General features: G+C 71.3%; 50 protein-coding genes and 1 riboswitch (2 of these 51 cut by a window edge). Of the genes, 28 read left to right on the forward strand and 22 right to left on the reverse strand.

From position 1 onward, the window contains the following. On the reverse strand, positions 1-1,196 hold the 5' portion of the coding sequence (locus tag B2W79_RS03090) for an MFS transporter (protein WP_292786975.1). Its footprint begins 184 nt before the window's first position; only the first 1,196 of its 1,380 coding nucleotides appear in the window; its start codon is at positions 1,194-1,196; its stop codon lies beyond the left edge, outside the window. Positions 1,197-1,339: 143 nt separating this feature from the next. On the opposite strand from B2W79_RS03090, the gene B2W79_RS03095 reads away from it, so the two are divergent. The 8 genes from B2W79_RS03095 to B2W79_RS03130 all read left to right on the forward strand — a co-directional run bounded on the left by B2W79_RS03095 (position 1,340) and on the right by B2W79_RS03130 (position 9,841). Continuing rightward, on the forward strand, positions 1,340-2,812 hold the full coding sequence (locus B2W79_RS03095; protein WP_292786978.1) for a fumarylacetoacetate hydrolase family protein: 1,473 nt from the start codon (positions 1,340-1,342) through the stop codon (positions 2,810-2,812). Then, a complete protein-coding gene (locus B2W79_RS03100) occupies positions 2,809-3,495 on the forward strand; it encodes a GntR family transcriptional regulator (protein WP_025103811.1) in 687 nt (228 codons plus the stop codon). The genes B2W79_RS03095 and B2W79_RS03100 overlap by 4 nt, the downstream gene beginning before the upstream one ends. Then, positions 3,492-4,991 carry a 5-carboxymethyl-2-hydroxymuconate semialdehyde dehydrogenase gene (hpaE, locus tag B2W79_RS03105; protein WP_292786983.1) on the forward strand — a complete coding sequence of 500 codons (1,500 nt, stop codon included), beginning with the start codon at positions 3,492-3,494 and terminating at the stop codon, positions 4,989-4,991. The genes B2W79_RS03100 and hpaE overlap by 4 nt, the downstream gene beginning before the upstream one ends. 29 nt (positions 4,992-5,020) lie before the next feature. Further along, positions 5,021-6,187 carry a 3,4-dihydroxyphenylacetate 2,3-dioxygenase gene (hpaD, locus tag B2W79_RS03110; protein WP_071327423.1) on the forward strand — a complete coding sequence of 389 codons (1,167 nt, stop codon included), beginning with the start codon at positions 5,021-5,023 and terminating at the stop codon, positions 6,185-6,187. Positions 6,188-6,196: 9 nt separating this feature from the next. After that, on the forward strand, positions 6,197-6,982 hold the full coding sequence (locus B2W79_RS03115; protein WP_060922855.1) for a fumarylacetoacetate hydrolase family protein: 786 nt from the start codon (positions 6,197-6,199) through the stop codon (positions 6,980-6,982). Beyond that, positions 6,967-7,770, forward strand: coding sequence for an HpcH/HpaI aldolase family protein (locus B2W79_RS03120; RefSeq protein ID WP_071327425.1), 804 nt, complete (start codon positions 6,967-6,969; stop codon positions 7,768-7,770). The genes B2W79_RS03115 and B2W79_RS03120 overlap by 16 nt, the downstream gene beginning before the upstream one ends. Before the next feature lie 81 nt (positions 7,771-7,851). Next, positions 7,852-9,096, forward strand: a complete 1,245-nt coding sequence (locus B2W79_RS03125; RefSeq protein ID WP_292786997.1) for an MFS transporter — start codon at positions 7,852-7,854, stop codon at positions 9,094-9,096. Between the two features lie 22 nt (positions 9,097-9,118). After that, positions 9,119-9,841, forward strand: coding sequence for a DUF6882 domain-containing protein (locus tag B2W79_RS03130; protein ID WP_292786999.1), 723 nt, complete (start codon positions 9,119-9,121; stop codon positions 9,839-9,841). Positions 9,842-9,921: 80 nt separating this feature from the next. Here B2W79_RS03130 and B2W79_RS03135 read toward each other — a convergent pair whose 3' ends face one another. Together B2W79_RS03135 and glyA are read right to left on the reverse strand one after the other, a co-directional pair. Continuing rightward, on the reverse strand, positions 9,922-10,800 hold the full coding sequence (locus B2W79_RS03135) for a bifunctional methylenetetrahydrofolate dehydrogenase/methenyltetrahydrofolate cyclohydrolase (RefSeq protein WP_071327427.1): 879 nt from the start codon (positions 10,798-10,800) through the stop codon (positions 9,922-9,924). Further along, the gene (gene glyA, locus B2W79_RS03140; RefSeq protein WP_292787002.1) at positions 10,797-12,071 is read right to left on the reverse strand and encodes a serine hydroxymethyltransferase; all 1,275 of its coding nucleotides are present in this window, start codon (positions 12,069-12,071) and stop codon (positions 10,797-10,799) included. Before glyA ends, B2W79_RS03135 begins: the two co-directional genes overlap by 4 nt. Positions 12,072-12,109: 38 nt before the next feature. Then, positions 12,110-12,194, reverse strand: a riboswitch (ZMP/ZTP riboswitch). A gap of 117 nt (positions 12,195-12,311) precedes the next feature. On the opposite strand from glyA, the gene B2W79_RS03145 reads away from it, so the two are divergent. From B2W79_RS03145 to B2W79_RS03170, 6 genes are all read left to right on the forward strand, one after another. Continuing rightward, positions 12,312-13,823: a family 20 glycosylhydrolase gene (locus tag B2W79_RS03145; protein ID WP_083391596.1), complete on the forward strand. Its 1,512-nt coding sequence runs from the start codon at positions 12,312-12,314 to the stop codon at positions 13,821-13,823. Next, positions 13,820-14,992 carry an N-acetylglucosamine-6-phosphate deacetylase gene (locus B2W79_RS03150; protein WP_071327429.1) on the forward strand — a complete coding sequence of 391 codons (1,173 nt, stop codon included), beginning with the start codon at positions 13,820-13,822 and terminating at the stop codon, positions 14,990-14,992. Before B2W79_RS03145 ends, B2W79_RS03150 begins: the two co-directional genes overlap by 4 nt. Positions 14,993-15,499: 507 nt before the next feature. Continuing rightward, positions 15,500-17,446 (forward strand): sigma-70 family RNA polymerase sigma factor, encoded by a 1,947-nt coding sequence (locus B2W79_RS03155; protein WP_292787007.1) that lies wholly within the window; start codon positions 15,500-15,502, stop codon positions 17,444-17,446. 9 nt (positions 17,447-17,455) lie between these two features. Further along, the gene (locus tag B2W79_RS03160) at positions 17,456-17,827 is read left to right on the forward strand and encodes a YrdB family protein (RefSeq protein WP_071327431.1); all 372 of its coding nucleotides are present in this window, start codon (positions 17,456-17,458) and stop codon (positions 17,825-17,827) included. Positions 17,828-17,897: 70 nt separating this feature from the next. Further along, positions 17,898-19,202 (forward strand): FAD-binding oxidoreductase, encoded by a 1,305-nt coding sequence (locus tag B2W79_RS03165; RefSeq protein ID WP_292787444.1) that lies wholly within the window; start codon positions 17,898-17,900, stop codon positions 19,200-19,202. Then, on the forward strand, positions 19,195-19,602 hold the full coding sequence (locus tag B2W79_RS03170; RefSeq protein WP_071327432.1) for an NUDIX hydrolase: 408 nt from the start codon (positions 19,195-19,197) through the stop codon (positions 19,600-19,602). The genes B2W79_RS03165 and B2W79_RS03170 overlap by 8 nt, the downstream gene beginning before the upstream one ends. A 9-nt stretch (positions 19,603-19,611) precedes the next feature. Here B2W79_RS03170 and nagB read toward each other — a convergent pair whose 3' ends face one another. The 5 genes from nagB to B2W79_RS03195 all read right to left on the reverse strand — a co-directional run bounded on the left by nagB (position 19,612) and on the right by B2W79_RS03195 (position 27,125). Beyond that, complete coding sequence (nagB, locus tag B2W79_RS03175; RefSeq protein ID WP_071327433.1) at positions 19,612-20,391, reverse strand: glucosamine-6-phosphate deaminase; 780 nt, start codon at positions 20,389-20,391, stop codon at positions 19,612-19,614. Further along, entirely contained in the window at positions 20,384-21,349 is a 966-nt protein-coding gene (locus B2W79_RS03180) for an ROK family protein (RefSeq protein ID WP_292787015.1), read from the reverse strand. The genes nagB and B2W79_RS03180 overlap by 8 nt, the downstream gene beginning before the upstream one ends. Positions 21,350-21,380: 31 nt before the next feature. Beyond that, on the reverse strand, positions 21,381-22,568 hold the full coding sequence (locus B2W79_RS03185; protein WP_060922844.1) for an ROK family transcriptional regulator: 1,188 nt from the start codon (positions 22,566-22,568) through the stop codon (positions 21,381-21,383). A 79-nt stretch (positions 22,569-22,647) separates the two neighbouring features. After that, complete coding sequence (locus B2W79_RS03190) at positions 22,648-25,917, reverse strand: family 20 glycosylhydrolase (RefSeq protein WP_292787020.1); 3,270 nt, start codon at positions 25,915-25,917, stop codon at positions 22,648-22,650. Further along, positions 25,908-27,125 (reverse strand): alanine racemase, encoded by a 1,218-nt coding sequence (locus B2W79_RS03195; RefSeq protein WP_083391599.1) that lies wholly within the window; start codon positions 27,123-27,125, stop codon positions 25,908-25,910. Before B2W79_RS03195 ends, B2W79_RS03190 begins: the two co-directional genes overlap by 10 nt. Before the next feature lie 25 nt (positions 27,126-27,150). On the opposite strand from B2W79_RS03195, the gene B2W79_RS03200 reads away from it, so the two are divergent. Further along, positions 27,151-27,555: a RidA family protein gene (locus tag B2W79_RS03200; protein WP_025103791.1), complete on the forward strand. Its 405-nt coding sequence runs from the start codon at positions 27,151-27,153 to the stop codon at positions 27,553-27,555. A gap of 114 nt (positions 27,556-27,669) precedes the next feature. Beyond that, entirely contained in the window at positions 27,670-29,157 is a 1,488-nt protein-coding gene (locus B2W79_RS03205; RefSeq protein ID WP_292787030.1) for a L,D-transpeptidase, read from the forward strand. Between the two features lie 88 nt (positions 29,158-29,245). Here B2W79_RS03205 and B2W79_RS03210 read toward each other — a convergent pair whose 3' ends face one another. Further along, positions 29,246-31,465: an NADP-dependent isocitrate dehydrogenase gene (locus B2W79_RS03210; RefSeq protein WP_292787033.1), complete on the reverse strand. Its 2,220-nt coding sequence runs from the start codon at positions 31,463-31,465 to the stop codon at positions 29,246-29,248. Positions 31,466-31,630: 165 nt separating this feature from the next. On the opposite strand from B2W79_RS03210, the gene B2W79_RS03215 reads away from it, so the two are divergent. After that, the gene (locus B2W79_RS03215) at positions 31,631-32,089 is read left to right on the forward strand and encodes a GNAT family N-acetyltransferase (protein ID WP_071327437.1); all 459 of its coding nucleotides are present in this window, start codon (positions 31,631-31,633) and stop codon (positions 32,087-32,089) included. Positions 32,090-32,174: 85 nt separating this feature from the next. Here the strand turns inward: B2W79_RS03215 and B2W79_RS03220 are convergent, their stop codons facing one another. The 8 genes from B2W79_RS03220 to B2W79_RS03255 form a co-directional block, all read right to left on the reverse strand. Beyond that, positions 32,175-32,996, reverse strand: a complete 822-nt coding sequence (locus tag B2W79_RS03220; RefSeq protein ID WP_071327438.1) for a hypothetical protein — start codon at positions 32,994-32,996, stop codon at positions 32,175-32,177. Positions 32,997-33,087: 91 nt separating this feature from the next. Continuing rightward, on the reverse strand, positions 33,088-34,899 hold the full coding sequence (locus tag B2W79_RS03225) for an ABC transporter ATP-binding protein (protein WP_292787038.1): 1,812 nt from the start codon (positions 34,897-34,899) through the stop codon (positions 33,088-33,090). After that, on the reverse strand, positions 34,896-36,842 hold the full coding sequence (locus B2W79_RS03230) for an ABC transporter ATP-binding protein (protein ID WP_071327440.1): 1,947 nt from the start codon (positions 36,840-36,842) through the stop codon (positions 34,896-34,898). The genes B2W79_RS03225 and B2W79_RS03230 overlap by 4 nt, the downstream gene beginning before the upstream one ends. 307 nt (positions 36,843-37,149) lie before the next feature. Next, positions 37,150-37,647 (reverse strand): methylated-DNA--[protein]-cysteine S-methyltransferase, encoded by a 498-nt coding sequence (locus tag B2W79_RS03235; protein ID WP_071327441.1) that lies wholly within the window; start codon positions 37,645-37,647, stop codon positions 37,150-37,152. Then, positions 37,644-39,152: a DNA-3-methyladenine glycosylase 2 family protein gene (locus B2W79_RS03240; protein ID WP_292787043.1), complete on the reverse strand. Its 1,509-nt coding sequence runs from the start codon at positions 39,150-39,152 to the stop codon at positions 37,644-37,646. Before B2W79_RS03240 ends, B2W79_RS03235 begins: the two co-directional genes overlap by 4 nt. A 144-nt stretch (positions 39,153-39,296) precedes the next feature. After that, positions 39,297-40,904, reverse strand: a complete 1,608-nt coding sequence (gene purH, locus B2W79_RS03245) for a bifunctional phosphoribosylaminoimidazolecarboxamide formyltransferase/IMP cyclohydrolase (RefSeq protein ID WP_060923212.1) — start codon at positions 40,902-40,904, stop codon at positions 39,297-39,299. 31 nt (positions 40,905-40,935) lie between these two features. Further along, positions 40,936-41,523 (reverse strand): phosphoribosylglycinamide formyltransferase, encoded by a 588-nt coding sequence (purN, locus tag B2W79_RS03250; RefSeq protein WP_292787048.1) that lies wholly within the window; start codon positions 41,521-41,523, stop codon positions 40,936-40,938. 61 nt (positions 41,524-41,584) lie between these two features. Further along, positions 41,585-42,871 carry a DUF6350 family protein gene (locus B2W79_RS03255; RefSeq protein WP_256209332.1) on the reverse strand — a complete coding sequence of 429 codons (1,287 nt, stop codon included), beginning with the start codon at positions 42,869-42,871 and terminating at the stop codon, positions 41,585-41,587. A gap of 91 nt (positions 42,872-42,962) precedes the next feature. Here B2W79_RS03255 and B2W79_RS03260 point away from each other — a divergent pair, with 91 nt between their 5' ends. Next, entirely contained in the window at positions 42,963-44,438 is a 1,476-nt protein-coding gene (locus B2W79_RS03260; RefSeq protein ID WP_292787054.1) for an NCS2 family permease, read from the forward strand. 255 nt (positions 44,439-44,693) lie between these two features. Here the strand turns inward: B2W79_RS03260 and sucD are convergent, their stop codons facing one another. Beyond that, positions 44,694-45,596, reverse strand: a complete 903-nt coding sequence (sucD, locus tag B2W79_RS03265; protein WP_025103778.1) for a succinate--CoA ligase subunit alpha — start codon at positions 45,594-45,596, stop codon at positions 44,694-44,696. 27 nt (positions 45,597-45,623) lie between these two features. Then, positions 45,624-46,790 (reverse strand): ADP-forming succinate--CoA ligase subunit beta, encoded by a 1,167-nt coding sequence (gene sucC, locus B2W79_RS03270; protein WP_071327445.1) that lies wholly within the window; start codon positions 46,788-46,790, stop codon positions 45,624-45,626. 170 nt (positions 46,791-46,960) lie between these two features. Here sucC and B2W79_RS03275 point away from each other — a divergent pair, with 170 nt between their 5' ends. From B2W79_RS03275 to B2W79_RS03310, 8 genes are all read left to right on the forward strand, one after another. Next, positions 46,961-47,374, forward strand: coding sequence for a YbaB/EbfC family nucleoid-associated protein (locus tag B2W79_RS03275; protein ID WP_292787061.1), 414 nt, complete (start codon positions 46,961-46,963; stop codon positions 47,372-47,374). Further along, on the forward strand, positions 47,374-47,703 hold the full coding sequence (locus B2W79_RS03280) for a type VII secretion target (protein ID WP_025103775.1): 330 nt from the start codon (positions 47,374-47,376) through the stop codon (positions 47,701-47,703). The genes B2W79_RS03275 and B2W79_RS03280 overlap by 1 nt, the downstream gene beginning before the upstream one ends. Then, positions 47,700-49,163: a TNT domain-containing protein gene (locus tag B2W79_RS03285; RefSeq protein ID WP_292787064.1), complete on the forward strand. Its 1,464-nt coding sequence runs from the start codon at positions 47,700-47,702 to the stop codon at positions 49,161-49,163. The genes B2W79_RS03280 and B2W79_RS03285 overlap by 4 nt, the downstream gene beginning before the upstream one ends. Beyond that, positions 49,160-49,444, forward strand: a complete 285-nt coding sequence (locus B2W79_RS03290) for a hypothetical protein (RefSeq protein ID WP_071327448.1) — start codon at positions 49,160-49,162, stop codon at positions 49,442-49,444. Before B2W79_RS03285 ends, B2W79_RS03290 begins: the two co-directional genes overlap by 4 nt. Further along, on the forward strand, positions 49,441-49,884 hold the full coding sequence (locus B2W79_RS03295; protein ID WP_071327449.1) for a glycohydrolase toxin TNT-related protein: 444 nt from the start codon (positions 49,441-49,443) through the stop codon (positions 49,882-49,884). Before B2W79_RS03290 ends, B2W79_RS03295 begins: the two co-directional genes overlap by 4 nt. Further along, positions 49,881-50,168, forward strand: a complete 288-nt coding sequence (locus tag B2W79_RS03300; protein WP_071327450.1) for a hypothetical protein — start codon at positions 49,881-49,883, stop codon at positions 50,166-50,168. Before B2W79_RS03295 ends, B2W79_RS03300 begins: the two co-directional genes overlap by 4 nt. A 9-nt stretch (positions 50,169-50,177) precedes the next feature. Then, on the forward strand, positions 50,178-50,843 hold the full coding sequence (locus B2W79_RS03305) for a TetR/AcrR family transcriptional regulator (RefSeq protein ID WP_071327451.1): 666 nt from the start codon (positions 50,178-50,180) through the stop codon (positions 50,841-50,843). Between the two features lie 67 nt (positions 50,844-50,910). Then, complete coding sequence (locus tag B2W79_RS03310; RefSeq protein ID WP_292787069.1) at positions 50,911-52,146, forward strand: acyl-CoA dehydrogenase family protein; 1,236 nt, start codon at positions 50,911-50,913, stop codon at positions 52,144-52,146. A 79-nt stretch (positions 52,147-52,225) separates the two neighbouring features. Here the strand turns inward: B2W79_RS03310 and B2W79_RS03315 are convergent, their stop codons facing one another. Continuing rightward, positions 52,226-52,708 carry a hypothetical protein gene (locus B2W79_RS03315; RefSeq protein WP_025103767.1) on the reverse strand — a complete coding sequence of 161 codons (483 nt, stop codon included), beginning with the start codon at positions 52,706-52,708 and terminating at the stop codon, positions 52,226-52,228. A gap of 65 nt (positions 52,709-52,773) precedes the next feature. Between B2W79_RS03315 and B2W79_RS03320 the strand changes: the two genes are divergently transcribed. Together B2W79_RS03320 and B2W79_RS03325 are read left to right on the forward strand one after the other, a co-directional pair. Beyond that, positions 52,774-54,225, forward strand: coding sequence for a phytoene desaturase family protein (locus tag B2W79_RS03320; protein WP_292787074.1), 1,452 nt, complete (start codon positions 52,774-52,776; stop codon positions 54,223-54,225). A 43-nt stretch (positions 54,226-54,268) separates the two neighbouring features. Further along, positions 54,269-55,312, forward strand: coding sequence for an ATP-dependent DNA ligase (locus B2W79_RS03325; RefSeq protein ID WP_292787077.1), 1,044 nt, complete (start codon positions 54,269-54,271; stop codon positions 55,310-55,312). Between the two features lie 6 nt (positions 55,313-55,318). Here B2W79_RS03325 and ligD read toward each other — a convergent pair whose 3' ends face one another. Next, complete coding sequence (ligD, locus tag B2W79_RS03330; RefSeq protein ID WP_292787080.1) at positions 55,319-56,389, reverse strand: non-homologous end-joining DNA ligase; 1,071 nt, start codon at positions 56,387-56,389, stop codon at positions 55,319-55,321. Between the two features lie 64 nt (positions 56,390-56,453). Further along, positions 56,454-56,627, reverse strand: partial view of an SseB family protein gene (locus B2W79_RS03335; RefSeq protein ID WP_292787083.1) — the 3' portion only. It continues 966 nt past the right edge of the window; only the last 174 of its 1,140 coding nucleotides appear in the window; its start codon lies beyond the right edge, outside the window; its stop codon occupies positions 56,454-56,456.

The raw sequence follows: 56,627 nt of genomic DNA on the forward strand, positions 1-56,627 counted from the left end.
AGCGGCGCGAACGCCCCACCGGCGATCGCGCCGATCGCGTAGGAGATCGAGACGCCCGAGAAGCGGATGCTGGCCGGGAACAGCTCGGTGTACAGCGCGGCCTGCGGGCCGTACGTGAAGCCGAGACCGATGGTGAGGATCGCGAGCCCCGCGAACAGCAGGCCGATCTCGCCGGTGTTGACGAGCGGGAACAGCGTGAACACGCCGACCAGCTGCAGCACCCAGCCGATAAGGTAGGTCGTGCGGCGGCCGAGGCGGTCCGACACCCATCCGGCGAGCAGGGTCGTGAGCAGCCACGTGACCGCCGAGCCGGTGACGGCCCACAGCACGGGTCCACGCTCGAGGCCGATCGGCCCCTCGGGGTCGGTCGCGTAACCCTGGATGTAGCCGCCGGTGGTCATGTAGCCGACGGCGTTGTTCCCGGCGAAGACCAGCGCCGCGATGATCACGAGCAGCGCGTGCTTGCGGAACAGCTGCACGATCGGCATCTTCGCATTCTCCTTGCGCTCGGCGAGCTCGGCGAAGACCGGGCTCTCCTCCACGCGACGCCGGACGTAGTAGCCGACGAGGATCAGCACGACACTCAGCAGGAACGGCACGCGCCAGCCCCACGCGAGGAACTGGTCTCCCGGAGCGATCGCGGTCATCAGCGCCATGACGCCCGAGGCGAGCAGCAGCCCGAGCGGCACGCCGATCTGCGGGGAGGCGCCGAAGATGCCGCGCTTCTTCCGCGGGGCGTGCTCGACGGCCATCAGCACTGCGCCGCCCCACTCGCCGCCGGCCGAGATGCCCTGCACGATGCGCAGGAGCACGAGCAGCACCGGGGCCATCACGCCGATGGTCTCGTAGGTCGGCAGCACACCGATCAGCGCGGTGGCGGCGCCCATCAGGATCAGCGTCCACATCAGCACGACCTTGCGGCCGAGCTTGTCGCCGTAGTGGCCCGCGAGGAACGCGCCGAGGGGACGGAAGAGGAAGCTCACACCGACCGTGGCGAAGCCGACGAGAGCGCTGTTGGCGCCGAGCGGCGCGAAGAAGAGCTGCCCGAAGACCAGCCCGACCGCCGTGGCGTAGATGAAGAAGTCGTACCACTCGACGGTGGTCCCGACGACGGTGGCGAAGACGACACGACGCCGGTCGGCCGCCGTCGCGATGGTTCCGGTGGGCGTGAACCCACCCTGTGACTGCCCGCTCATGGGGTGTCTCCTTTGTGCTTGTGACCGCGTTGTCACGGCGCGCCCGGACGTGAATCCGATCTGCTTGCCGAGGGGTGAGACGATGATATATGATTTCGGATACGACGCACAACGCGTCCTGACGAGCGCGAGGAGGCGCATCCGTGACGGACACCATCGCCCGCCCGGGGAAGATCATCGCGATCCACCTGAGCTACGCCTCGCGGGCCGACCAGCGCGGTCGACGCCCCGCCCACCCCTCCTATTTCTTCAAGCCGGCCAGTTCGGTCGGGGTCTCCGGCGGCACCGTCGAGCGTCCCGCCGGCACCGAGCTGCTCGCGTTCGAAGGGGAGATCGCGCTGATCATCGGCGCCCCGGCCCGCCGGGTCGCCCTCGCCGACGCCTGGGACCACGTGCAGTGGGTGACCGCCTCGAACGATCTCGGTCTCTACGATCTGCGCGCCAACGACAAGGGCTCCAACGTCCGCTCCAAGGGCGGCGACGGGTTTACCCCGCTCGGCCCGGAGCTGATCGACGCCCGCACGGTCGATCCGGCGGCCCTCCGCGTGCGCGCCTGGGTGAACGGCGAGCTCCGCCAGGACGACACCACCGCCGGGCTCATCTTCCCGCTGGCCCAGCTCGTCGCCGACCTCTCCCAGCACTTCACGCTGGAGACCGGCGACGTGATCCTCACGGGCACCCCCGCGGGCTCGTCGGTCATCGTCCCCGGCGACGTGGTCGAGATCGAGGTCGACGCCCCGGACGCCCCCGGCGCCCCCACGTCCGGCCGCCTGGTCACGACGGTCACGCAGGGGGAGGTCCCCTTCGACGGCGACCTCGGCTCGCTTCCCGCCGTCGACGACCTCCAGCGCACCGAGGCCTGGGGCTCCCGCGAGCTCGCCGGCCTGCCTGCCGAGGACACCGCGCCCACACTCACCCCTGAGCTCCGCGCCCAGCTTCTCGAAGCCCCCACCGCCGGCCTTTCGGCACAGCTGCGCAAGCGCGGACACCACTCCTGCTTCATCGACGGCGTCTCCGCCAACCTCCCGGGCACGAAGATCGTCGGCACCGCGAAGACCCTGCGCTTCGTGCCGTTCCGCGAAGACCTCTTCCGCAGCCACGGCGGCGGGTACAACGCCCAGAAGCGCGCGTTCGACGCGGTCGCGGAAGGCGAGGTCATCGTCATCGAGGCCCGCGGCGACGCGACCACCGGCACGCTCGGCGACATCCTCGCCCTGCGCGCGCAGACCCGCGGCGCGGCGGGCGTGGTCACCGACGGCGGCGTCCGCGACTTCCAGGCCGTCGCCGAGATCGGGCTTCCGGTGTTCTCGCAGGGTGCGCACCCCTCGGTGCTCGGCCGCAAGCACGTGCCGTGGGACGTCGACGTGACGATCTCGTGCGGCGGTGCCACCGTGCAGCCCGGCGACATCATCGTCGGCGACAGCGACGGCGTGATCGTGATCCCGCCGGCTCTCGCCGCCGAGGTCGCCGCCGACGCCGTGGCCCAGGAGATCGAGGACGCCTGGATCGCCGAACAGGTCGCCGCCGGGCACCCGGTCGACGGCCTCTTCCCGATGAACGCCGAGTGGCGCGCCCGCTACGAGCAGGCGACCGGCACCGGAGCGGAGCGGAAGTGAGCACGGTCGAGAGCGCCAGCAAGTCGGAGCAGGCGTATGCCTGGATCCGCGCGCGCATCTCGGCGCACACCTACGGTCCCGGCTACCGTCTGGTCCTCGGTCCAATCGCCGAGGAGCTGGGGATGAGCGTGGTCCCGGTGCGCGAGGCGATCCGCCGCCTGGAGGCCGAGGGGCTCGTGACCTTCGAGCGCAACGTCGGCGCCCGCGTGACCCTCGTGGACGAGGGCGAGTACGCCCACACCATGCAGACGCTCGGACTCGTCGAAGGGGCGGCCACCGCGCTGTCCGCTCCCCTGCTCGACGCGGACGCGCTCGCGCAGGCCGCGGAGGTCAACGAGCGCATGAGCCGCCTGCTCGACCACTTCGACCCGCACACGTTCACCGAGCTCAACCGGCAGTTCCACTCCGTGCTGTTCGAGCCGTGCCCGAACCCGCACCTGCTCGACCTCGTGCACCGCGGCTGGGCCCGGCTGTCCGGCATCCGCGACTCGACCTTCGCCTACGTGCCCGGCCGCGCCCACCACTCGGTCGACGAGCACACCCAGATCCTCGAGCTGATCCGCGACGGCGCCGAGCCGCTGGAGATCGAGCTCGCCGCCCGCAACCACCGGTGGCGCACGAGGGACGCGTTCCTCGACGCCCTGCACACCCGTTCCGTCCCCGCCGAAGGAGAAGCATCATGACCGACTCCCGCATCCCCGCCGACCTGCCCGACCACATCCAGCACTACATCGACGGCGCCTTCGTCGACTCGATCGACGGCGACACGTTCGACGTGCTCGACCCGGTGACGAACCAGACCTACACGATGGCCGCCGCCGGCAAGAAGGCCGACATCGAGCGGGCCGTCGCCGCCGCCAAGCGCGCCTTCGACGAGGGCCCCTGGCCGCGGATGCTCCCCCGCGAGCGCTCGCGCGTGCTGCACCGGATCGCCGACATCGTGGAGTCGCGCGACGCCCGGCTCGCGGAGCTGGAGTCGTACGACTCCGGGCTGCCGATCACGCAGGCCCTCGGTCAGGCCCGCCGCGCCGCCGAGAACTTCCGCTTCTTCGCCGACCTGATCGTGGCCCAGGCCGACGACGCCTTCAAGGTGCCGGGCAAGCAGATGAACTACGTCAACCGCAAGCCGATCGGCGTCGCCGGGCTCATCACCCCGTGGAACACGCCGTTCATGCTCGAGTCCTGGAAGCTCGGCCCCGCACTCGCCACCGGCAACACGGTCGTCCTCAAGCCGGCCGAGTTCACGCCCCTGTCCGCCTCGCTGTGGGCGGGCATCTTCGAGGAGGCAGGCCTGCCGCAGGGCGTCTTCAACCTCGTCAACGGCCTCGGCGAAGACGCCGGCGACGCGCTGGTGAAGCACCCCGACGTGCCGCTCATCTCCTTCACCGGCGAGAGCCGCACGGGGCAGATCATCTTCGGCAACGCCGCGCCGTTCCTCAAGGGCCTGTCGATGGAGCTCGGCGGCAAGTCCCCCGCCGTGGTCTTCGCGGACGCCGACCTGGAGGCCGCCGTCGACGCCACCATCTTCGGCGTCTTCTCCCTCAACGGCGAGCGCTGCACCGCCGGGTCCCGCATCCTCGTGGAGCGCTCGATCTACGAGGAGTTCGTGGAGCGCTATGCCGCGCAGGCGAAGCGCGTCAAGGTCGGCTACCCGCACGACCCCGAGACCGAGGTCGGCGCTCTCGTGCACCCCGAGCACTACGACAAGGTGATGTCCTACGTCGAGATCGGCAAGACCGAGGGCCGCCTGGTCGCCGGTGGCGGTCGTCCCGAGGGCTTCGAGGAGGGGAACTTCGTCGCCCCGACGGTGTTCGCCGACGTCGCCCCCGACGCCCGCATCTTCCAGGAGGAGATCTTCGGCCCGGTCGTCGCGATCACCCCGTTCGACTCCGACGAGGAGGCGCTGGCGCTCGCGAACAACACGAAGTACGGCCTCGCGGCCTACATCTGGACGAACGACCTCAAGCGCGCCCACACGTTCGCGCAGTCCGTCGAGGCCGGCATGGTGTGGCTGAACAGCAACAACGTCCGCGACCTCCGCACGCCGTTCGGCGGCGTGAAGGCGTCGGGCCTGGGCCACGAGGGCGGCTACCGCTCCATCGACTTCTACACCGACCAGCAGAGCGTGCACATCACTCTCGCCTCGACCCCGCACAACCCGACGTTCGGCAAGAACTGACGCCCCCGGACACAAGCAAGGACGCTGACATGACCGACAAGACCGCCAAGACCCTCACCTCCTCCGGCTACTACGTGAGCCAGGAGGCCCCGATCCAGAGCGACAACCCCGTCGCGACGCCGAAGAGCACGCCGCCGGACATCCTGCGGTGCGCGTACATGGAGCTCGTCGTGACCGACCTGGCCGCCTCGCGGCAGTTCTACGTCGACATCCTGGGCCTGTACGTGACCGAGGAGGACGACGAGGCGATCTACCTGCGCTCGACCGAGGAATTCATCCACCACAACCTCGTCCTGCGTCAGGGGCCGATCGCCGCCGTCGCCGCGTTCTCGTACCGGGTGCGCGCCGCGGAGGACCTCGACCGCGCCGTGGAGTTCTACACGGAGCTCGGCTGCGACGTCCGTCGTCAGGAGCACGGCTTCGTGAAGGGCATCGGCGACTCCGTGCGCGTCGTCGACCCGCTCGGCTTCCCGTACGAGTTCTTCTACGCCACCGAGCACGTGGAGCGCCTGTCCTGGCGGTACGACCTGCACACCCCCGGCGAGCTCGTGCGCCTCGACCACTTCAACCAGGTCACCCCCGACGTGCCGCGTGCGGTGCGCCACTACCAGGACCTCGGCTTCCGCGTGACGGAGGACATCCAGGACGACGAGGGCACCGTGTACGCCGCGTGGATGCGCCGCAAGCCCACCGTGCACGACACCGCGGCGACGGGCGGCGACGGTCCCCGCATGCACCACGTCGCCTTCGCGACGCACGAGAAGCACAACATCCTCGCGATCTGCGACAAGCTCGGGGCGCTGCGCCGCTCGGACGCCATCGAGCGCGGCCCCGGCCGGCACGGCGTCTCCAACGCGTTCTACCTCTACCTGCGCGACCCCGACGGCCACCGCGTCGAGATCTACACGCAGGACTACTACACCGGCGACCCGGACAACCCGGTCGTCACCTGGGACGTGCACGACAACCAGCGCCGCGACTGGTGGGGCACCCCGGTGGTGCCCTCCTGGTACACCGACGCCTCGCTCGTGCTCGACCTCGACGGCAACCCGCAGCCCGTCGTCGCCCGCACGGACTCCAGCGAGATGGCCGTGACGATCGGCGCCGACGGCTTCTCCTACACCCGCGCGGACGAGGGCGAGACCTCGATGCCCGAGTACAAGCAGGGCGAGTACAAGCTCGGCCACCAGCTCTAGGAGACGCTCATGCTGTCTGAGGAGACGATCGCGCAGATCGCCGCGGAGCTCGCGGAGGCCGACCGCACGCACGGGGTCATCCCGCGCATCACCGCCCGGTACCCCGAGGCGACCGTGGAGGACTCCTACGCCATCCAGGGCGTGTGGCGGGATTCGCAGGTCGCGGCTGGCCGTCGGCTGGTCGGCCGCAAGATCGGCCTGACCTCGAAGGCCATGCAGCAGGCGACGGGGATCACCGAGCCCGACTACGGCGTCATGTTCGACGACACCGTGTACGAATCCGGCGCGGAGATCCCCACGGACCACTTCTCCAACGTCCGCATCGAGGTCGAGCTCGCGTTCGTGCTCAAGGAGCCGCTGGAGGGCCCCGACTGCACGCTGGAGGATGCCCTCGCCGCGATCGACTACGCCGTGCCGGCCCTCGAGGTGCTGAACTCGCACATCGAGCTCGAGGGCCGCACGATCGTCGACACCATCAGCGACAACGCCGCGTACGGGGCGATGGTGCTGGGGACGGTGCGCAAGCGCCCGGACGAGATCGACCTGCGGTGGGTGCCCGGCGTGCTGTCGCGCAACGGGGAGATCGAGGAGACCGGCGTCGCGGCCGGGGTGCTCGGCCACCCCGCCACCGGGGTCGCGTGGCTCGCGAACAAGTTCCATCAGCACGGCGCGCGTCTGGAGGCAGGCGAGATCATCCTGGCAGGATCGTTCACACGCCCGATGTGGGTGTCGCGCGGCGACGAGGTGCTGTGCGACTACGGACCGATGGGGACCATCACATGCCGCTTCGTCTAGATCCGTCCTTCCGCGCGCAGTTGGCGGATTCCGACCACCCGTTCGTGGGAATGTGGGTGTGCTCCGGCAGCCCGCTGCTGGCCGAGGTCGCGGCGGGTTCCGGTCTGGACTGGCTGCTCATCGACATGGAGCACTCGGCGAACACGCTCGAGTCCGTGCTGACCCAGCTCCAGGCGGTCGCGGCCTATCCGATCACGCCTCTCGTCCGGGTGCCCTTCAACGATGCGGTCGCGATCAAGCAGGTGCTCGACCTCGGTGCGCAGAACCTCATCGTGCCGATGGTGTCGTCCGCCGACGAGGCCAGGGCCGCCGTGGCCGCGACCCGCTATCCCCCCGAGGGCGTCCGCGGGGTCGGCAGCGCCCTCGCCCGCAGCGCCCGCTGGAACCGCGTCGACCGCTACCTGCAGGAGTCCGCGCAGCACGTGTCGCTGACGGTGCAGATCGAGACGGCCGCGGGGGTCGAGGCCGCCGCCGACATCGCCGCGGTCGACGGGGTGGACGCGGTCTTCGTCGGCCCCTCCGACCTGTCCGCGTCGATGGGCCTGCTCGGACAGCAGACACATCCGGACGTCGTCGCCGCCGTGGAGTCGGTGTTCGCCGCGGTCCACGCCGCCGGGAAGCCGGTGGGTGTGAACGCCTTCGACCCGTCCGCCGCCGACGCGTACCTCGCGGCGGGTGCGGACTTCGTGGCCGTCGGCGCCGACGTCGCGCTCCTCGCCCGGGCCTCCGAGGCCCTCGCCGCCCGCTTCCTCCCCCGCTCCGACGCCTCCGGCCGCCCCAGCTACTGACTTCGAGTCGCGCACCTGGCTCCATCCGCGGCCGGAATGGGGCCATTTGCGCGATTCGAAGCGGGCGGGAAGGATGAGCCGGTGCACAGACTGGCGGCGATGCAGGACCGCAACTTCCGGTGGTTCTTCCTCGCGCGCGCCCTGACGCTCGTCACCGGCTCGATGTCGGCCATCGCCCTGGCGTTCGCGGTGCTCGCGATCGACAACGACGCCCGGTCGCTCTCGATCGTGCTCGCGGCCTTCACGATCAGCAACATCGTGTTCGTCCTGTTCGGAGGGGTCGTCGCCGACCGCCTCCCCCGCGCCCTCATCATCCAGTCCTGCTACGTCGTGGACATCGTGTCGGTCGGGGCGATGGCCGCTCTGCTGTTCACCGGCACGGCCACGGTCCCGCTCCTCGCCGTGCTCTCCGCGATCAACGGCGCCTCGTCCGCGTTCGTGCTCCCCGCGATGCAGGGCATCATCCCGCAGCTGACCACCCCCGCGCACCTCCAGCAGGCGAACGCGATGCTGTCGTTCGTCCGCTCGGCCGTCACGATCGGCGGCCCGGTCATCGCCGGGGTCCTGGTGGCCACCGCGGGACCCGCGTGGGCCATGGTCGTGCAGGCGGCGGGGTGGCTGCTCGCGATCCCGGTCCTCGCGCTCGTGAAGCTCCCGCCGCCCGCGGCCTCCGGCGGCACCACGATGTTCCACGACCTCCGGGTCGGGTGGCACGAGTTCTGGAGCCGCTCCTGGCTGTGGACCATCGTGCTGGCCTTCATGATCATGAACGCGATCCACGTGGGTGCCTGGGGCGTCGTCGGTCCGTACATCGCGAAGAACGACGATCGCCTCGGCATCTCCGGCTGGGGGTGGGTCGTGAGCGCGGAGGGCGCGGGGGTCCTGGTGATGACCCTGCTGCTGATGTGGTTCCCGCTCCGCCGGCCCCTGCGCTACGGGATGATCGGGATGGCGGCGTTCGCGCTGCCGCTCACCCTCCTCGGCGTGCACCCGGCCGTGGTCCTGCTCGCGATGGCGGCGTTCATCGCCGGAGCCGGAGCCGAGGTCTTCGCGACCGGCTGGAACCTCGCGATGATGGAGAACATCCCCGGGGAGAAGCTCTCGCGGGTCGCGAGCTACGACATGCTCGGCAGCTTCGTCGTGATGCCCATCGGCACGCTCGTGTACGGCTGGCTCGTGACGCACGCGGAGCCGGCCACCGTGCTCACCACCTCCGCGGTCCTCTACGCGGCGATCGCCCTGGTGACGCTGCTCGTCCCCGCGGTGTGGCGGATGGGGCGGCCCGCGGCGGCCGTCCCGGAGCGCGCGGGAGTGGCGGATTCATAGCAATCCCGGCGAGACTGTGGGCATGACCTTCCCCCCGCTGCAGCCCCTCGCCGACCGTGCCGCCCTCTTCACCGCGCTCCGCCAGGACGCCCTCTCCGCGGCCGCCGACGCACTCGGCGAGCACCGGTGGGACGCCGACCTCGCGGCGGGGACGCTGACCTTCACCGCGAACGACGACCCGACCCGGCAGCTCGTGACCCGCGCGCACCTCATCGCCACAATCGCCCCCGGCCCCCGCTCGCTGCTGTGGGCCTGGGCGCACCCCCAGGGCGACCCCCAGGGTGTCGCAGCGCAGCTCCGCGCGTACGGCGAGCAGCACGGGATCGCCGAGCTCACCGCCCCCGAGGTCCCGTTCCCGGCCGATGCCGCGGGCGACGCGGACTGGATCGCCCGCGCGGCGCACACGATCGGCGGCGTGGCGGTGGAGCTCACCGGACGCTCCCCGTACTACTCGGCTCCCGTCGACGGCGGCACCCGCGCGGTGTTCCTGCTCGACGCCCCGCTCGCCCCGCTCACGGTCGCCGACACGGTGGTGGCCCTGCCCCGCACCCTCGCGCAGACCCCCCTTCCCGACGCCCGCACGGCGGTCTGGGACCTCGCGCGTCTCGCCGGCTGGACCCTCACCTGGACGGACGAGTCCTTCTCCGGCGCCACGGTGACGGACGCCTCGGGCACCGCGACGATCCGCTTCGACGAGCAGGCCCGGATCAGCGGCGTAGAGAGCTCACTGCACGGCCAGGGCTGAGTCCGCAGAATCGCACGAACGCCGCAGGGATCACGAGGATCCCTGCGGCGTTCGTGTGAATCTGCGACGCGGCGCGGAGGTCAGACCGTCCGCTCGGCCGCCTCGACGACGTTGGTCATGAGCAGGGCGACGGTCATCGGCCCCACCCCTCCCGGATTCGGCGACAGGTACCCGGCGACCTCGGCGACCTCGGGAGCGACGTCGCCGAAGACGAGGTTCTTCCCGGTCTCCGGATCGGTCTCGCGGGTGACCCCCACGTCCAGCACCGCGGCTCCGGGCTTGACGTCCTCGGCGCGGATGAGGTGCTTCACGCCGGCCGCCGCCACGATCACGTCGGCCTCGCGGAGGTAACGCGGCATGTCGACCGTGCCGGTGTGCGTCAGCGTGACCGTGGCGTTGAGGTCGCGACGGGTCAGCAGCAGCCCGATCGAACGCCCGATCGTGACACCGCGACCGACGACCACGACGTGCTTGCCTTTGAGGTCGTAGCCGCCTCGCAGCAGCAGCTCGATGACCCCGCGCGGGGTGCACGGCAGCGGCGTGTGGATCGGCGCGTTGACGTTGAGGACGAGGCGCCCGAGGTTGGTCGGGTGCAGCCCGTCCGCGTCCTTCGCCGGATCGATCCGCTCCAGGATCGCGTCGGTGTCGAGGTGCTTCGGCAGCGGCAGCTGCACGATGTACCCGTGGCAGGCGGGATCGGCGTTGAGCTCGTCGATCAGCGCCTCGACGTCGGCCTGGGTGGCGTCAGCCGGCAGCTCGCGCTGGATCGAGTTCATCCCGATCGCCTCGGACTGCCGGTGCTTCATGCCCACGTAGAGCTGCGAGGCGGGGTCGGCTCCCACCAGCACCGTGGCGATGCCGGGGGTGACGCCCTTCTCCTTCAGCGCAGCGACCCGCTCCGTCAGCTCGGCGCGGATCTCGGCCGCCGCCGCCTTGCCGTCGAGGACGACCGCGGTCACTGCTGCAGGTCCGGGTAGAGCGGGAAGGCCGCGGCGAGCGCGTCCACGCGGGCGCGGAGCGCCTCGATGTCGGCACCGGGGAGCAGCGCGAGGGCGATGATGTCGGCCACCTCCGTGAACTCGGCGTCGCCGAAGCCGCGGGTCGCGAGCGCGGGCGTGCCGATGCGCAGGCCCGAGGTCACCATCGGCGGACGCGGGTCGTTCGGCACGGCGTTGCGGTTCACGGTGATGTGGATGTCGTGCAGGAGGTCCTCCGCCTGCTTGCCGTCGATCTCGGCGTCGCGGAGGTCGACGAGCACGAGGTGCACGTCCGTGCCGCCCGAGCGCACGGCGATGCCCGCGTCCTTCACGTCCTGCTGCGACAGGCGCTCGGCGATGAGCTTCGCTCCGCGCAGCACGCGCTCCTGGCGCTCCTTGAACTCCGGCGTGCCGGCGAGCTTGAAGGCGGTCGCCTTCGCCGCGATCACGTGCATGAGCGGACCGCCCTGCTGACCGGGGAAGACCGCGGTGTTGATCTTCTTGGCGAGGTCGGCGTCGTTGGTGAGGATGAAGCCCGAGCGCGGGCCGCCGATGGTCTTGTGCACGGTCGAGGACACGACGTGCGCGTGCGGCACCGGGTTGGGGTGCAGGCCGGCGGCGACGAGGCCGGCGAAGTGCGCCATGTCGACCCAGAGGATCGCGCCCACCTCGTCGGCGATGGCACGGAACGCGGCGAAGTCCATCGTCCGGGGGTAGGCGGACCACCCGGCGATGATGACGATGGGCTTGTGCTCGATGGCGAGGCGGCGGACCTCGTCCATGTCGATCGTCGAGGTCTCGGCGTCGACCCCGTAGGCCACGATGTCGTACAGGCGGCCGGAGAAGTTGATCTTCATGCCGTGCGTGAGGTGGCCGCCCTGGTCGAGCGAGAGGCCGAGCAGGGTGTCGCCGGGGCGGGCGATCGCGTGCAGGACCGCGGCGTTCGCGGACGCACCGGAGTGCGGCTGGACGTTCGCGAACTCGGCACCGAACAGGCTCTTGGCGCGGGAGATGGCGAGCTCCTCCGCGACGTCGACCTCCTCGCAGCCGCCGTAGTAGCGGCGGCCGGGGTAGCCCTCGGCGTACTTGTTGGTGAGCACCGAGCCCTGCGACTGCAGGACCGAGACGGGGACGAAGTTCTCCGAGGCGATCATCTCGAGGAAGGTCTGCTGACGCTTCAGCTCGCGATCGAGGACCTCGGCGATCTCCGGGTCGACCTCGGACAGCGGGGCGTTGAAGTAACGGTCGGTCATGACGTGCTCCTTTTGACGACGGATTCGAAAAGGGTGTTCCTATCGGCCCAGGCGCGCGGTCGAATTCCGTGGTCAGTCGCTCCCCGGTGGTTGTCCACCCAGACGCCAGTCGCGACGTCTACGAGCATAGCCGATGCGCGACGCCGCGCACGCGGTCGTTTCGAGCGTCATACCCGCCGTCTGCAGAATCGTTTCGATCCCCCTGTTCCCTTGCGGCGTTTCGACGGCTAGGTTTTGTTCATGGTCCTACCTCTTGATCTGCCCCTCGTCCCCGCTCCGGTGTCCGCGAAGGCCAGGGAGGGACGTCTGCCGCTCGCCGCGACGACGCGCGTGCTCGGCTCCTCCCCCGCCGCCGGACAGCTGATCGACGCCGTCGAACGCCGCACCGGTCTCCGCCTCACCGCGGTGGACTCCGGCCCCGCCGAGATCGAGCTGTTCGTCGACGCGGCCTCGTCCGCGCCGGAGGGCTACACGCTCGAGGTCGGCGACCGCGCCATCCTCATCGGCGCCGACGAGGCGGGGCTCTTCTACGGGGTCCAGACGCTGCTGCAGCTGCTCCGGGAGGACGACGCCGGCTGGGCGCTGCTCCGCGCCGACATCGCGGACGCCCCGCGCTTCGCCCGCCGGGGCGTGATGCTCGACGTGGCGCGGCACTTCTTCGGCGTCGACGACGTGAAGCGGTTCATCGACAGCACCAGCGCACTGAAGTTCAACCACCTGCACCTGCACCTCACCGACGACCAGGGCTGGCGCGTGCACATCGACTCCTGGCCGCTGCTCACCGAGCGGGCCGCCGCCACCGCGGCCGACGGCGCCCCCGGCGGCTTCTACACCAAGGACGACTATCGCGAGATCGTGGCGTACGCGGCCGCGCGCCACATGATCGTGATCCCCGAGATCGACCTTCCCGGCCACACCCACGCGATCGGCGTGGCCTACCCGGAGCTGGTCGAGGCCCCGGTCCTGAACGACGCGCTGATCGCCCAGTCCGAGCAGCTCGGCCAGCCGCTCCCCGTGGCCGGTGAGCCCTACCTGGGCTGGGGCGTCGGGCACTCCAGTGTGCGCATCCACGAGGAGGAGACGTATCGGTTCGTCCGCGACGTGGTCCGCGAGCTCGCCGAGATGACCCCGGGGCCCTACATCCACATCGGCGGCGACGAGTCCCTCGGCACACCGCAGGCCGACTTCGACCTCTTCGCGGAGCGCGCGACGGCGATCGTCGTCGAGGAGGGCAAGACCCCGGTCGCGTGGCACGAGATGGGGTCGGCGGCCGGCATCGCCCGCGGCACGATCGGCCAGTACTGGGGCATGACGACGCCGACGGGCACGCACGCCGAGGAGGCCGTGCACTTCGTCGAGCGCGGCGGAGCCCTGATCATGTCGGCGGCGGACGCGACCTATCTCGACATGAAGTACACCGCCGAGTTCCCGCTCGGCCTCACCTGGGCCGCGATCATCGACGTCCGTCGCGCGTACGAGTGGGAGCCGACCGCCGTGCTCGCCGTGCCGGACGAGGCGATCCTCGGCATCGAGGCGCCCTTGTGGTCCGAGACCACCCGCACGCTCGACGAGGTGGAGCAGCTCGTGTTCCCCCGAGCCGCCGCGCAGGCCGAGATCGCGTGGTCGCCGCGCGAAGGCGTGGGCCGCACGTGGGAGTCCTTCCGCGCCCGGGTCGGCACCCTCGCGCCGCTGTGGAAGGCTGAGGGGGTCGATTTCCACCCCGTCCCCGAGATCCCCTGGAGCGCCCGTTGAAGACCCTCTCCTCCGCGACCGGTTCCCTGGTCATCCACTCCGTCCGCCTCGTCGACCGCGGGGAGATCGTCGAGGACGGCTGGGTGCGCATCGAGGACGGTGTCGTCGTCGCGCGCGGCACGGGGACGGATTGGGAGCCGGCGACGGAGGTCGTGGACGGCGCGGCCGTGGCGGGCCCGGGCGCGCTGCTCACGCCGGGCTTCGTCGACATCCACGGTCACGGCGGAGCGGGCGCGGCGTACGACGACGGCGTGGACGCCATTCGTACCGGACGGGATCTGCACCGCGAGCACGGCACCACCAGGGCCGTGATCTCGCTCGTCACCGGCACGATGGACGACCTCACCCGCAGCGTCGCCCTGATCGCCGCCCTGACCAGAACCGATGCGGACGTGCTCGGCTCGCACCTGGAGGGGCCGTTCCTCGACCCGGGGCACCACGGCGCGCATGAGCCCTCGCTGCTGCGGCACCCCCTCCCGGCCGATGTCGCCCGTCTCCTGGAGGCCGGAGAAGGCACCGTCCGTCAGGTCACCATCGCCCCGGAACTCCCGGGCGGGATCGACGCTGTCCGTCAGATCGTCGCGTCGGGCGCTGCGGCAGCGGTGGGGCACACCGACGCCGACGCCGCCATGGCCGTCGCCGCCTTCGAGGCCGGCGCCTCGCTGCTGACCCACGCGTTCAACGCGATGCCGGGGATCCACCACCGCGCACCCGGACCGGTGCTGGCTGCAGCCGCCGACCATCGGGTGATCCTGGAGGCCATCGCCGACGACGTGCACCTCGACCCGCACGTCGTCAAGCTCGTGTTCGACGCGGCGCCGCACCGCGTGGCGCTCATCACCGACGCCATGGCCGCGGCCGGGAGCGCCGACGGCACGTACGACCTCGGTGCGGTGAAGGTCACCGTCGAGAACGGCGTGGCCCGCGCGGACGACACCGGCTCGATCGCCGGTTCCACCCTGACCCAGGACGTCGCGCTGCAGCGAGCGGTGGCGGCGGGCGTCCCCCTTGCGGAGGCCGTGCGGGCGCTCACGGAGACCCCGGCCCGCGCGATCGGACGCGAGGCGCACCTCGGCGCGCTGCGGTCCGGCCTGCTCGGCGATGCCGTGCTCCTGGACGCGGAGCTGCGCGTCGCGCGGGTCTGGACAGGACCGGCGCTGCCCGCCTAGGACGACAGCGCTCCGCGCGACGCGCAGCGCTGCGGTCTCCGGTCGATCGGACGAGACGGCGTCACCGGACTCCCCAGATCGGTGACGTGCGTCTCGCAGGTGTGGGAGTGGTGGGCCGCCGTTCTCCCCAGATCGGCGGCCCATTCCCTCCCGCTCGAGCGGGCGGGGCCGGGAGCTCCTCCCCCGAGGATCCCGACCCGCCCACTGGTGCAGTACCCCCCGCACCAGTGCCGGAACTCCGCCCCCCGGTGGAGTCCATTTCGGCTGTCTCTACGGGATGAGACGAAGGGGCGCCCGGTTCATTACGCGGTTCTCGGAAAAAAGTTCAGAAAACTTTTCGGGCGGTCCGCGCCGGGCGCCGCGGAGCCCTCCCGAGCATCTCCTCCGAGTCCGTGCCGGGGCTGGCCACCATGCCGATTTCGCGAGACAATGGAGAGACCGCGTAATGAAAGACGCCTTCTCGCGTCTCTCTTCCTGGGGACGGCTGTGTGCCCCGGGACCAGATGGATGACCGTGCACCGAGAGAACACCACACCAGACGAGACCATCGGCGATGCCGATCTGATCCTCCGCGTCCGCTCCGGCGACAAGGGGGCGTTCGGGGAACTCTGGAGGCGGCACTACCCCTCCGGCATGACCGTCGCGCGATCGGTGACATCCTCGATCGATCCGGACGACCTGGTGCAGGAGTCCTATACCCGCATCTACCAGGCGATCCTCAAGGGCGGCGGCCCCAACGGCTCGTTCCGCGCCTACCTCTTCACCAGCATCCGCAACACCGCCGCCGCGTGGGGACGCGCACGCCGCGAGACCGCCATCGACGAGCTCGACACGGTCGCCGACCCGGACAGCACCGAGCACGCCACGAACGAGGCCCTCGACCGCAGCCTCACCGCGCAGGCCTTCCGCAGCCTCCCGTCGCGTTGGCAGGAGGTGCTCTGGTACACCGAGATCGAGCAGATGAAGCCCCAGGAGGTGGCTCCGCTCCTCGGCATGAAGGCCGGCGCGGTGTCGCAGCTCGCCTTCCGCGCCCGCGAAGGGCTCCGAGAGGCGTGGATCCAGGCGCACCTGCGCAGCGCGAGCCCCGGCTCGGAGTGCCAGTGGACGATCGAGCATCTCGGTGCCTACTCGCGCGGCAACCTCGCCACCCGCGACCACCGTCGCCTCGAGTTGCACCTCGACGAGTGCGCCCGCTGCATGATCGTCGCGGCCGAGGCCAAGGACGTCTCCACGCGCCTCGCCCTCGTCCTGCTCCCGCTCGTCCTCGGCGCCACCGGCGCCTCGGGGTACCTCGCGGCTCTCCAGGGCGGTGCGCCGGTCCTGGCAGTGGCGGGGATGTCGTCCACCATTCCGGGTGCGGTCTTCGTCGGAGACGGCGGCATCGGCCAGGCCGCGGCAGCCACCTCCGGCTCCGGCGCAGCCGGATCCGGAGCCGGGTCCGCCGGCGGCGCGGGCACGGGCGCAAGCACGGGTGGCGTCTTCACCGGCATGGGCGCCGTCGTCGGTGCCGGGTCCGCCGCCCTCGTGGTCGCCGGAGTGGTGGCCGCTGCGGCGATCGTCCCCGGACTCACGGGTGCGAACCCGGCGACATCGCTGCCCAGCGCCTCCGACACCGATCCGTCGTCGATCACGACCGACATCGCGCCGGACTCGTCGCTCGACCTCGACGAGCCCGTGGTGATCGAGACGCCGGACGTCGAGCAGCCGCCGGCTCCGCCCGCCGAGGAGGAGGCGGCTCCGCCGGTCTCTTCGGAGACCGGACCCGACGCGGCTCCCGCTGCCCCGGTGACGACTCCTGTGCTTCCCGAGGCCACGCTGCCGCCCGTCGCTCCCGTGGACCCGATCGATCCGGTGGACCCCGTCGACCCGGTGGACCCCGCGATCCCCACGGACCCGCCCACCTGGAGCACCGCCGACGTCTGGTTCGGCGACGATCTGCACTGGTACTACTTCGTGCCGGTCGTCGGAGCACCGGGCACCGTCGTTCAGGCACTGCTCGACGGTCAGGAGAGCGACAGCACTGTCCTCGGCGAGGATGGCACCGGCTTCGTTCAGCTGCGCGCATCCCTCGACCAGTTCCTGTTGGCCAGCCTCGTGCCGGTGACCTTCCGCTACGTGCTGCCCTCCGGCGAGGCCGGCCCATCGGCAACCACCTCGCTCTACTCGCTCGAACCCCAGGGAGCAGGCGCGGACGAGCGTACCGCGGCCATCGATCCCGTGGAGCAGCCGGCGGTCGTCGTCGAGGATGCCGACCCGGCACCCGAAGCGCCTGTCGCCGCTGCCGAGACACCGGTCGATGAGGTCGCGGCACCCGTCGAGGCCGCTCCAGTACCCGCAGAGGCCACGCCGACGGAGCCCGCACCGGCCCCCGAAGCTGCACCGGTCGCGCCCGCACCGGCCGCGAACCCTGCCGCGACAGAAGCTCCGGCGGAGGACGCTCCGGTCGCGGAATAGACTGGACGTATGACCCCGGATTCCTCCCCTGTCGCCGGCGTCGACCGTCCGGCCCTCACGGCCCTCGACATCGTGCGCGTGATCGTCCTCATCGCGGCGATCGCCTCGCTCGCCCTGTGGGGGTTCGCGAGCTGGGATCTGCCGTGGAACATCGTGATCGGCGTCGGCGCCCCCGTTGTCGCCCTGCTGCTGTGGGCGCTGTTCCTCTCTCCGCGCCCCGTGCTCCGCGTGCACCCTTTCCTCCGCGCGGTCGTCGAGCTCTTCATCTACGTCGGCGTGACCATCGCGTGGTGGTCCATGGGCCAGGCCCTCATCGGCACGGCCTTCGCGCTGGTGGCCGTCGTCGCCGGGGTCCTCAGCGGGCGCCGCGCCCTGGCATGAGCGCACGGTCGTGAGCGTCGTCTCGCTGCTCCGCGACGCCCTCGGGGCGCGCGTGGACGTCAGCGAGCAGATGCGGCGCGTGACCAGAGCCGACCGCTCCGGTCACGCCGCGGTGGGCCTTCCCCTGGCCGTCGTCCACGCGGAGAGCGTGGACGACGTGCAGCAGACCATGCGGATCGCGACCGCGACGCGCACGCCCGTCGTCGTGCGCGGTGCCGGAACCGGACTCGCCGGAGCCGCCAATGCCGGAGACGGGGAGATCGTCCTCTCCCTCCGCCGCATGGACGCCATCCTCGAGGTCCGACAGGACGATCTCCTCGCCGTGGTCGAACCGGGCATCCTCAACGCCGACCTCAACGCGCATCTGGCGACCCAGGGACTCTGGTGGCCGCCCGATCCCGCCAGTCGCGACATCTCCACCGTCGGCGGCAACATCGCGACCGGAGCCGGCGGACTGCTCTGCGCGAAGTACGGCGTCGTCCGCGATGCGGTGCTCGGTGTCGATCTCGTGCTGGCCGACGGCCGCCTGCTCCACCTCGGGCACCGCAGCGTGAAGGGCGTCACCGGGCTCGACCTCACCGCCCTCGTCGTGGGGTCGGAGGGAACGCTCGGCGTCGTCGTCGGGGCCACGCTCAAGCTGCGCCGCCTGGTGCCGGGCGAGACCTGCACGGTTACGGCGACCTTCCCGGGCGTGCGCGCGGCGGCCGCAGGATCCGCGGCGGTGACCGCCGCGGGGATCCAGCCCGCGATCATGGAGCTCATGGATGCCGCGAGCCTCGCCGCCGTCCACGCCCTGCTCGCCCTCCCTGCGCCGACGCCGGGCGCCGCCCAGCTCACGATCCAGACCGACGGTCCCGCCGCGCGTGCGGAGGCGGAGGCCATCGCCGGCATCCTCAGCGACCACGAGGGCGTTCCCGTGGTCTCGCACGACCCCGTCGAGGGCGATCGTCTGCTCGCGATCCGCCGTTCCATGCACGCAGCGATGGCGTCACTCGGGACCACGCTCATCGAGGACGTCTCGGTACCGCGGAGCGCGATGCCGGCCATGTTCGACGAGATCGCCCGGATCGAGCGCGAGTACGACATGGTCATCCCGACCGTGGCCCATGCCGGCGACGGCAACCTGCATCCGAACTTCATCTTCGAGGGGCCGGAGACCCCGCCGCTGGTGTGGGCGGCGGCCGACGAGCTCTTCCGCGCCGCGATCCGGCTGGGCGGCACCCTCACCGGCGAGCACGGCATCGGCGTCCTCAAACGGCGCTGGCTGGCCGACGAGCTCGGTGACGATCAGTGGCGCCTCCAGCGCGACATCGCCGCGGTCTTCGACCCGCTCGGCATCCTCAACCCCGGAAAGGTCTTCTCTCCCGATGCCTGACATCCACGTGAGCGCGGCCGTGATCGTCGATGCGGAAGGGCGGGTCCTCGTCGTCCGCAAGCACGGCACGACCCGCTTCATGCAGCCCGGAGGCAAGCCGGAGCCCGGCGAGTCCCCCGTCGAGACCCTCATCCGCGAGCTGCAGGAGGAGCTCGGCCTCGAACTCACGGAGTCCGACCTGCGCCCTCTGGGTCGCTTCGAGTCGGCAGCCGCCAATGAACCGGGTCACCGCGTCGTGGCCGACGCGTTCTCGGCCTCGATCGATCCCGACGGGGTCCGCGTGCAGGCCGAGCTCGCCGAACTGCGCTGGATCACCCCGGAGGACGCCGCGGCGCTCCCGCTGGCCCCGCTCAGCGTCGAGCACCTGCTGCCGCTCGCGTGGCCGACCGGAGCGCGCTAGCGCCTCGGATCAGATGCCCTGCCAGGACGGCTTGTTCGCGAACGTGTAGCGATAGTAGTCGGCAAGCTGCAGCTTCGAGGCGGCGGCCTCATCGACGACGACGGTCGCGTGCGGGTGCAGCTGGATGGCCGACCCGGGCAGCAGCGCGGTGAGCGGCCCCTCGACCGCACCGGCCACGGCCTCGGCCTTGCCTTCGCCGAACGCCAGCAGCACGAGGTGGCGCGCCTCCAGGATGGTCCCCAGGCCCTGCGTGATGCAGTGCATCGGCACATCGTCGATCGAGTCGAAGAAGCGGGCGTTGTCCTCGCGGGTCTGCTCCGTCAGCGTCTTCACCCGCGTGCGGGAGGCGAAGGAGGATCCGGGCTCGTTGAACCCGATGTGCCCGTCGGTGCCGATGCCGAGGATCTGCAGGTCGACCCCGCCGGCCGCGGCGATGGCCGCGTCGTAGTCCTCACCGGCGTGCTGGATGGTGGCCTCCGCGCCGTTCGGCACGTGGATGCGCTTCGGGTCGAGGCCGAGCGGCTCGACCACCTCGCGCGTGATCACCGAGCGGTAGCTCTCCGGGTGGGAGGGGTCGATCCCGACGTACTCGTCGAGCGCGAAGCCCCGCACCTGCGAGACGTCGCGCCCCGCCAGGCGGCTGCGGAGTGCCTGGTAGACGGGCAACGGCGTCGATCCGGTCGCGAGCCCCAGGACGGCGTCCTGACGACGGTCGATGAGCTCGACGATCTCGGTGGCGACCAGGGCACCGGCGGCCTCGGCATTCTCGACGATGACGACCTCAGCCATGCGGAACGATCTCCTTCTCAGAAATGGATGCGCCCACCAGAGCGGCGCCGAAGGCGGCGGCGGGGGAACCCGCGGGGAGCAGTTCGATTCTCTCATCCAGCCGCAGGGACTTCAGGAACGGTGACGCCTGGGCGCCCGCGTGCAGGGCGGCACGGATGCCGTCCGCGAGTCGACCGCCGAGCGCGGTGAGACCGCCGCCGATGACCACGGTCTCGACGTCGGCCGACAGCACGAGCACGCGCACGGCCGCCGCAGCCCCGAAGAAGAGGTCCGCCTGCAGGGCGAGGGCGTGCGGATCGCCGGCGTCGGCCGCCTCCACGATGTCCTTGACCGGCAGCGCGCCAGGGCGCCCCCAGGCCTTGGCCAGCGCCCCGCCGCCGCAGAACGTCTCCACGCAGCCGCGCTGTCCGCAGCCGCACAATCTCCCGCGGGGGTCGACGGAGAGGTGCCCGACCTCGCCCGCGGTCCCCCGCGCCCCACGCCAGATGCGGCCGTCGACGACGATGCCGGCCGCGACGCCGGTGCCGAGGTTCAGGTAGGCCATCGAGCCGGCGACGTCGCTCAGGACGGCGGCGCCGAGCGCGGCCGCCTTCACGTCGTTCTCCACCCGGAAGGGGACGCCCAGCGCCTGCTCGGCGCGCGCCGCGAGGTCGAGCGACTCCACGCCGAGGTTCACGGCGTGCAGCACACGTCCGCTCTCCGCGTCCACGAGGCCGGGGATGCCGATGCCGGCGGATCCGACGGCGGACAGCGGCAGCCCGCTCTCCTCAGCGAGGGCGGCGACGGTCGAGACGATGCTGTCGACGACGGCGTCCTCCCCCCACCCGGTCGGGCGACGCAGGCGGGCGAGGATCGTTCCGGCCGGGTCCACGGCGACGGCGTCGATCTTGGTGCCGCCGACGTCCAGGCCCACGCGAAGGGGCCGACCGGCGCGGTCGGCCGAGGCGGGGACGATCATCGGATGCCGTTCCCGGTCATGGTCGCGGAGGTCACGACACCCCCAGCTGCCCGGAGAGCACCATCACTGCGGCGCCCCGGAGCACGATGTCGTCCTGACGGGTGAGCCGCACCATGACGTCCTCGAACACACCCTCGAGCGTCCGCGCGTGGAGCGTCTCGACGGCCGCGTCGATGAGCGTGCCGTCCAGCAGTTCGGCGGGCCCGGAGAGCACGACCTCGGACAGGTCGAGGGCGGCGACGATCGGGGCGATCGCGATCGCCATGCGGGTCCCGGAGTCGCGGAGGATCTCCTCGCGCGCGGCCGGGTCGGCGTCGAGCGCCTCCTGCATGCGACTCACGCTCAGCCAGGCCTCCAGGCAGCCGATCTTGCCGCACGCGCAGCGCGGGCCGCCGTCCGTGCCGACGACGACGTGACCGATCTCCCCCGCGGCGAAACGGCTGCCGAGGAGCGGCTGGCTGCCGGTGATCAGCCCGGCCCCCACGCCGCGGCCGATCTTGATCAGCATGAAGTCGGCTTCCGCCTCGCCGAACGTGTACTCGGCGAGGACCGCGGCATTCGCGTCGTTCCGCGCCAGCACGGGCAGGTCGAGGTCGGCGCTGAGCTTCGCCTCCAGCGGGAAGTCGGTCCAGCCGAGGTTGGGCGAGCTGAGGACGAGGCCGTCCGGACGCACGACACCCGGGGTGCCGATGCCGACGCCGAGCACCGGCTGCGTGGCGATCTCGACGAGGGTCTGCGCGAGGCCGCGGAGGGCATCGTACGCCGCGTCGCCGTCCGGCGTCTCCGGACGCGGCACCTGCCGCCGCTCCAGGACGTCGCCGTCGAGACTGAGCACGGCCCCCTCGAACGCGGTCGGTCCGGACAGGTCGAGCCCGATGATCTGATGCCCCACCCGGTCGATGTCGATGAGGATCGGCGGCTTTCCGGGGCCGACCGCCTCGCGGACGCCGATCTCGACGACGATGCCGTCGGCGATGAACTCCGCGACGAGGTCGGAGATCGTGACCCGCGTGAGGCCCGTCTCGCGGGAGAGGTCAGCGCGGCTCATCGCCCCCGAGTGGTAGAGCGTCTGCAGCACGAGTGCGCGGTTGTGGCCGCGGGCGTGCTCGGGGAGCACCTTGGTGCGCGAACGGAGATGCCGCGCAGGGCCGAAGGCGTGCGCGTTCGCGGCGACGAAGTCTGTCGTCGCCGCGGGGCGCTGATCATCCGAAACGGACATGTTTGTTAGTAGACCTTACGAACAGGAATTGTGCAACTGTCCCGCGCGATTCCGCGGGCAGGGTTACCGAAACGTGACATCATGCCGACCGCGGATCCTCGTCTGCGGCCCGGCGGAGCAGGCGCTCGACGAGGCCGGCGACGATCCCCTCCCTGGTCTCCACCGTCATCGGCTTGCCGGGAACCCCCGGTCGCCGCTGCTCGGGCGACGGACCGTCCAGCGGACGATACCGCACCCCCGCGGCGGCGAGGCGCCGCAGATGCGTGGGCAGCCGCCGTGCGAAGTCGGCGAACGGTGCGGGCTCTCCCCCCTCCCAGAGACGCTCCGCGATCGCGGCGAGGCGCGGGAACATCGCGAAGTCGACCCGGTCCCTGCTCGGCAGGTGCTCCGTCCAGACGTTCGCCTGTCCACCGACCGCCCCGTCGACGACGCGGAAGGTGTACGCGCGCTCGATGGTCAGCGGGGGCCCGACACGGATGGGCTCCTCGGTCGATTCGGACTGCGGGTAGTCGAGGTAGACCTCGAGATCCGGACACCCCACGACCGGGATCCCGCGCCGCAGCGCCTCGCGCATCGCGACCGGCCCGCGCCAGGCGAGGATGCGGACGCCCTCGGGAACGTCACCCTCCAGCACCTCGTCCCAGGCCAGCGCCGTGCGCCCGCGGCGGCGGACATGGTCGACGAAGTGCGCCGTGAACCAGGGCTGCACGTCGTGCGCCGTGGCCAGCCCCAGCTCCCGCATGCGCGCGGCGGCAGCCGGGCTCTCCGCCCACTCGGTCACCGGTACCTCGTCACCGCCGATCCCGATCCATGCGGACGGGAACACGTCGCACAGCGCGTCGACGGCGGCACGACCGAAGGCCAGCGCCTCTTCGGTCGGCGCGAGGGTGCGGGCGTTCACGCCGAAACGCTCCCACGGCCCGGTGGGAGGCGTCCCGACGTCGAGGTTGCCCAGCTCCGGGTAGGCGGCGAGCGCGGCCTGGAGGTGTCCCGGCAGCTCGACCTCGGGCACGAGCGTCACGAAGCGCTCCTCCGCATACCTCACGAGGTCGCGCAGTTCGGCGGACGTGTAGAAGCCCTCGTGCACGCCCGGCTCGACCGTGGCCTCCGGTCCGTGACCGCGTTGCGTGGCCTCGCGCCGCGCGCCGACCTCGGTCAGACGCGGGTAGCCGGGCACCTCGAAGCGCCATCCCTGATCGTCCGTCAGGTGCAGGTGCAGGATGCTGAGGTGGTGATCGGCGAGCAGGTCGATGAGGCGACGCACGTCCTCCACGGGGCGGAAGTGGCGCGCCACGTCGAGCATCACACCGCGCCAGGCGTAAGCGGGAGAGCCCTCCCAGCGCCCTGCCGGAATCGTCGCGGGGACGGCGGGGTCGTGGTCCGGGTCGCGGAGCTGGCGGAGCGTGGTCGCGCCACGGAAGACCCCCTCCGGCGTCGCCCCCGCGATCTCGACCCCGGAGGCCGTCACCGACACCCGGAAGGCCTCGGCCCCGTGGCGCCCTGCCGCGGGCGCCGCGGTACCCAGCTTCTCGTCGATCAGGAGGCGGATGGCGGGCAGGGTGTCGTCCGCTCCCCCGCCGCCGAGCCGTGCGACCGCGGCCGCCAGCTCCGGTGCGCCGAGGATCGGGGTCGAGGGCGTCCACCGGAAACCCGGCGCCAGCGAGTCGATCTCTGCGGCGACGTGCGGCACCGTCGCGCGCGGCGCCGGTGGCGGCATCCGCAGCGCGCGACCGGCGACCGCACCGGTGGGGTCGCCGTCGATGACGACCGGCACCCCGCCGACGAGTACCTCGCGCACGCCCTCCGGCGCACCGTGCGGGTCGTCGAAGGTAGCTCCGGCGGCGATCGCCTCCGGGTCGAACAGCACCAGGTCGGCGGTGGCGCCCTGACGGAGCACACCTCGTGGCGCATCGCCGCGGTCGAGTCCGAGGCGGGCGGCCGGGTTGCCGGAGAGATGACGGACCGCCTCCTCGAGGCTCAGCACCCCCAGCTCCCTGACGTAGTGCCCGAGGTAGCGGGGGAACGTGCCACGGCCGCGCGGGTGCGGGCGCGCGCCGATGAGGATGCCGTCGCTGCCGCCGGAGTGCCGGGGGTGCCGCATGATGGCGCGGACGTTGTCCTCGTCGCCGATGTGCATGAGCACACCCGTGGCGCCGGCATCGGCGAGGATCGTGTCGATCACGACGTCGACGGCGCGCTGCCCCGTCTCCGCCGCGATGTCGGCGATCGTCCGGCCGACGAGCCCGGCCAGATCGGGATGGGCGGTCCCGGAGATCTGGATCGCCGACCAGTCCGCCGCCTCGCCGTGGAATCCGTCGCAGCCGATCTCCTCCAGCTCGACGCGGACCGCCTCGCGCCCCTCGGCGTCGAGGGCTGCCAGGACGCCGAGCAGGTCGCCGGTCGCCGCCAGCCGGCTCGGCAGGAGGGCGGCGAGGGTCGTCGCCCCCGGAAGGTAGGGGTAGGTGTCCAGCGTCACGTCGATGCCGTCGGCCGTCGCCGCGTCGACGAGGGCCAGCAGCTCGGCAGCGCGCCCGCGGTTCGGGGCGAAGTTCATGGTCGCGTGCGTGAGATGGACGGGGCACCCGGTGCGGCGGCCGATCTCGATGGCCTCGCGATAGGCGTCCAGCGCCGCCCGGCCGTAGCTGCGGGTGTGCGGCGCCCAGTAGCCGCCGCGTTCCGCCACCACCCGGCAGAGGGCTTCGAGCTCCGCGGTGTCGGCGTACATCCCCGGGGTGTAGGTCAGACCGCTCGACATGCCGAAGGCCCCGGCATCCAGGGCCTGCCCGAGGATGTCGGCCATGGCCGCGATCTCGGCGGGGGTCGCCCGGCGGTCGTCGTGCCCGACCACCATCATCCGGAGGTTGCCCTGCGGCACGAGCACCGCGGCGTTGGCCACCGCGGCAGCGTCGATCGCCCGCAGGAAGTCGTCCATCGCCCGCCACGGGACCACGGCCGGCCGGCCGTTCCAGCCCGCGATCTGGGCGGGGATGACGGCGGCGGTCGCCTCGTCCAGCGGCGCGTAGCCCAGGCCGTCCTGCCCGAGCACCTCGGTCGTGACCCCCTGCCGGATCTTGGCGTCGTGCGCGGCGCCCTGCAGCACCGCGAGGTCGCTGTGCGCATGCATGTCGATGAAGCCGGGTGCCAGGACGAGGCCGGACGCGTCGACCTCGACCGCGCCGTCCGGCAGCTCGAGCGTCGTCCCGTCGCCGTCGCGGACGACGGCGACGACCCTGGCCCCCTCCACCGCGACGTCCGCGACGAAGCGCGGCGCGCCGGTGCCGTCGACGACGGTCGCCCGACGATAGATGCGGACCAAGCCGGCGGCGGCCTTCTCGGCGCTCAGAAGCATGTCGCCACCGCGTCGATCACCCGGGGGTCCCCGGCGTCAGGGTCGTCGATCACGGCGACGACGCGCCACTTGTCGAACGCGGTGCACGGATGCGAGAGACCCAGCCGCACGACCTCGCCGACCGCGACGGTCGCCCCTTCGGCGGGTCGGAGGAAGGCGTGCTGGTCGTTCAGGGCCGTTACGGCACCGGCGACCGACTGCGGCACCGGGAGGTCGATGTCGAACGGCACGTCGCGTCGCCCGGCGTCGAGCAGGGCGAGGCCGGGCTCGGGCTGCGAGACCACCCGTGACCATGCGTGCATCGCCGAGCGCAGCGGGGCGGTGTCCGTCAGCGGACCGAACGGCGACATGCGGGAGTAGAAGCCGTCGTCGTGGATCTGGAACGCACCGGAGCGCAGCACGACCTCGGCGTCCCCTCCCGCGGCGCCGAGGACCGCGGCGGCGCGATCGGGGAAGGAGCTGCCCCCCGCGCTGAGCACGGGGCGGGGACCGTCGGGGTAGTCGAGACGGCGGTGCAGCTCGACGAGAGTGGCCAGGAAGCCGTCCACCGCGGCGACGGAGGCCGCGGAGCGATCGGGACCGAAGGGCCCCTCGTAGCCCGTCACACCGGCCAGGCGGAGTCCAGGAGCGGCCGCGATCGCCGCGGCGATCCGCTCGCCCTCGGCCACGGTCCGCGCCCCCGTCCGTCCCTGCGCGCCGCCGAGCTCCACGAGCACGTCCAGCGGCCGCGCGGCGTCGGCGAGCGCATCGGCGAGGATCGCGACACCGGCGAGGGAGTCCGCGCCGCAGAGGATCCGCAGGCCCTCGTCGGCAGCGAGCATCGCCCCGAGCTCGCGGGCCGCGGCGCCGTCCGTCACCCCATTGGCGATGAGCACCGTCGGCACGCCGGCGTCGACGGCGACGCGGGCCTGCCACGGCGTGGCGACCGAGATCCCCCAGGCTCCGGCATCGAGCAGCCGCTGCCAGAGCGCCGGCGCCATGGTGGTCTTGCCGTGCGGGGCGAGACGGACGCCCTCGCGCGCGGCCCAGCCGAACACCGTGTCCTCGTTGTGCGCGATCGCGTCGGCATGCACTGTGAGCACGGGCGTGCCGAGGTCCGACAGGTGCAGACCGGCCGCGCCGACCTCCGACAGACGCAGCCCCGCGGCGTGCGCCGGGAACCCCTTCGCCCAGGCGCCGAGGACGGGATCCGGAATTTGTAGAGGCATCTAACAAGGCTACTAGGCTGGCGGCATGACCGCGAAGACACGAGTTTCCACCGACGCCGCCCCCGCTCCCGCGCACACCTTCTCGCAGGGCGTCCGCAAGGGCCCGATCGTCCAGGTCTCCGGCCAGGGCCCCGTCGACCCGCAGACGAACGAGTATCTGTACCCGGGCGACGTCGCGGCACAGACCACCCGCACGCTCGAGAACGTCAAGGCCATCGTTGAGGCCTCCGGCGCCACGTTCGACGATGTCGTGATGCTGCGCGTCTACCTCACCAAGCGCGAGGACTTCCCGATCATGAACGAGGCCTACGGCGCCTTCGTCGAGGCCCACACGACCAGTGGCGTCCTGCCCTCGCGCACGACGGTGTTCACCGGCCTTCCCCGCGAGGAGATGCTCGTCGAGATCGACGGGCTCGCCGTCGTCGACTGATCCCGCCTGCCCCGGCGAACGGGGAGACACCTTATCAGGACCGTTGCCTCCCCGTTACCAGCCATCCCGTACCATGGACGACAGGACACGTCGAGACTGCGGGGGGTGTAGTTCGTGACCGATCTGATTTCCACGCCGGGCGCTGCAACGGGGGCACAGCCCGACGATGCGACCCCGACGAGCGTCCTGACGCCGGAGGCGGCGACCGATACGGCCCCGCCGCAGTCCGGCGAGCAGTCCCTGGCCTGGGCTCCCGTCGAGCCCGCCCCGAAGAAGCGCCACCTCGGCCTGTGGATCGGTCTCGGCCTCGGCGTGGTCGCGCTCGGCGCCGGCGCCGCCTCGATGATCCTCATCGCCCCCGGCACCACCGTCGCGGGCATCCCCGTGGGCTGGATGACTCCGGGCGCGGCAGCCGAGGCGATCAGCTCTCACCTCGCCCAGACCGAGGTCACCCTCACGGGCGAGGGTGACGACGCTGTACTCACGGGCGCCGACCTGGGCGCGACCGCCGACGCCACGGCCCTCGCCGACGCCGCGTTCGCCGCCCACCCGATGTGGAACCTCGGGTCGTGGATGGGTGACCCCGTGTCGGCCGACATCGTGCTCGACCAGGAGACCGCCACCGCAGCTCTCCGCGGCGCGATCCCCGACAGCTTCGTCGACCCGGTCGACGCCGGAGTCGTCTTCGACGCCGCGAAGGGCACGTACACCGTTACACCTTCCGTTCCCGGCACCGGTATCGACGTGGCCGATCTCAACGCCGCGTTCGTCGAGGCCGTCGGCGACGGCCGCACGACGTTCGAGTACCCCGGTGGCCCGGCCGAGGCCCTGCCCGCGGTGTCCGACGAGGACGCGACGGCGACCGCCACCACGCTCAACACCATGCTCTCCTCCATCGGCTTCTACGTCGGGAAGGAACGGACCGTCCCGGTCTCCCCCGCGGTCGCCGCGTCCTGGCTGACGGTGGTCGACGACGCGGGTCAGCTGCGGATCGAGGCGGACCCGGCGGCGATCCAGACCACCGTCGACACGCTCGCCGCCGCCGTGGACCGCGCCCCTGTCAACGCGACCAACATCGTCGACTCCGCGGGGAACGTGCTGCGCGCCGAGAAGGAGGGCGCCACCGGACGCGCCCTCGGCGACACCGCCGGCATCGCCGACGACTTCGCGACGCAGCTCGCCGCGGGAGACGGCGTCTTCGCCCTCTCCGTGACGGAAACCCCCTTCGAGACCACGAACCTGTTCCGCCGCGCCGAGATCAACCTCAGCACACAGCGCGCCTACCTGTTCGAGAACGACAAGGTGGTGCAGTCCTGGGCCGTGTCGACCGGCCTTCCCGGAACGCCCACGCCGACCGGCAACTTCAAGGTGTTCGCGCACACGGCGATGCAGGACATGGGCTGCTACGAGGGGGCGCCGTACTGCACCGAGGACGTGCCCTGGATCACGTGGTTCGCCCCGAACATCGGCTTCCACGGCACCTACTGGCACAACAACTTCGGCAACCGGATGAGCCACGGCTGTGTGAACCTGCCGATCGACCTCGCCAAGTACGTCTACGACTGGTCCCCCGTGGGCCTCGAGGTCTCCGTCTACAACTGATCGCGAGTCCCAGGCCGCCGGGCGAACGCGGCGGAGGGCAGACAGCAGAAGGGGGCGGATGCCGCAGCATCCGCCCCCTTCCGTCGTCTCAGCGCAGGGCGTCGACGATCTCGTTCAGCGTCGCGGACGGGCGCATGACCGCGGCCACGAGCTTCTCGTCCGGACGGTAGTAGCCGCCGATCTCCACCGGGGAGCCCTGCACCGCGTTCAGCTCGGAGACGATCGTCTCCTCGTTGGCGGCGAGCTTCTCGGCGACGGGCGCGAAGGCGGCGGCGAGCTCCGGGTCCTTCGTCTGCTTCGCCAGCTCCTGCGCCCAGTACAGGCCGAGGTAGAAGTGGCTGCCGCGGTTGTCGATCGTGCCGAGTGCACGGCCGGGCGAGCGGTCCTCCTCGAGGAACGTGCCGGTCGCGGCGTCGAGCGTCTCCGCGAGCACGCGGGCCTTCTCGTTGCCCGTGCGGTCGGCGAAGTGCTCGAGAGAGGCGGCCAGCGCGAAGAACTCGCCCAGCGAGTCCCAGCGCAGGTAGTTCTCCTCGACCAGCTGCTGCACGTGCTTCGGCGCGGAGCCGCCGGCACCCGTCTCGAACAGTCCACCGCCGGCGAGCAGCGGCACGATGGAGAGCATCTTGGCGCTCGTGCCGACCTCGAGGATCGGGAACAGGTCGGTGAGGTAGTCGCGCAGCACGTTGCCGGTCACCGAGATGGTGTCCAGGCCGTGACGCATGCGGGCGAGCGTGTACCGCGTCGCCTCCTCCGGCGCGAGGATCGTGATCGTCAGGCCCTTGGTGTCGAGCGTGGCGAGGCCCTGGTGCACCTTCGCGATGATCTGCGCATCGTGCGAGCGGTTCGCGTCGAGCCAGAACACCGCGGGGGCACCCGTCGCGCGGGCACGGCCGACCGCGAGCTTGACCCAGTCCATGACCGGGATGTGCTTGGTCTGCGTCGCGCGCCAGATGTCGCCCTTGCCGACCTCGTGCTCGATGAGGACGGTGCCCTCGCTGTCGAGCACCTGGACGATGCCGTCGGCCGCGATCTCGAACGTCTTGTCGTGGCTGCCGTACTCCTCGGCGGCCTGCGCCATGAGGCCCACGTTCGGCACGGTGCCGATCGTGGCGGGGTCGAGCGGGCCGTTCGCGATCACATCGTCGATGACGGCCTGGTAGACGCTCGCGTAGGACGAGTCGGGGATGACCGCGATCGTGTCGGCCTCCTCGCCGTCCTTGCCCCAGAGCTTGCCGCCGTTGCGGACGAGCGCGGGCATGGACGCGTCGACGATGACATCGCTCGGCACGTGCAGGTTGGTGATCCCCTTGTCGGAGTTCACGTACGACAGGCGCGGCCCTTCGGCGATGGCCTTGTCGAACGCCGCGGCGATCTCGTCGCCACCGGCGACGTTCGCCAGCCCCGCGAGGATCGAGCCGAGGCCGTCATTCGCGCTGAGTCCGGCCTCGGCGAGCTGCGTGCCGTACTGGTCGAAGACGTCCGTGAAGAACGCCTTCACGACGTGACCGAAGATGATCGGGTCGCTGACCTTCATCATCGTGGCCTTGAGGTGCACCGAGTAGAGCACGTCGTCGGCCTTGGCCTCCGCGAGCGTGTCGGCGAGGAACGCGTCCAGCTCCTTCGCGGAGAGGAACGTGGCGTCGATGATCTCGCGCGGGAGGACCTTGAGCCCCTCCTTGAGGACCGTGACGGTGCCGTCCTTCGCGGTGTGGCGGAAGGAGAGGACGTCGTCGTGCGCGGCGACCCAGGAGCGCTCGTTGTGCTTGAAGTCGTCGTGGCCCAGGGTCGCGACGCGGGTCTTCGAACCCTCGGCGAACGGCTTGTTGCGGTGCGGGTGCTTCTTGGCGTAGTTCTTCACCGCCAGCGGGGCCCGACGGTCGCTGTTGCCCTCGCGCAGGACGGGGTTCACCGCGGAGCCCTTGATGCGGTCGTAGCGGGCGCGGATGTCCTTCTCCTCCAGCGACGAGGGCTCGTCCGGGAAGTCGGGGACGTCGTAGCCCTGCTGCTGCAGTTCCGCGATGGCGGCCTTGAGCTGCGGGATCGACGCGGAGATGTTCGGCAGCTTGATGATGTTCGCCTCGGGGAGCGTGGCGAGGCCGCCCAGCTCCGCCAGCGCGTCGCCGACCTGCTGCTCGGGGGTGAGCTTCTGCGGGAACGCGGCGAGGATGCGGCCGGCCAGAGAGATGTCCCGCGTCTCGAATTCGATACCCGCCTGGCCGGTGTAGGCCTGGATGATCGGCAGGAAGGAGGCGGTGGCCAGTGCCGGTGCCTCGTCGGTGTAGGTGTAGATGATGGCGTCGTCGGTCACCGGGACGTTCTCCGTTCACGAGGGCTATTTGTCTCGATACCAAGATACCTGAGCGTCCCGGACCCCGAAGCGGCGGTCCCGCCGAAGAGACTCCCTCGGACGAACGGTCCGTGAAAAGTCCGCCCGAGTGATGAATGCGGTGAGCGGAGGGGCTAGCCTGGGGGCATGTCCGAACTGCGCATGGTCGAACTCTCCGCCGCGACGATCGTCGCCGTGAACAACCTGTCGCTCAAGCCCGGACAGGAGCAGTTCCTCGCCCCCGTCTCGTACGGCATCGCGGCCACCGTCATCAACCCGCAGACCTCCTGGCAGCGGGTGATCCTGGACCGCAACGAGGTCGTGGGCTTCGTCAGCGCCAACTTCGACGACGAGGCGCCGGAGGAGCACTTCCGCTCCGTGCTGTGGCGCATCAACGTCGACGCGGACGACCAGGGTCGCGGCATCGGCCGCTTCGCCGTCGAGAACCTCATCGACGAGGCGCGCAACCGCGGCGTCGACCACGTCAACGTCATCTACGAAGCCGGCGAGGACGGCCCGGAGGCCTTCTTCCGCCGCGTCGGGTTCACACCCGTCGGGGAGACGGCCTACGGCGAGGTCATCGCCCAGATCCGCGTCCCCTCCTGAGACCGGCGGCGGGGTCTCGAATCCCCTCCCCCATCGAGACTCCGTCGCCCTCGGACCCTGCCGGGCGGCGTCCTCTCGATCCTCCTCAGCGCTGACCGCTGCCGTCCGGAGGCGTGCCCTTGCCCCGACGGCTGTTCCACGCGGCGAGCGCGGACGCGGCGGCACCCGCCGCCCGGTCGATCGCCTCGGCGGAGCGGTGCAGCATGTCCTGCGCGGCGTCCTGCCAGGCCGGTGTGGCCGGCGCCTCCCCCGTCTGGACCTTCGCGGCGTGCTCGGCGGCCTCGAACGCCCGCTCCAGCTCCGCGACGGCGTCGCGGTAGGCCGCGTACTCGGCGGCCGTCACGCGGCCCGTCGTCTGCCGACGCGCCTCGACCGCGGCGCCGGCGGCCCGGAGGTAGGCGGCGGTCTCCGGGCGCTTCACGTCGGTCATCTCGGGGTAGGTGATCTGCAGCGCGGGGTCGGTCTCGTACCGCATCCATCGCGCCGTCACCGCGTCGTGCTCCGCGTACAGCCGCTCCAGCGGCCGCGGTGCGGAGCCGGCGGGGATCGCGGCGCGGGCGGCGTTCACCCTGACGCGCCGGGCGCGGACGTCGGCCGCAGCCGCCCTGGCGTCGCGTTCGCGCTCCTTGAGCATGCGCCGGGCGCCGGACACCTGCTCGGCACTCGCACGCTGCGCGGACCGCTCGGCGGAGACCCGCGCGAGGTCGGCTCGTGCCACCTTCAGCGCCGTCCGTCGGACCACCGCGCGCTGCTGCGCCTCGCGGAGGTCGTGCCGGGCGGCGTCGTACTCCAGACGGCGGCCGCTGCGGGTGTTGCGACGACGCACCCCGATCGCGCCCGCGGTCACCCCGGCGGCGGCGGTCGGCGCGAGCCACCACCACTCCGCGACGAGGAGGAAGGGGTCCATCCTTCGATGCTACCGACCGCAGGGCGCCCGCGCCCGGATGCAGCGGCCCCGGCATCCGCACGGATGCCGGGGCCGCTGTCGCGTCACGACGTCAGACGAGCGTCTCCTGCCAGGCTGCGTGCAGCTGGGCGAACTTCCCGGTTCCGCCGATCAGGGCGGCCGGGGTGTCGTCCTCGATGATCCGGCCGTGCTCCATCACGAGCACGCGATCCGCGATCGCCACCGTCGACAGCCGGTGCGCGATGATGATCGCCGTCCGGTCGGCCAGCAGCGTCTGCAGTGCGTCCTGGATCAGCCGCTCGGACGGGATGTCCAGCGAGGCCGTCGCCTCGTCGAGGATCAGCACCGCCGGGTCGGCGAGGAAGGCACGGGCGAACGAGATGAGCTGTCGCTGCCCAGCCGAGACCCGACCACCGCGCTTGTTCACGTCGGTGTCGTAGCCGTCCGGCAGGGCCGAGATGAACGCGTCGGCGCCCACCGCCCGCGCCGCCTCGCGGATCTCGTCCAGCGTCGCATCCGGGCGCCCGAGCGCGATGTTGTCGGCGACGGTTCCGCTGAACAGGTACGCCTCCTGCGTGACCATGACGATCGCACGGCGGAGATCCTTCGGGTGCAGCGACCGCAGATCGACGCCGTCGAGGGTCACCGTCCCCGCGGACGGGTCGTAGAACCGGGAGATGAGCTTGGCCAGCGTGGACTTGCCCGCTCCCGTCGTCCCGACCAGCGCGATCGTCTGCCCGGCGGGGATGTCGAGCGAGAAGTTCGGCAGGATCGTCGTGTCCTCGTTGTACGCGAAGGTGACCTCGTCGAAGCGGATGTGCCCCCGGGACTCCCAGAGGTCCACCGGCTTCTCGGGGTCCGGCACCGTCGGGACCTCCTCCAGGACGCCCGACACCTTCTCCAGCGCCGCGGTGGCGGACTGGTAGGAGTTGAGGAACATCGCGATCTCCTGCATCGGAGCGAAGAAGTTGCGGACGTACAGCACGGCGGACAGCAGCACGCCGACCGTGAGCGCTCCCTCCGAGACCCGGATGCCGCCCCACAGCACGACGACGCCGAGCACGAGCGCCGCGACGCCCATGAGGCCCGGCTCGAACGTGCCGAACAGCAGCATCGAGCGGCGGTTCACGGCGCGGGACTCCCCGGCCACGCCCTGGAAGGCCTCGTCGTTGCGCGGCTCCTTACGAAAGGCCTTGACCGCGCGGATGCCCGTCATGGTCTCCACGAACTGGACGATCACCTTCGCGCTGATCACCCGGGACTCGCGGTACACGAGCTGCGAGCGCGAGTAGAACCAGCGCATGAGGAAGAACAGCGGCACGCCGCCGATCGCGAGGATCAGACCGGACTGCCAGTCCCACACGCACAGCGCGATGAAGGTGAAGACACCGAAGAGCACGCCGGAGACGAGCTCGTTCAGGCCGCCGTCGAGGAGCTCCTTGATGGAGTCCAGGTCGCTCGTCTGGCGCGAGATGATCCGCCCCGAGGTGTACGACTCGTGGAACTCCAGGCTCAGACGCTGGGTGTGCAGGAAGATGCGCTTGCGCAGGTCCAGCAGGACAGCCTGGGTCAGCTTCGCCGCGATCATGACGTACCAGGCGATGAGCACGGCGGCGAGAGCACCCGCGAGCAGGTAGATCCCGCCGACGACGAACGTCGGCATCCAGTCGGCGTCGTCGAGCACCGCGGGGAGCGCCCGATCGAGGCCGATGCTGATGAGGATCGGTCCGGCCACCTGCAGCGCCGTCGAGATCACGAGCACGGTCGCGGCGAGCACGATCTGCGGCTTGAGCGGACGCACGAGCGAGCCGAGCAGCCGCAGCGAGCGGCGGCGGATCGCCCTGCTCTCCTCCGTGGTGAGGCGGGAGCGGTCCTCGTCCTGGGTTCCGGTGAGGGAGCTCATCGCTGCACCTCCTCTCCTGCGAATCGGGGGGCGCCTCCCGGCGCCTCGTCATCGGCCTCCTCGCGGATGCCGTCCTGCACGGTCTCGTGGATCTCGGCCTGCTCGTCGCGGATGATCGGGATGGCTCCGGTGCGGGCGGCCTCCTCCGCCTCCAGGCTGGAGATGACGTGACGGTAGTGCCGACTCGTCTTCAACAGCTCGGCGTGCGTGCCGACGGCGGTGATCCGGCCGTCCTCCAGCAGCGCCACGCGGTCGGCGAGGGCCACGGTGGACGGACGGTGCGCGACGATCATCGCGGTGGTGTCGGCGAGCACGTGCCGCAGCGCCTCCTCCACGAGCGCCTCGGTGTCGACGTCCAGCGCCGACAGCGGGTCGTCGAGGACGAGCACCCGGGGGTTGGCTGCCACGGCGCGGGCCAGGGCGAGCCGCTGGCGCTGTCCGCCGGACAGGCTCAGTCCCTCCTCGCCGATCACCGTCTCGACGCCCTCGGGGAGCGTGTCCACGAAGGCGGCCTGCGCCACGTCGAGCGCCTCGCGCAGGACGCGCTCGGCCTCGGGGCTGTGCACGTCGAGGTCGGCGCGGCCGAGCAGGACGTTTTCGCGGACCGAGGCCGAGAAGAGCGTCGCGTCCTCGAACGCCATCGCGATGTGCTCCCGGAGCTCGGCGAGCGTCAGGTCCCGCACATCGACGCCGTCGAGCGTGACCCGCCCTCCCGTCACGTCGTACAGCCGCGTCGGCAGGGTCGTCAGCGTCGTCTTGCCGCTGCCGGTGAGACCCACGAGCGCCATGGTCTCGCCCGGACGCAGCACGAGGTCGATCCCGTCGAGCAGGTCCCGCTCGTCGGGCGCCGCATCCTGGTAGCGGAAGTGCGCGTTCTCGAACGCGAGCTCGCCACGCGGGTTCTCGATGTGCACCGGGTTCTCCGGATCGGTGATGGTGTTCGTCTCCGAGAAGATGTCGAAGACGCGGTCCGTCGCCGTGCGCGCGTCGAGCATGAACGAGAAGAGGAAGCCGATCGACTCGATGGGCCAGCGCAGCACGACCGCCATCGCGAAGAAGGCGAACAGCTCCGCGGACGTGATCGCGTCCTGCGAGATGAGCCAGATGCCCGACATCAGGCTGAGGCCGAACGCGATCTGCGGCATGAGGTCGAGCCAGAACCAGATCGAGGCGATGGCCCCGGCCTTGCTCATCTCGGTCTCGCGCAGCGTCTCGGCCTGCCGGCTGAAGCGGCGGAGGGCGTGCGTGCCGCGGCCGAACGCCTTGAGCACGCGGATGCCGTGCACGCTCTCCTCGACGCTCGTGGCGAGGTCGCCCGCCTGGTCCTGGCTGCGCCGGGTGAGCGCGCCGTAGCGCTTCTCGAAGAGGTACCCGCGGATCCACAGCGGGACCGCCGTCACGAGGAAGATCGTGCCCAGCAGCCAGTGCCAGCGGAACAGCAGCACCGAGCCGATGAGGATCGTCAGCACGTTCACGACGAGGAGCACGAGCCCGAAGGCGAGCCACCGGCGGATCAGGCCGATGTCCTGCATCATGCGGCTGAGCAACTGCCCGGACTGCCACCGGTCGTGGAACGCGACCGGCAGGGTCTGCAGGCGCGAGTAGAGCTCGGTGCGCATGCGGTACTCCACCTGCGTGGCGGGGAAGAGCACGAACTGCCGACGGAGCCACACCATGAGGGCCTCGCCGAGGCCGAGGGCGAACACGGCGAGCGCTCCCCAGATGATCGCATCGAGCGCTCCGGACTGCACCGGCCCGCCGATGATCTGCTCGAGCACGATGGGGATCATCAGCGCGATGAGGGCCGCCGCGAGCGCACTGGCGGCACCGCCGACGAGACGCCAGATGACCGGCTTCACGAACGGCTTGAGCCGCCACAGCGCGGCGGGCGTGGAGAGGGTGGACGAGGGGGAGGGATTCTGCGCGGAAGACGAGGAAGACATGTCTCTCAGAGGAGTCGAAGGGGAGAAGAGCGGGGGAACGGATGCGAGAGCGAGCTCACGGAGCCCGGCATCCGGTGCAGAAGAGGGGCGGAGGCTCTAGGAGAGCGGGCGCGCCGGGGTCGAGCCGAGGGTGGCGATCCGCGCGGTGGCGATCGTGGTCATGGTGTCCTCCTCAAGGGCTCGGCGAGGTCGTCCGGTTGGCGCGACAGCCCATCAGCCTATTCCTGTGAACGAGCTGAGCGCAAGGGGAATTCCCGGGACGGCGAAGAGCCCGCCCCGTTCGGGGCGGGCTCTTCGGGTCGAGCGGTCAGCGGGCGGCGCGTTCGCGCGCCAGAAGACTCTCCTTCACGGGCAGCCCCCAGGCGAAGCCGCCGAGGGAGCCGTCCGTGCGGAGCACCCGATGGCAGGGCACGAACAGGGCCGGGGCGTTTCGCGCGCAGATCGACGCCGCCGCCCGCACCGCCTGGGGATTGCCGAGTCGGGCCGCGAAGCCCGTGTAGGTCAGGGACTCCCCCGGCGCGATGGTGCGCAGCGCCGCCCAGCCGGCGAGCTGGAGGGCGGTGCCCGTCTGCGCGACCGCGACCGCGTCGATCGCCGCGACGTCGCCCGCGTAGTACGCGCGGACAGCGCCCGCCGCGTCCGTCTCGGCCTCGCGCACGGCGTCGGGGCGGACCCGGGCGGGCAGCCGGCCGAGGATGGCCTCCACGTCGTCCGTCCAGCCGGACACGAGCACCCGCTGGCGCTCGTCGGCGAGGATCGTGAAGGGACCGTCGGCGGTCTCGAGGGTCTGGATGAGAGCGGTCATGGGGTCTCCTCGGTGTCGGATGGGATGCCGTGGGTTGGCCGGGCGGCGGATCTGCGCCGCGGTCCGGCAGGACGGATCGGTGCGGCACGCCACAGGTGCGCGCTGAGATAGCTCCGCCACGGTGCGGTGCGCTCCGCCCAGGCGGTGAGGGACTTCGGTTCGGCGGGCAGCCCAGACGCGGCAGCACCGGCGCGGAGGGCCACGTCGCCGGGGAGCAGCACGTCCGGATCGCCGAGCACCCGCATCCGCACGTAGTCGGCGGTCCAAGGTCCGATGCCGGGCATCGCGAGGAGGGCGGCGCGCTGCGTGGGGCCGTCATCGCCCACGGTGAGAGTCAGACTCCCGTCCGCCAGAGCGGCGGCGGCTCCCGTGACGGCGCGGATCCGGGCGGCGGGCCCCCGCAGCACCTCGGCGCCGTGGGCCGCGATGGCTGACATCGTCGGGAACAGGAGGCCGTCGGGGGTCCGCTCCCCCAGCGCGTCGGTGAGGGCGGTCAGCGCCGTACGGGCGGCGACGACCGTGATCTGCTGCCCGATCATCGCGCGGATGAGCATCTCGTGCGGATCGGCTGCCCCGGGCACGCGGATGCCGGGGGTCCGCGCCACGAGGGGGGCGAGGGGCGGGTGCGCGGCCAGGGCCTCGTCGATCGCGAGGGGGTCGGCGTCGAGGTCGAAGATGCGGCGCGCGGTGGCCACCAGCGGTGCGAGGTCGCCGAGCTGCGCGACCCGAGCCCGCAGGTGCAGCCGCTCCGTCTCCTCCTGACGCATCTCGAACCACGCGGGGCCGCCCGGCATCCGGAGGCGGCGGGAGAACGAGGTCGCCGTGGCCTCCTCGACCCCCGTCACGGCTCGCGCGGCCATCCACGCGAAGACCCCGGCCGCATCCAGGGGACCCCGGTACGGCAGGACCAGGTCGATCGTTCCCGGGATGGCAGCGGAGGGCGCGCGGCGGCGGGCGCGCAGCTCCCCCGGCGTGAGCCCGAAGACCTCGCGGATCGTGTCGTTGCCCTGGCGGATGCTGTGGAACCCGGCGGCGAAGGCGACATCGGCGATGGGCATGTCGGTTCCCACGAGGAGCATGCGGGCGGTGTGGGCGCGGTGCGCTCGCGCGAGTGCGAGCGGTCCGGCGCCGAGCTCGGTCGTCAGCAGTCGCGTGAGATGACGGCTCGAGTAACCGAGCCGCGACGCGAGTCCTGGCACGCCCTCGCGCTCGACCACGCCGGACGCGATCAGCCGCATGGCCCGGGCCGCGGTGTCTCCGCGGACGTCCCACGCGGGCGACCCGGGGGCGGCCTCCGGCAGGCAGCGCTTGCATGCGCGGTACCCCGCCTCATGCGCCGCGGCACTCGTCGGATAGAACGTGACGTTCTGCGGCTTGGGGGTGCGCGCGGGGCAGCTCGGACGGCAGTAGATCCCGGTCGAGCGCACGGCGGTGACGAACTGCCCGTCGAAGCGGGTGTCCCGAGCGCTGATCGCCCGGTAGCGCTCGTCGAAGGAGGTGCTCATGTCCTCCACTCTGTCACCCCCGCACGGCTACGGCTGGCGGAAATCGGACATCGCGGTTCCCTCCTCGAGACCCCACCTGCGCGCCGAGGCCCCGGCGTGCAGACGTGCGCACGCCGGGGCCTCGGCAGAAGACCGGGGTCTCGGTCAGTGGAAGAAGTGACGCTCCCCCGTGAAGAACATCGTGACGCCGGCCTTGCGCGCGGCATCGACGACCTCCTCGTCCCGCACGGAGCCGCCGGGCTGCACGATCGCCGTGACACCCGCGTCGATGAGCACCTGCGCGCCGTCCGCGAACGGGAAGAACGCGTCGGACGAGGCGACGGATCCGGCGGCACGATCTCCCGCACGCTCCACCGCGAGGCGGCACGAGTCGACGCGGTTGACCTGGCCCATGCCGACGCCGACCGTCGCGTTGTCCTTCGCCAGCACGATCGCGTTCGACTTCACGGCCCGGCAGGCCTTCCACGCGAAGATCAGGTTCTCCATCTCCTCGTCGCTCGGACGCTCCCCCGACACGAGCTCCCAGTTCTTGGCGACGGAGACGATGTCGTCGGGGAAGCGGTCCGCGTCCTGGAGCAGGAGACCGCCGGACACGAGGCGCACGTCCATGCGCTCCTGCTGCCAGTCCTCGGGGAGCTGCAGCAGACGCAGGTTCTTCTTCGCCTTGAAGACCTCGAGGGCCGCGGGCTCGAACGACGGCGCGACGATGACCTCGGTGAAGATGTCCTTCAGGTTCTCGGCCATCTTGAGCGTCACGGTGCCGTTCGCGGCGATCACGCCGCCGTACGCCGACACGGGGTCGCACTCGTGGGCGCGGAGGTGCGCGCTGGCGATCGGGTCGAGGGCGTTCGGGGCCGTCGTGGCGATCCCGCAGGGGTTCGCGTGCTTGATGATGGCGACGGCGGGCTTGACCATGTCGTAGGCGGCGCGCAGGGCAGCGTCTGCGTCGACGTAGTTGTTGTACGACATCTCCTTGCCCTGCAGCTGCGTGGCCTGGGCGATGCCGTGTCCACCCGCGCGGGTGTAGATGGCGCCGCGCTGGTGGGAGTTCTCGCCGTAGCGGAGCGTGGCGAGCCGCTCGGCCTGGATCGTCAGGTGCGCCGGGAGGTCGCCCGGGTCGTTGAGCGTGCCCTCGGCGAACCACTGCGCGACGGCCGTGTCGTAGGCCGCGGTGTGCGCGAAGGCCCGCGCCGCGAGCTCCCGCCGCTGGGCGAGCGAGGTGCCGCCCTGCGCCACAGCCGCGACGATCGCCGGGTAGGACTGCGGCGACACGACGATCGCGACGTTGGCGTGGTTCTTCGCCGCCGCGCGCACCATGGCGGGGCCGCCGATGTCGATCTGCTCGACGACGTCGTCACCCTCGGCGCCGGAGGCCACGGTCTCCACGAACGGGTAGAGGTTGACGACGACGAGCTCGAACGGCGCGATGTCGAGGTCGGCGAGCTGCCGCTCGTGGTCCTCCAGGCGCAGGTCGGCGAGCAGCCCGCCGTGCACCTTCGGATGCAGGGTCTTGACGCGGCCGTCGAGCATCTCGGCGACACCCGTGACCGCGGCCACATCCGTCACCTCGAACCCGGCGTCGCGGATGGTGGACGCCGTCGAACCGGTCGAGACGATCTCGACGCCCGCCTCCGCGAGCGCAGCGGCGAGCACGAGCAGGTCGGTCTTGTCGCTGACCGAGACGAGAGCGCGCCGGATCGGCACGGTGTCGCGATCGCGGTAGAGCGTGGGGTCGTGGCGGGGGCCGGCCATGATGGGCTCCTTCGTGCGGGGGCGTCAGGGGTCAGGGGGCGGAGGTCAGGGAGAGGTCGCCGGTCGCGATGCGCCGGACGACGTCGATGAGGAGCCGGCGCTCGACCGGCTTGATGCGCTCGTGCAGCGTGTGCTCGGTGTCGTCGGCCCGGATCGGCACGCGCTCCTGCGCGAGGACGGGGCCGGTGTCGACCCCGTCGTCCACGACGATCACACTGGCGCCGGTCTCCCGGACACCCACGGCGAGGGCGTCGCGGACGCCGTGCGCTCCGGGGAACTCCGGGAGGTACGCGGGGTGGGTGTTGATGATCCGCGGTGCGTAGGCGGCGACGAGGGAGGACGGCAGCAGGCGCATGAGGCCGCTGAGCACCACGAGGTCCGGCGTCCAGACGGCGAGCTGACGACCGAGCTCCTCTCCCCACGCCTCGCGGCTCTCGTGCTCGTGCCATGGCACGGTGAAGCTGGGGATGCCGAACTCCTCGGCGTGGGCCAGACCGTCGGCTTCGCGATCCGCCCCCACGACGACGACCCGGGCCGGGAAATCGGGGCGACGAGCGGCCTCGAGGAGGGCGCGAAGGTTCGAGCCGGCGCCCGAGATGAGTACGGCGACCGTGAGCACGCGCCCAGTCTACCGGCGAGCCGATGACGCTCCGACCGGCGTCGCCGGGCGCCCGGAACGCCTAGCGGCGGTCGTCCTCAGCATGCTCCTCGGAGCCCCGTTCGGACATCTCCGCGATCCAGCGGTCGGTGCGCTCCTCCGCGAGCTCGTCGCGGTTGCGGGGCGACAGCAGGAGGATCGCCGCGCCGACGAGCACCTCCGCCCCCAGAGACACGGCGAACGGCAGGACCGCCGGACCGACGACCTCGAGTCGGCCCGGGCCCATCGAGCCGTTCGCGAAGGCGGCGGCGAGCGCGGCGACCCCGCCCGAGACCGCGGCGATCCCAACCGCGATCACCACACGCTGCAGGAGGCCGAGCGGCGTCCCCTCCCACACGAGCCGCGAGCGCACGGCCCACCCGGCGAATGCCCCGGCGGCCACCGGGATCAGGATGACGATGAGCATCCAGATCGAGGAGTTCTCCGGCAACAGGCCGAACGCCGGGATGCCGGGCACGACGCCGAGCTGGGTGCCGGCGGGCGACACAGCGGTCCCGGCACCGACCGCGAACCCGGGGCCGGCCAGCCACGCGGCCGCCCACACCACGAAGGTCGGCAGGTACGCGAGCTGCCCGAGGGTCAGCACGGTCGCCCCGAGGGCGTCGACCCGCGCCGCCTGGAACAGCGCGACGACCTCTCCGCCGCGCGTGAGGACCGACAGGGCGACGGCCAGGGCGGCGGCGCCGGTCACGCCCACGAGGGCGAACGCGGCGCCCCGCACGATCGCGGCGGGCACCGGCGCCCAGTCCTCCCGGGCGTCCAGGATGTCGTGGATGCGGTCGAGCAGCCCGCCGTCGCCGTCCTCCCACGCCACCCGCACCGCGCCGCACACCGCGCCCACGAGGTACACGACCGGGGGCAGCAGGATGGCGAGAGCCAGCGGGACCTGCGCGGCCCCGAGCGCCGATGTGAGAGCGACGACCGTCGAGATCACGGCGAAGACGACGGTCCCCGAGAGCGATCCCCCCACCCAGGCCCCGGACCGAGCGGCCCGGCCCCCGGAGCGAGCGGCGAGGAGCAGGGTGAGCAGCAGGAACGCCAACGGTGTGACCGAGACGACGAAGCGCGCTGCCTCCGCGGGGATCGCCAGAGTCACGAGCAGGGCGTCGGGGATCACGACCTCCAGCGGCACACCGTGACCGAACTGCCACAGCGTTCCGGTGAGCGGCCACAGCGCTCCCCAGTCGGCGGTCACGCCGAAAGCGAGCGTCCACAGGAGCGTCAGCGGCGCCAGCAGCACGGCCAGACCGACGGCAGCGGTGATGGCGGCGTCGAGGGCGGCGAGGAGCGCGACGAGGAGGCGTTGCATAGCGCCTTCGAGACTACGACGAGTTCCTCTTCGGCCCCCGTGGGCGCGCGCGAGGCGGGCGACACGGTAGCGTTTCTCCGGAGGTTTCCCGATGACTACTGCCCCACCCGCCCCGGTGTCCACCGGACCCACCGGTACCCTGGACCGCTTCTTCGAGATCAGCAAGCGCGGATCGACGATCGGCACCGAGATCCGTGGAGGCCTCGTGACGTTCGTCACGATGGCCTACATCGTGATCCTGAACCCGATCATCCTGTCCGGAAAGCCGGACGTCGCCGGCGACATGCTCGACTTCAACGCCGTCGGCGCCGCGACGGCCCTGACCGCCGGCATCATGACGATCCTCTTCGGTGTCGTCACCCGCCTGCCGTTCGGCTTCGCCGCCGGTCTCGGCATCAACGCCTTCGTCGCGTTCTCCGTCGTCGGCCAGGTCACCTGGCCCGAGGCGATGGCGCTCGTGATGATCAACGGCGTCGTGATCGTGCTGCTCGCCGCCACGGGGCTGCGGAAGGCGATCTTCGATGCCGTGCCGTTCCAGCTCAAGATGGCGATCACGGTCGGTATCGGCCTCTTCATCGCCTTCATCGGCTTCGTGAACTCCGGCTTCGTCACCGCGACCGGTGCCTCGTCGCCGCCCGTCGGCCTCGGCGTCAACGGCTCCGTCGCGACGGTGCCGAGCCTGCTGTTCGTGATCACCCTGCTCCTCACCGGCATCCTCGTCGCGCTCCGCATCAAGGGCGGCATGCTCATCGGCCTCATCGGCGGCACCGTGCTCGCGGTCATCGTCGAGGCCATCTGGCACATCGGTGCCCGCGGCGTCGACGACGAGGGCAATGTCGTCAACCCCGGCGGCTGGGGCCTCACCGTCCCGGCACTGAACGGCTCCCCCGTCAGCGTTCCCGACCTGAGCCTCATCGGCGCCGTCGACTTCTCGTTCGACCTCGGCAAGGTCAGCCTCGTCGCGCTCGTGATGATCGTCTTCACGCTCCTCTTCACGAACTTCTTCGACGCCATGGGCACCATGACGGGCCTGGCGAAGGAGGCGAACCTCGCCGACGACAACGGCGACTTCCCGCGCATCAAGTCGGCACTGGTGGTCGAGGGCGTCGGAGCGATCGCCGGTGGTGCGACCTCCTCGTCCTCCAGCACGGTCTTCATCGAGTCCGGCGCCGGCATCGGAGAGGGTGCCAGGACGGGTCTCGCGAACGTCGTGACGGGCATCGTGTTCCTCATCGCGATGTTCCTCACCCCCCTGACCTCGATCGTGCCGACCGAGATCGCCGCCGCAGCGCTCATCATCGTGGGCGCCATGATGATGGCCCAGATCCGGCACATCGACTTCGGCGACTTCCGGGTGCTCCTGCCGGTGTTCCTCACGGTCTCGGTCATGCCGCTGACGTACTCGATCGCCAACGGCATCGGGGCGGGCTTCGTGAGCTGGGTGCTCATCCACGCCTTCTCCGGCAAGGCCAAGACCATCAGCCCGCTGCTGTGGGTGGTCGGCGCCGGCTTCCTCATCTTCTTCGCCCGAGGTCCCATCGAGGCCCTCTTCGGCGTCGGGATCTAGCCCCGTTTCGAATCGCGCACATGGCCCCATTCCGACACGGAATGGGGCCATGTGCGCGACTTGAGGGAGGTGGGAGCTCCACCGTCAGGAGGAGTGGGCCGGGGCAGACGGCTCGCCGGAATCGCGCAATTGGTCCCATTCGGCCGCGGAATGGGACCAATCGCGCGACTTGAGGGAGGTGGGCCGGCAGGAACCGGGGGTATGACGAAGGCCCCGGGGTGGAGCCCGGGGCCTTCAGGTCAAGCGTAGCTCAGATCAGAGCGACTCGATGATCTCGCGCATGAGAGCGGCGGTCTCGGACGGCGTCTTGCCGACCTTGACGCCGGCGGCCTCGAGGGCCTCCTTCTTCGCCTGCGCGGTACCGGCGGAACCGGAGACGATCGCACCCGCGTGACCCATGGTCTTGCCCTCGGGAGCCGTGAAGCCCGCGACGTAGCCGACGACGGGCTTGGTGACGTTCGCCTTGATGTACTCGGCCGCACGCTCCTCGGCGTCGCCGCCGATCTCGCCGATCATGACGATGGCCTTGGTCTCCGGGTCGGCCTCGAACGCGGCGAGCGCGTCGATGTGCGTGGTGCCGATGACCGGGTCGCCGCCGATGCCGATGGCGGTCGAGAAGCCGAGGTCGCGCAGCTCGAACATCATCTGGTACGTCAGGGTGCCCGACTTGGACACGAGGCCGATCGGGCCCTTGCCGGTGATGTTCGCGGGCGTGATGCCGACGAGCGCCTCACCCGGCGTGATGATGCCGGGGCAGTTCGGGCCGATGATGCGGGTCTTGTTGCCCTTGCTCTGCGCGTACGCCCAGGCCTCGGCCGAGTCACCGACGGGAACGCCCTCGGTGATGACGACGAGCAGCGGGATCTCGGCGTCGATGGCCTCGATCATCGCGTCCTTCGTGAAGGCGCCCGGGACGAAGGCGATCGACACGTCGGCGCCGGTCTCCTTCATGGCCTCGGCGACCGAGCCGAAGACGGGGAGCTCGACGGCGTTGCCGTCCTTGTCGGTGTGCGAGACCGTGGTGCCGGCCTTGCGGGCGTTGACGCCGCCGACGACCTGGGTGCCGGCCTTGAGCATCAGCGCGGTGTGCTTGGTGCCCTCGCCGCCGGTGATGCCCTGGACGATGACCTTGGAGTCCTTGTTGAGGTAGATAGACATAGCTCTGGTTCCTTGTGTCTCAGGCGATCAAGCGTTGGCGAGCTCGGCGGCCTTGTCGGCGCCCTCGTCCATGGTGGCGGCCAGGGTGACAAGCGGGTGCGCGTAGTCGGCGAGGATCGCGCGACCCTCGTCGACGCGGTTGCCGTCGAGGCGGACGACGAGCGGCTTCGAGGCCGTGTCGCCCAGCGTCTCCAGGGCGCCCTTGATGCCGTTGGCGACGGCGTCGCACGCCGTGATGCCGCCGAACACGTTGACGAACACGCTCTTGACCTGCGGGTCGCCGAGGATAACGTCGAGACCGGCGGCCATGACCTCGGCCGAGGCTCCACCGCCGATGTCGAGGAAGTTCGCGGGCTTGACGCCGTTGTGGTTCTCACCGGCGTAGGCGACGACGTCGAGCGTCGACATGACCAGGCCCGCGCCGTTACCGATGATGCCGACCTCGCCGTCGAGCTTGACGTAGTTGAGGCCGGACGCCTTGGCCTTGGCCTCGAGCGGGTCGGCGGCGTCCTTGTCCTCGAGCGCCTCGTGCTCGGGGTGACGGATCTCGGAGGCGTTGTCGTCGAGGGTGACCTTGCCGTCGAGCGCGATGATGTCGCCGTCTTCGGTGCGGACGAGCGGGTTGACCTCGACGAGCGTCGCGTCCTCACCCTTGTAGACGTCGTACAGCTTCACGAACACGTCGGAGACCTTCTCGACGAGGTCCTCCGGGAAGTTCGCGGCGCGGGCGATCTCGACCGCCTTGTCCTTGTCGATGCCGGTCAGCGGGTTGACCTCGACGCGGGCGAGCGCCTCGGGCTTCTCGACGGCGAGCTGCTCGATCTCCATGCCGCCCTCGACGGAGCAGAGGGAGAGGTAGGAGCGGTTGGCGCGGTCGAGCAGCACGGAGAAGTAGAACTCCTCGGCGATGCGGGCACCCTGCGCGACCATGACGCGCTTGACGACGTGGCCCTTGATGTCGAGCCCGAGGATGGCCTTCGCGGCCTCGTACGCCTCGTCGGGGGTCTTGGCGACCTTGACACCGCCGGCCTTGCCGCGGCCTCCGGTCTTGACCTGGGCCTTGACGACCACGACACCGCCGATCTTCTCGGCAGCCGCCTTCACCTCCTCGGGGGTGTCCGCGACGATGCCGGCGAGGACCGGCACTCCGTACTTCTCGAAAACGTCTCGTGCCTGGTACTCGTACAGATCCACTGTGCTTCCTTCACTGGGCTGCGGTCTGGTCTGGTGATTCTCTCGATGTCGAGACATCGACCAGTCCCCCAGCCTACTACCGCAGGCTGAACGCTCCGACGCCCCGACGCCCTCCCCGACGCGCCGACGCCTCCGGTACGATTCTTGAGCGTCGAGGCAGGGGAGACGAGATGACGGACACCTTCGACTGGTCTGATCCGGTGGCGACACGCGCGCGCATCGAGCAGCAGGTGAAGGACGCGGAGCGCCGCGCAGCGCAGGCCGCGCAGGTGCGCGACGACATCGCGGGCGTGCGGGAGCAGGCGGCCTCTCCGGGCCGCGACGTCACCGTGACGGTGGACGCCTCCGGGCGCCTCGCCGAGGTCGCGCTCACGGACGCCGCTCTGCAGCGCTCCCCCGCCGCCCTCGGCGCCCTCATCGTCACCCTCGCCGCCACCGCGCAGAAGGCGGCGGGCGCGCGGGCGGTCGAGATCGCGGCGGAGGCCTTCGGCGCGGAGGACGCGGCGGTCGCACATCTGCGTGAGGAGATCGCCGAGCTCCCCGACCCGAGTCAGGACGGCCGACCGCAGATCGAGTACCGCTGATGGCCGAGCTGATCGCCGTCGACACCGAGACCGTCCGCCAGCACGCCCAGCGCGTCGCGCAGATCGCCGCGGACGTCCGGCTCGCCGAGAACGCCGCCGGCTCGATGAACGTGGGCGGCGGCGCCTTCGGCGTGATGTGCGCCTTCCTCGTCCCCCCGGCGCAGATCGTCTCGTCGATCGCCGCCGGGGCGATCACCGCCGCCGCGACGATGCTGGAGAAGTCCGAGGAGCAGCTCCGCGGCCTGGCGGACGACTTCGATGAGGGAGAGCAGCGTCAGCTCGATTCGATCCGCGGGCTGCTGTCGTCTGTGGAGGGCGCTCGCCGATGACCCCGCCGAACCCGCTGGTGGCGGGACCGATCGACCCGACGACGCCGTTCAGCGGAGCCGGTCTGCTCGAGGACGGCTACGACCTCGTCACCGCGATCGAGAGCGGGGACTGGGTCTCCGGAGGACTGGCGTCTTTCTCCGCCCTCGCGAACACCGTGGCCACGGCCATGGATCCGCTCGGCTCGCTGATCGCCGCCGGATTGGGGTGGCTGATGGACCACCTCGAGCCGCTCAAGGGCTGGCTCAACGACCTGACCGGCGATGCGGGCGAAGTCGCCGGTTTCGCGGCGACCTGGGGCAACATCGCGCAGCAGCTGCAGCAGGCGGGCGAGACCCTCGACGCCCGCCTCTCCGACGTCAGCTCGATGTCGGGCGAGGCGATCGCGGCCTACCTCCGGCTGCAGTCCGACGTCGCCGCCCATATCTCCGCGGCCGCTGCCTGGGCCGGCGGGATGAAGACCGGCATGGAGACCGCGTCCATGCTCGTGCAGATCGTGCACGAGCTGGTGCGCGACACCCTGTCGCAGCTGGTCGGTTCCCTCATCTCCTATGCGAGCACGCTCGTCGTGTCGCTGGGCACCGCCACCCCGTACGTCATCGCGCAGGCCACGAGCCGCGTCTCGGCCATGACCGCCCGGATCTCCGGCACCGTGCTCAAGCTCGTGGACGCCGTGACGGCCCTCACGAAGCACCTCGACGAGCTCAAGTCGCTGTTCCAGCGCCTAGGCGACCTCTTCTCGCGCGGCCCGGGCGGTGGGCATGGCCCGTCCGGCCCCGGAGCCCCGCACGGCCCTGACGGCAGCTCCCCCGGGGGCTCGTCCCCCGACGGCTCTTCGCCCGGCAGCTCCGGCCCCGCGAGCCCCAGCGTGCGCGACCAGAGCACACTCACGGACGAGCAGATCCAGACCTACCTCGACCGCAACTACCCGGAGTACGCCGACGACTTCGCGGACAACGGCACGCTCCCGCCCGACGTCCAGATCCCCAAGGGACCGGACGTGCTCCAGCCCGACGGGAGCATCGACTGGAGCCAGGTTCCCGGCGACGGGTACGTGCTCGATGCGAGCGGCGAGCCGATCCGGCAGCCGCACACTCCACAGGTGGGAGACGTCCTCGACCGCTACGGCCCTCCGGAGGGCCGCTACACGTCCCCGGTGCCTGAGAACGGCCCGTTTACCTACGATCAGCGGTCCCTCCCGTATGTGGAGAACCCGGCCCACTACCACCGCTATGAAGTGGTCGGCGACATGTCCGATCTTCGAAGCGTCTACGACCGCGCTCCGCAACACGTCAAGGACGAACTCCTGGCGGGCGGATTCAAGCCCGAGTATCTGGGTTCGCAGGGCTACCGAGGAGACATCGCGCCCGGGTTCGGCTCGACGGGCGGCGGGGTGCAGGTCCAGCTTCCCCTCACGGCCGCACAGTTGATCACACTCGGCGTACTGAAGGAGATTCCATGACCGAGCTCACCTCCGACGACGTGCAGCGCATCATCGCCGATGAGAAGCTCACCGCCACCGCGAACTGGTTCGGCCCCACCGGTCGACCACAGTCATCGGCGTGGATCGACCGCGACGGCGACGCGTGGATCGTGTGGGAGACGGACGAGCGCGGCGGCAGATTCCACGATCCCGTCCGCTTCGACTCGGAGTCGGAGGCGTTCGACTTCTTCCTGCGGATCGCGCGCCGCTACCGGGCGTCGGACGCGCACGCCGTCCGACGGATCGAGGGCCGGGAATGACGGAGCTCTGGATCGGACCCGACGGCGTCGCCATCGATCGCGAGCCGCTCCCCCGCGGCGCGGAGGTGTGGGACATGTACGGGCCGCTCAACACGCGCTACGTCTACCTCGTGGAGAACGGACGGCCGGCCGCCTACCCGGAGCGCTCCCTGCCCTGGGTCGAGAACCCCGCGGCGTACCACCAGTTCCTCGTGGTCGGCGACTGCGTCCACCTCCGCGCGGCGTACGAGCGCTCGGAGGACGCGGTCCTCCGACGGGACCTGGACGACCTGGTGGACATCGGCTACTACCGCTGGGACGCCCCGATCTTCCGCGGCACGGTGGCCCCGGCCTTCGGCGACCCCGGCGGCGCGACCCAGCTCGTGCTGCCCCTCCCCCTCACGTTCTACCTGCGTCTCGGTCTGGTCCGGGAGCTGGCCGTCCCCGGAGCATCCGCATGAACCGCGACACCGTCCTCGCCGACCTCCGCGCGCGTGGCTCCGTCGGCTTCTGCTTCTTCGACGACCCCCGGGGCAAGACGAACGCCGTCGTGGTGTCGTACGGCAGGGAGGGCTACCAGACCTGGATCCAGGACGAGCGCGCGCAGCCGATCGAGGGGTCGCTGCGGGTGTTCGCCGCAGAGCAGGAGGCGCTGGCCGACTTCGCCCATCGTGTGCAGCTCTGGAACCGCGTCAGCGGGGTGCTCTCGCCGGGGCCGTCGGGCGCCGGTGCCGCAGCGGTCTAGGCTTTCGCCATGCACGAATCCGCAGAGCTGCGCACCGGGGGCGTCGTCGCCGCCGCGCTCGAACTCTTCAGCGCCCAGGGGTTCGACCAGACGTCCGTCGAGCAGATCGCCAAGGCCGCCGGCGTCTCCCGGTCGACCTTCTTCCGGCAGTTCGGCGGCAAGGAGGACGTGGTCTTCGCCGATCACGAAGTCCTCCTGGAGCAGCTCCGGGAGTTCCTCGACGAGGGGCACGACGATCCGTGGGGCGCGGTCTGCGCCGCATCGGAGTCGGTGTTCACGCACTTCGCGAACGACCCGGAGCTCGCGCGACGGCGCTATCAGATCGTGCGGGAGGTGCCGGTGCTCCGCGAACGCGAGATCATCACCGTGTTCCGCTACGAGCGGCTGTTCGACGAATACCTGCGCAGCGCCCTCCCGGGAGTGGATCCGCTGGACGCGGTGGGCTTCGCTGCGCTCGTGACGGCGGTGCACAACCACGTGCTGCGGCAGCTCCTGCGCGGACGAAAGAAGGTGCCGCTGGCCACCCTCCAGACCGCGCTCGCGGATGCGCGTCGGCGGTACGGCGTGGGCGAGGCCGCCGACGCGGGCGCTCCGGACGACGTGGTCGTGGCGGTCTTCCCCCGGTCGATGCCGATCGCCGAGGTGACGAGGAGGCTCCGCTCCGAGCTCGACTGAGTCGACCGAGGCGGTCCTGGTACCGAGTATCGAGGAGTACGATACCTGGTGTCACGAAGGAGCACCCATGAGCACCGAAGCCTCTCCCTTCCCCGGCGAGCGCGTCTCGTCCTACGACGTCACCGGGCGACAGGACAGCGACTACTACGCGGTCTTCGCCGACATCCCCGCCGCCGACCGGAAGGCCTGGGACCGCGCGAAGGCGTATGTCGACGAGGTCGCTCCGCAGATGGCCGAGGCGTGGGACCGTGCCGAGTACCCGCTCGACGCCGCCCGCCGCATGGGCGAGATGGACCTCGTCGTCGACGGCGTCGACCACCCCGCATTGACCCGGCTCTCCCCGCTCGCCGCAGGCCTGGTCAACATGGAGATCTCGCGCGGCGACGGCTCCCTCGGCACGATCCTCGCGGTGCAGGGCGGGCTCGCGCTGCGGACGCTCGCGCTGTTCGGCTCGCCCGCCCAGCAGGACCGCTGGCTCACGGCACTCGCCGACGGCTCGGTGCTCGGGTCCTTCGCCCTGACCGAGCCCGACCACGGCTCCGACTCCGTCTCGCTGGAGACCGTGGCCCGCCGCGACGGGGACTCCTGGGTGCTCCGCGGTGCCAAGAAGTGGATCGGCAACGGCGCCTCGGGCGGCATCACGTTCGTCTGGGCACGGGTCGAGGACGAGTCCGCCGCCGAGCACGGGGCGGTGCGGTGCTTCCTCGTCGAGCAGGACACCCCCGGATACACCGGCACCGTGATCCGCGGGAAGGCCTCCCTCCGCGCGATCCATCAGGCCCACATCCGCCTGGACGACGTGCGGGTGCCGCTGGACGCGGTGCTGCCGGGGACGAAGAGCTTCAAGGACGCCTCGACCGTGCTGTACGCCACCCGGTCCGGGGTCGCCTGGTCGGCGCTGGGTCACGCGACGGCCTGCTACGAGGCGGCGCTGGCCTACGCGAAGCAGCGCGTGCAGTTCGGCAAGCCGCTCGCGAAGTTCCAGATGGTGCAGGAGCGGCTCACGCACATGCTGGAGGATCTGACGGCGATGCAGCTCTACTGCCGCCGGATGGCCGATCTGGAGCAGGCGGGGTCGCTGCGGCCGACGCAGGCCTCGCTCGCGAAGTTCCACAACACCCGGGCGGCTCGGCGGATCGCCGCGACGGCGCGGGATCTCCTCGGCGGCAACGGCATCCTCCTGGAGAACGGCGTCATGCAGCACCTGGCCGACATCGAGGCCATCCACACCTACGAGGGCACCGAATCTGTGCAGGCCCTGCTGCTCGGACGCGACATCACCGGGATGAGCGCCTTCGCCTAGCCCTTCGAATCGCTCACTGTGCGGCATTCGGCGGCCGGATGCAGCACAGTGCGCGACTCGAAGCAGAGGAGGCGGCAGCTCAGTCGCAGCCGCAGCCGCCGGCGGGGGTCTTCACCATGAAGCACACGTCGCACACGCCGTAGTCGCGCTCGACGGGCTTCGGGGCCGCGGGCGTGCGCGGGGCGGCGGGGGTGCGCGGCGTCGTGGAGCGCTTGGCCTTGACCGGGGCCTGCGGGGCGAACTCGCTCGGGTGCGTCACGTAGAAGTAGGGCGCGCGTCCCTCGCTGGGCTGCAGGCGGAGGCGGGTGGACCCGACGGTCACGACCTCGTCCTCCGTGAAGCCGTTGGTGTACGTGCGGCCGATGTGCAGCGCCGCCCCCTCGCGGCGGATCGCCTCGATGTACCGACCACGGTCGATCAGCGAGGTCACCCCCGCGGCCTCGACGATCTCGGTGATGAACGCATGGTTCACCGGATCGATGCGGTGGGCGCGGAGCGCCTCGGGAAGCGAGCGGTACGGACGGGAGGTGCCGGCGGGGGTCGGGCCCTGGACTTCATTCATCCCTTCCAGGATCGCACGGCGCAACCCCCTCCGCTGACCGCGGGCGTGCGTGCGAGACTGGCCGCATGGCACTCGCGACGATCATCGGATCCGGACCGAACGGCCTCGCCGCCGCCGTCTCCCTGGCCCGCGCCGGCTATCGGGTGCGCGTGGTCGAAGCCGCGGACACGGTCGGAGGCGGTCTGCGCACACAGGAGGCCACCCTCCCGGGCTTCCGCCATGACGTCTGCTCGGCCGTCCACCCGGCGGCCGTCGCCTCGCCGTTCTTCCAGGCGTTCGGGCTCGACGAGCGGATCGACTGGATCCGCCCCGAGATCTCGTTCGCCCATCCGCTGGACGGCGGCCGTGCCGCCATCGCCTGGCGCGACATCGAGCGCACCGCGGCCGAGCTCGGCGTCGACGGGGATGCGTGGCTGCGCCGGCTCCGTCCCCTCAGCACCCACATCGACGGCGTCACGGACTTCACCGGGAACCAGCTCCTCCGTCTCCCGCACGATCCGACCACCGCGGTGCGCTACGCCATCCGCATGCTCGATCAGGGCACTCCCCTCGCACGGGCCGCCTTCCGCACGGAGGAAGCCGCCGCGCTCATGGCCGGAGTCGTCGCGCACGCGAACTCCCCGCAACCCACGCTCGCCGGAGCCGCGGCCGGACTGCTGCTCGCCGGACTCGCCCATGCCGGCGGCTGGCCCTACCCCCGCGGCGGCTCGCAGGCCATCGCCGACGCCCTCGTCGCCGATCTCGAAGACCACGGCGGCACGATCGAGACCGGGGTCCGCATCACCGACCTCGCCGCACTGGACTGGGGCGACCCCGCCCGCGGCGACGTGCTCCTGCTCAACACCTCCCCCCGGCTCGCCCTCACCCACCCGGACGTCCCGGCGTCGTACGCCCGTGCGCTCCGCGGCTACCGCTACGGCGCCGCGGCGGCCAAGGTCGACTTCGCGCTCGACGGCCCGGTCCCGTGGACCAACGAGCTCGTACGGAGCGCACCGACCGTGCACGTGGCCGGGACGAGGGACGAGGTGTGGAACAGCGAGAACGCGGTCGCGGTCGGCCACGTGTCCGAGCGCCCCTACGTCCTGGCCGTCCAGCCCTCGGTCTTCGACCCCACCAGGGCCCCGGACGGCAAGGCCGTGCTCTGGGCGTACATCCACGTGCCGAACGGCTCCGACCTCGACCCGACCGAGCTCATCACCGCGCAGGTCGAGCGGTTCGCGCCGGGCTTCCGCGACCGGATCCTCGCCCACCACGCGGTGCCGGCGTCCTCCCGTGAGGCGATCAACCCGGCCGAGATCGGCGGCGACATCTCCGGCGGCGTCTTCGACATACGTCAGGCTGTGCGCCGTCCCGTCCTCTCCCCCGCCCCGTGGCGGACGCCGATGCGCGGCGTGTACCTCGCGTCGTCCTCCACTCCGCCCGGGCCCGCGGTCAACGGCATGGCCGGATGGCACGCGGCGCACACCGTGCTCCGCGACGCCGGCACGCCCGCCGAGCTGGACGACCTGTTCGGCTGACCCGGTCCTTTCCCCCGCTCGCCGCCCGGTCCAGGATGGGTGCATGCACTACGAGATCCCGGCCCCCATGCTCGCGAAGGCCGTCGCGGCCGTCCCTGACCCCGACAAGACTCCGGGCGGGCTGCTCTACGAGCCGAAGTGGGGCGGGTTCCGCGGACTCATCGCCTGGGACGGCGAGACGGTCGAGATCGGGTCCCGCGGGGCGAAACCCCTCACGCGCTACTTCCCGGAGCTCGTCGACGCGATCCCTGAGCTGCTGCCCGTGCCCTGCCTCCTCGACGGCGAGATCGTCGTGGCCACGGGTCCGCACGGCGCACAGCGCCTGGACTGGGAGGCGCTGAGTCAGCGCATCCACCCTGCCGCCTCCCGGGTCGCGAAGCTCGCCGTCGAGACCCCGGCCCTGTTCATCGCCTTCGACCTGCTCGCCTCCGGGGAGGACGACCTGCGGGAGCAGTCGTTCGAGACGCGGCGGGCCCGGCTGGAGACGCTCATGGAGTCCGTGGAGCACCCGCTGCACCTGACCAGGACCACCCGCGACCGGGACGCCGCCGTCCGCTGGCTCCAGGAGTTCGAGGGCGCGGGGCTCGACGGCGTCGTGGCCAAGCCGCTGGCGCAGCCGTACGCACCGGGGAAGCGCACCCTGTTCAAGATCAAGCACGCGCGGACCGCCGACGTCGTCGCCCTCGGCTACCGCATCCACAAGTCCGGCACCGGGGTCGGGTCGCTGCTCGTCGGGCTCTACGACGCCGAGGGGACCCTGCGTCAGGTCGGCGGGGTCGCGGCATGGAGCGACGCGAAGCGGAAGCAGCTCGTGGAGGAGCTCGCACCGTTGGTCGAGCGTGACGAGGACGGCGCGGCGGTGACCGGCGAGGGCGAGCGCTCGCGGTTCAGCGGGTCGAAGGATGTCTCGTTCGTGCGGCTTCGTCCCGAGCGGGTGCTGGAGGTGCGGTACGACCAGCTCGAGGGCGCCCGCTTCCGTCACACCGTGCAGTTCGAGCGGTGGCGGCCGGACCGCGACGCCCGCTCCTGCACGTACGACCAGCTCGACACCGTCGAGGGCTACGACCTCGCCGACGTCCTGAGCTGAGCCCGCTCAGTCGTCGACGGGGTTGCCGTCGGCGTCCCAGTTCGCGGCGTTCTTCTTGCTCGGCTGCACGCGCGGCGGCTCGCCCGGCATCTTCGGGAACTCCGGCGGGAAGGGCAGCTCCCCGAGGCCGTTCGCCGTGTCGCGCTCCCACCACTCCAGGAGCGTGTCGATGCGCCCGGGCTTCGCCTGCATGTCGGCCCACGGGTCGCCGACCTCCTCGAGCCGCTGCGGGATGCTCCGCACGGTGAAGGCGCGCGGGTCGAGATCGTCGAGCTCCTCCCAGTGCACGGGCGTCGCGACGGTCGCACCGGGAAGGGCACGCGGACTGTACGCGCCGGCCATCGTGCGGTCGCGATTGGCCTGATTGAAGTCGACGAAGAGGCGCTCGCCGCGCTCCTCCTTCCACCAGTTCGTCGTGACCCGGTCCGGCATCCGGCGCTCGAGCTCGCGGCCGGCGGCGATCACGGCATGCCGCACGTCGAGGAACTCGTGGGTCGGCTCGATCGGGGCGAAGACGTGCAGGCCGCGATTCCCGCTCGTCTTCGCGAACGCCTCCAGGCCGGCCTCCCGCAGCACCTCCCGCAGGGCGTGGGCCGCGGGGACGGCCTCGGCGAAGCCGGTCCCCGGCTGCGGGTCGAGGTCGATCCGCAGCTCGACCGGGTTGTCGGAATCGGTCGCCAGCGACGCCCACGGGTGGAAGACGATGGTGTTCATCTGCACCGCCCACACGATCGCGCTGGTGCGGTTCAGGACGATCTGAGGATGGCGGCGGCCGCTGTTGTACGTCACGGTGACGGCATCGACGAAGTCCGGAGTACCCTTGGGCGGGTTCTTCGAGAAGAATCCCTCCGGACGCGGTCCTCCGGCGGCTCCCACGCCGTCCCGGAAGCGCTCCAGGGACACCGGCCGGTTGCCGTTCGCCGAGAGGAATGGCACCGACACGAGCTGCACATACTCGGCGAGCTCGGCCTTGGTGATGCCGAGGTCCGGCCAGACGACGCGGTTCGGGCTGGAGAGCGCGACCTCACGCTCTCCGTCGGTGTCGGCGACGGTCAGGGTCACGCGTTCAGAGGCCATGCTCCGACCCTATGGGGCGGTCACGACCCGCGGAACCCCTGGGAGATCTCCGGTGCGCGCGCCGTCAGTCCTCGATCCGCACCGCGCGCACGAGCACCGGCGCGAGGGCGTCGCGCTCCACGACCATGGAGGGCCCCGCGGAATCGATGATGACGCCGGCCATCTCGGAGTGGCTCGACAGCACCTTCGCGAGCTGGTCCGGCTCGAACGGCAGTGGGCGGTCGCCCCGGCCGAGCGC

The organism is Microbacterium sp. UBA7513 (assembly GCF_002478345.1).
Taxonomy (GTDB): Bacteria; Actinomycetota; Actinomycetes; order Actinomycetales; family Microbacteriaceae; genus Microbacterium.

What these genes read in the sequence shown, in the direction of transcription:
- hpaE (WP_292786983.1), top strand. Translation starts at nt 3,492, where the DNA reads ATGACCGACTCCCGCATCCCCGCCGACCTGCCCGACCACATCCAGCAC.
- hpaD (WP_071327423.1), top strand. Translation starts at nt 5,021, where the DNA reads ATGACCGACAAGACCGCCAAGACCCTCACCTCCTCCGGCTACTACGTG.
- B2W79_RS03115 (WP_060922855.1), top strand. Translation starts at nt 6,197, where the DNA reads ATGCTGTCTGAGGAGACGATCGCGCAGATCGCCGCGGAGCTCGCGGAG.
- B2W79_RS03120 (WP_071327425.1), top strand. Translation starts at nt 6,967, where the DNA reads ATGCCGCTTCGTCTAGATCCGTCCTTCCGCGCGCAGTTGGCGGATTCC.
- B2W79_RS03130 (WP_292786999.1), top strand. Translation starts at nt 9,119, where the DNA reads ATGACCTTCCCCCCGCTGCAGCCCCTCGCCGACCGTGCCGCCCTCTTC.
- glyA (WP_292787002.1), bottom strand. Translation starts at nt 12,071, where the DNA reads ATGACCGACCGTTACTTCAACGCCCCGCTGTCCGAGGTCGACCCGGAG.
- B2W79_RS03145 (WP_083391596.1), top strand. Translation starts at nt 12,312, where the DNA reads ATGGTCCTACCTCTTGATCTGCCCCTCGTCCCCGCTCCGGTGTCCGCG.
- B2W79_RS03155 (WP_292787007.1), top strand. Translation starts at nt 15,500, where the DNA reads ATGACCGTGCACCGAGAGAACACCACACCAGACGAGACCATCGGCGAT.
- B2W79_RS03160 (WP_071327431.1), top strand. Translation starts at nt 17,456, where the DNA reads ATGACCCCGGATTCCTCCCCTGTCGCCGGCGTCGACCGTCCGGCCCTC.
- B2W79_RS03165 (WP_292787444.1), top strand. Translation starts at nt 17,898, where the DNA reads ATGCGGCGCGTGACCAGAGCCGACCGCTCCGGTCACGCCGCGGTGGGC.
- B2W79_RS03170 (WP_071327432.1), top strand. Translation starts at nt 19,195, where the DNA reads ATGCCTGACATCCACGTGAGCGCGGCCGTGATCGTCGATGCGGAAGGG.
- nagB (WP_071327433.1), bottom strand. Translation starts at nt 20,391, where the DNA reads ATGGCTGAGGTCGTCATCGTCGAGAATGCCGAGGCCGCCGGTGCCCTG.
- B2W79_RS03180 (WP_292787015.1), bottom strand. Translation starts at nt 21,349, where the DNA reads ATGATCGTCCCCGCCTCGGCCGACCGCGCCGGTCGGCCCCTTCGCGTG.
- B2W79_RS03185 (WP_060922844.1), bottom strand. Translation starts at nt 22,568, where the DNA reads ATGTCCGTTTCGGATGATCAGCGCCCCGCGGCGACGACAGACTTCGTC.
- B2W79_RS03190 (WP_292787020.1), bottom strand. Translation starts at nt 25,917, where the DNA reads ATGCTTCTGAGCGCCGAGAAGGCCGCCGCCGGCTTGGTCCGCATCTAT.
- B2W79_RS03195 (WP_083391599.1), bottom strand. Translation starts at nt 27,125, where the DNA reads ATGCCTCTACAAATTCCGGATCCCGTCCTCGGCGCCTGGGCGAAGGGG.
- B2W79_RS03200 (WP_025103791.1), top strand. Translation starts at nt 27,151, where the DNA reads ATGACCGCGAAGACACGAGTTTCCACCGACGCCGCCCCCGCTCCCGCG.
- B2W79_RS03215 (WP_071327437.1), top strand. Translation starts at nt 31,631, where the DNA reads ATGTCCGAACTGCGCATGGTCGAACTCTCCGCCGCGACGATCGTCGCC.
- B2W79_RS03220 (WP_071327438.1), bottom strand. Translation starts at nt 32,996, where the DNA reads ATGGACCCCTTCCTCCTCGTCGCGGAGTGGTGGTGGCTCGCGCCGACC.
- B2W79_RS03225 (WP_292787038.1), bottom strand. Translation starts at nt 34,899, where the DNA reads ATGAGCTCCCTCACCGGAACCCAGGACGAGGACCGCTCCCGCCTCACC.
- B2W79_RS03230 (WP_071327440.1), bottom strand. Translation starts at nt 36,842, where the DNA reads ATGTCTTCCTCGTCTTCCGCGCAGAATCCCTCCCCCTCGTCCACCCTC.
- B2W79_RS03235 (WP_071327441.1), bottom strand. Translation starts at nt 37,647, where the DNA reads ATGACCGCTCTCATCCAGACCCTCGAGACCGCCGACGGTCCCTTCACG.
- B2W79_RS03240 (WP_292787043.1), bottom strand. Translation starts at nt 39,152, where the DNA reads ATGAGCACCTCCTTCGACGAGCGCTACCGGGCGATCAGCGCTCGGGAC.
- purH (WP_060923212.1), bottom strand. Translation starts at nt 40,904, where the DNA reads ATGGCCGGCCCCCGCCACGACCCCACGCTCTACCGCGATCGCGACACC.
- B2W79_RS03255 (WP_256209332.1), bottom strand. Translation starts at nt 42,871, where the DNA reads ATGCAACGCCTCCTCGTCGCGCTCCTCGCCGCCCTCGACGCCGCCATC.
- B2W79_RS03260 (WP_292787054.1), top strand. Translation starts at nt 42,963, where the DNA reads ATGACTACTGCCCCACCCGCCCCGGTGTCCACCGGACCCACCGGTACC.
- sucD (WP_025103778.1), bottom strand. Translation starts at nt 45,596, where the DNA reads ATGTCTATCTACCTCAACAAGGACTCCAAGGTCATCGTCCAGGGCATC.
- B2W79_RS03275 (WP_292787061.1), top strand. Translation starts at nt 46,961, where the DNA reads ATGACGGACACCTTCGACTGGTCTGATCCGGTGGCGACACGCGCGCGC.
- B2W79_RS03280 (WP_025103775.1), top strand. Translation starts at nt 47,374, where the DNA reads ATGGCCGAGCTGATCGCCGTCGACACCGAGACCGTCCGCCAGCACGCC.
- B2W79_RS03285 (WP_292787064.1), top strand. Translation starts at nt 47,700, where the DNA reads ATGACCCCGCCGAACCCGCTGGTGGCGGGACCGATCGACCCGACGACG.
- B2W79_RS03290 (WP_071327448.1), top strand. Translation starts at nt 49,160, where the DNA reads ATGACCGAGCTCACCTCCGACGACGTGCAGCGCATCATCGCCGATGAG.
- B2W79_RS03295 (WP_071327449.1), top strand. Translation starts at nt 49,441, where the DNA reads ATGACGGAGCTCTGGATCGGACCCGACGGCGTCGCCATCGATCGCGAG.
- B2W79_RS03300 (WP_071327450.1), top strand. Translation starts at nt 49,881, where the DNA reads ATGAACCGCGACACCGTCCTCGCCGACCTCCGCGCGCGTGGCTCCGTC.
- B2W79_RS03305 (WP_071327451.1), top strand. Translation starts at nt 50,178, where the DNA reads ATGCACGAATCCGCAGAGCTGCGCACCGGGGGCGTCGTCGCCGCCGCG.
- B2W79_RS03310 (WP_292787069.1), top strand. Translation starts at nt 50,911, where the DNA reads ATGAGCACCGAAGCCTCTCCCTTCCCCGGCGAGCGCGTCTCGTCCTAC.
- B2W79_RS03315 (WP_025103767.1), bottom strand. Translation starts at nt 52,708, where the DNA reads ATGAATGAAGTCCAGGGCCCGACCCCCGCCGGCACCTCCCGTCCGTAC.
- B2W79_RS03320 (WP_292787074.1), top strand. Translation starts at nt 52,774, where the DNA reads ATGGCACTCGCGACGATCATCGGATCCGGACCGAACGGCCTCGCCGCC.
- B2W79_RS03325 (WP_292787077.1), top strand. Translation starts at nt 54,269, where the DNA reads ATGCACTACGAGATCCCGGCCCCCATGCTCGCGAAGGCCGTCGCGGCC.
- ligD (WP_292787080.1), bottom strand. Translation starts at nt 56,389, where the DNA reads ATGGCCTCTGAACGCGTGACCCTGACCGTCGCCGACACCGACGGAGAG.